Below are 57,671 nucleotides of genomic sequence, written 5' to 3'. Positions count from 1 at the left end.
TCGGTGGGATGCAGACGCGGTACCCCGGTGATCTTCAACGTCGGGGAGCCCGCACCTTCGATCTGCGCGCCCATCTGGTTGAGCATCGTGCACAGATCAGCGACATCGGGTTCACGCGCCGCGTTGTGGATGGTCGTGACGCCCTCGGCCAGGACCGCGGCCATCAAGATGTTCTCGGTGGCGCCGACCGACGGAAACTCCAACTGAATCTCGGCGCCGCGCAGCTTCTCGGCGTGCGCGACCACGCAACCATGCTCGATATTGCAGGTGGCGCCCAGTTGACGTAGGCCGGCCTGGTGCATGTCGAGCGGGCGAGACCCGATCGCGTCGCCGCCCGGTAGCGCGACCTTCGCCTGCAGACAGCGGCCCACCAAGGGGCCCAGCACACAGACCGAAGCCCGGAACTGGCGCACCGCGGCGAAGTCCGCGTCGTACTTGGGTTCGTCCGGCGAAGTGATGCGCACCGTGGTGCCGTCAAGCTCGACGTTGGCACCCAGGCCGCGCAGCACCTCAGCCATCAACGGCACGTCCAGAATGTCCGGGCAGTTGGTGATGGTGCTGGTGCCCTCCGCCAACAGGGCCGCCGCCATCAGCTTCAGGACGCTGTTCTTAGCGCCACCGACGGCGACCTCACCGGACAATCGGTTACCGCCGGTAACCACGAAACGCTCACCCACTCGCGTCAGTGTAGTGACGACGCGAGGACTATCCCGACCAATCCGGGCTCCTGCCGAACCGGGGATTGCAGTGGTTCCCTCCCCCGGTACGGTTTGACTATGGCGGTGCACATCACTCGCGTTTACACCCGTACCGGCGACGACGGGACGACAGGCCTCAGCGATTTCTCTCGCGTGCCCAAGACCGATCCGAGGCTGGTGGCCTATGCCGATGTCGAGGAGGCCAACGCGGCGATCGGTGTTGCGATCGCGCTTGGCGACCCCGCCGAGACGGTCAGCGCCACGCTGCTGCACATCCAGAACGACCTGTTCGACGCGGGCGCAGACTTGGCCACGCCGGTCGCCGAGAATCCGAAGTACCCGCCGCTGCGGATCACCGCCGACTACGTCGACCGGGTGGAGGCGTGGTGTGACGAATACAACGAACAGCTGCCCCCGCTCAACTCGTTCATCCTGCCGGGTGGCTCACCACTGTCGGCATTGCTGCATGTGGCTCGAACCGCGGTGCGCCGGGCCGAGCGCTCGGCCTGGGCTGCCCTCGACGCCTATCCGGACGGGGTGTCGGTGCTGCCGGCGAAGTATCTGAATCGGTTGTCGGACTTGATGTTTGTGTTGTGCCGCGTGGCCAATGCCGACGGTGACGTGCTCTGGAAGCCCGGCGGCGAACGCACCGACGGTCCCGAAAAGTAGTCCGCGCCAACGGCTCCAACGCCGTAGGGCTGCTCAGTAGCTCTGGCGCCGGGCACGGGGCGACGGGCGCGCCTCCAGCCAGGACAGGAAGGCGGTCCGCGCTCCGCGGTCCAGCGCTATCTCGAAACCGGCCCGGTGGTCCTGACTGACGTCGCAGAGTTCCAGCACCACGATCTCGTCAGTCATGATGTCGAATTCGTCGCCCCGGGGCGCACGGCGCCCCACCACATCCACACCACGTCGGCTCAGCCGACGATCCGGCCACAACCGCACGCTGGAAAGACGGTAGAAGGCGGCTTCACCGCCCCGATAGCGGACGACGCCGTGACGCCAGCCATGGCCGCCGACCGCCGGAAGGTCACGCATGATCGCCGCGGTGCCGCCCTGGCGCAGCTTCCACAGCCGATAGCTCAGCGCGACAACGGCGCTGAGGAGAACAACGACAAGCACGACCATGCCGATCATGGGCGTGCTCATCGTCTTCAGACCTACTAGTCGATCACACCCAGGGCGCGCAGCCTGGCCCGTCCCTGCGCGGCCATCTTCGGGTCGCTGGACTGGGCTTCGTGCCGCGCGGTCGCTTCGTCGATCTCTGCGGCGAAGTCGACCGCCTCGGCCAGGATGCTGACGCCCTCGTCGGTCACCGACAGGAAGCCGCCGTGCACGGCGAGCCGCAGCTCACCCTCCTCGACGCGGTCCACCCGCACCATGGCGTCATCGACGAGCTCGGCGACCACCGGGATGTGCCCCGGCAAGATGCCGATCTCACCAACGGTGGTCCGGGTGAAGATGAACGTGGCCTTGCCCGACCACACCTTGCGATCGACCGCGACGATGTCGACGTCAAGCTCTGCCATTACCCACCGCCTTTCGTCTTGGTAGGACGCTCTTCGCGCAAGCGCTCATCGCCAGCAGCACACCCGGTCACAGCTTGGCGCCCAGGCTCTCGGCCTTCTTGGCCAGGTCGTCGAGGCCACCGATCAGGAAGAACGCCTGCTCGGGCAGGTGGTCGAAGTCACCCTTGGTCAGGCGGTCGAAGGCCTCGATGGTCTCCTTCAGCGGCACCGTCGAGCCGGGCTGGCCGGTGAACTGCTCGGCGGCCATCATGTTCTGGCTCAGGAACCGCTCGATACGCCGTGCCCGGCCGACCAGCTGCTTGTCCTCTTCGGAGAGCTCGTCGATACCGAGGATGGCGATGATGTCCTGCAGGTCCTTGTAACGCTGCAGGACCCGGATGACCTCCTGGGCGACACGGTAGTGGTCTTCACCGACGATGGCCGGGTCCAGAATGGTCGAGCTGGAGGCCAGCGGGTCCACGGCCGGGAAGATGCCCTTGGAGAACACCGCACGAGACAGCTCGGTGGTGGCGTCCAGGTGCGCGAACGTGGTCGCCGGCGCCGGGTCGGTGTAGTCGTCGGCGGGCACGTACACGGCCTGCATCGAGGTGATGGACCGACCGCGGGTCGAGGTGATCCGCTCCTGCAGCTCACCCATCTCGTCGGCCAGCGTGGGCTGGTAACCCACGGCCGAAGGCATCCGGCCCAGCAGGGTCGAAACCTCGGAGCCGGCCTGGGTGAACCGGAAGATGTTGTCGATGAACAGCAGCACGTCCTGGCCCGCCTCGTCGCGGAACCACTCGGCCATGGTCAGGGCCGACAGCGCCACCCGCATACGAGTGCCCGGCGGCTCGTCCATCTGGCCGAACACCAAGGCGGTGTCCTTGAGCACGTTGGCATCCTCGAGCTCGACCCACAGGTCGTTGCCCTCACGGGTGCGCTCCCCCACGCCGGCGAACACCGAGGTGCCACCGAAGTTGCGGGCGATACGGTTGATCATCTCCTGGATCAGCACGGTCTTGCCCACGCCGGCACCACCGAACAGAGCGATCTTGCCGCCACGCACGTACGGGGTGAGCAGGTCGACGACCTTCAGGCCGGTCTCGAGCATCTCGGTGCGCGGTTCCAGCTCGTTGAAGGCCGGGGGCTTCCGGTGGATGCCCCAGTGCTCGAAGTCCTCGCCGTAACCCGGCTTGTCGAGGCAGTGACCCAGCGCGTTGAACACGTGGCCCTTGACCTCGTGCCCCACCGGCACCGAGATCGCGGCACCGGTGTCGGTGACCGCGGTGCCACGCACCAGGCCGTCGGTGGGCTGCATCGAAATGGTGCGGACCAGGTTGTCACCCAAGTGCTGGGCGACCTCGAGGGTCAGCGTCTTGGCCAGCTCCGAGAAGGAGATCTCCGCGTGCAGAGCGTTGAACAGCTCGGGCACCGCGCCCCGGGGGAACTCGACGTCGACGACGGGGCCGGTTACGCGCACCACGCGGCCGGCGGTTGTCTTGTCAGCGGTAACAGTCATTATCTTCTTCGCTTCCTTGGGGACTTACCGGGCGGCGTCGGCGAGGGCATTCGCACCGCCAACGATTTCGCTGATTTCCTGGGTGATCTGAGCCTGGCGCTCACGGTTGGCCTCAAGGGTCAACGCTTTGATCAAGTCGTCGGCGTTGTCGGTCGCCGACTTCATCGCGCGCTGGCGCGAAGCCAGCTCCGAGGCCGCCGAGTCGAGCAGCGCGGCATACACGCGGGTGGTCAGATACCGCGGCAGCAGCGAGTCGAACAGCGTCGTGGCATCCGGCTCGAAGGAGTACAGGGTCTTCGGCCCGGTCTCCTCGCCCACGTACTCCACCAGCATCGGAGCGATCCGACGCGCCTCGGCCGACTGCGACAGCATCGAACGGAAGTCGGTCGACACGATGTGCAGTTCGTCGACGCCCAGGACCCCGTCGGTGCCCGGGTGGTCGCCGTCGTCGTCGACGCCGGCCAGGAATGCCTCAACCAGGGTGGAGGCGATCGTGGCGGCGTTCTCGTATGTCGGCTGCTCGGAGAATCCGGTCCAGGAGTCGGTCACCGACCAGTTCCGGAACGAGTAGTAGGCCAGCGCCTTGCGGCCGACGACGTAGAGCACCGGGTCCTTGCCCTCCGAGCGCAGCAGAGCGAACAGTTCCTCTGCCCGACGAAAGACGTTGGCGTTGTAGCCGCCACACAGACCACGGTCGGACGACACCACCAGGACACCCGCCCGCTTGGGCTCGCTGCGCTCGACCAGCAACGGGTGGTCCAGGGCCGCCTCGGCGGCCAGGGTGGTGAGCAACCGGGTGATCTCGACGGCGTACGGCCGTGCCGTTTCCAGCCGGGCCTGCGCCCGGCCGATACGCGAGGTGGCGATCAGCTCCTGGGCCTTGGTGATCTTCTTGATCGACCCGGCTGAGCGGATTCGCCCGCGTAGTTCGCGAAGTGTGGCTGCCATATCGGCGTTACTTCTTCTTCGCCGGCGCGGCCTTGTGGACCTGCACCGCTTCCTTGCCGAGCTTGTCCTCGTCGAGCGCCTCGACGTGCGCGTCGGGCACCACCGAGCTGCCGTCCGTGGCGGCGAAGCCCTTCTTGAACTGGTTGATCACGGCGACCAGCTTCTCGTTGGCCTCATCGGAGAGCTTCTTGGACTCACGAATCCCGGTCAGGATGTCATTCTCCGAAGCCCGGATGTGGTCCAGCAACTCGGATTCGAAGCGGCCCACGTCCTCGACCGGCACCGAGTCCAGGTGACCTTCGGTACCCAGGAAGATCGAGACCACCTGCTCCTCGACCGGCAGCGGTGCGTACTGGGGCTGCTTGAGCAGCTCCACCAGGCGTGCACCACGCTCCAGCTGAGCCTTCGACGTGGCGTCCAGGTCGGAGGCGAAAGCGGCGAAGGCCTCCAGCTCGCGGTACTGCGACAGGTCCAGACGCAGCGAGCCGGCCACCTCCTTCATCGCCTTGATCTGGGCGGCGCCACCGACACGGGACACCGACACACCGACGTTGATGGCCGGGCGGACACCCTGGTTGAACAGGTCGCTCTCCAGGAAGCACTGGCCGTCGGTGATCGAGATGACGTTGGTCGGGATGTAGGCCGAGATGTCGTTGGCCTTGGTCTCGATGATCGGCAGACCGGTCAGCGAACCGCCACCCAGCTCGTCGGAGAGCTTCGCGCAACGCTCCAGCAGACGAGAGTGCAGGTAGAACACGTCACCCGGGTAGGCCTCGCGGCCCGGCGGGCGGCGCAGCAACAGCGAGATGGCGCGGTAGGCCTCGGCCTGCTTGGTCAGGTCGTCGAACACGATCAGCACGTGCTTGCCCGAGTACATCCAGTGCTGGGCGATCGCCGAGCCGGTGTAGGGGGCCAGCCACTTGAAGCCGGCGGAGTCGGACGCCGGCGCGGCGACGATCGTGGTGTAGTCCATGGCGCCGCCCTCTTCCAGCGCGCGACGCACGCTGGCGATGGTGGTGCCCTTCTGGCCGATCGCGACGTAGACGCAACGAACCTGCTGGTTCGGGTCCCCGGTCTCCCAGTTCTTGCGCTGGTTGAGGATGGTGTCCACACAGAGCGCGGTCTTGCCGGTCTTGCGGTCGCCGATGATGAGCTGACGCTGGCCGCGGCCGATCGGGGTCATGGCGTCGACAGCCTTGATACCAGTCTGCAGCGGCTCGCTGACGCTCTGACGCTGAACCACCGAGGGGGCCTGCATCTCAAGCGGACGGCGAGTCTCGGCCTCGATCTCGCCGCGCGCGTCGATGGGCTGTCCCAGCGGGTTGACGACGCGACCGAGGAAGCCGTCGCCGACCGGCACCGAGAGCACCTCACCGGTGCGCTTGACCTGCTGACCTTGCTCGATGTGCTCGAATTCACCCAGGATCACCGCACCGACGCTGTGCTCGTCGAGGTTCAGGGCCACGCCCAGCACGCCGCCGGGGAACTCCAGGAGCTCCTGGGTCATCACCGAAGGCAGGCCCTCGACGTGTGCGATGCCGTCCCCGGCGTCGATGACGGTGCCGACCTCCTCGCGCGCGGTCTCGGCGCTGAAGGAGCTCACGTACTCCTCGATCGCCCCCTGAATGTCGTCAGAGGAGATTGTCAACTCTGCCATGGCTTTTCGTCTTCCTGCCTTCGAAATGGGTGATGGGCTCTGGGACCGGGTAGGTCCGGGTCAGTCGGGCAATTGCGTCTTCGCGGCCGCGAGGCGCGACGACAGCGTGCCGTCGATCACCTCGTCGCCGACCGAGATCGCCAACCCGCCTAGGCGTGCGGGGTCGACGTCGACCTGCACACGCACCGGGTGGCTGTAGATCCGGCTCAGCACGGAATTCAGCCGGGCGCGCTGGGCGTCGCTGAGTTCGGCGGCCGCACCGACGTCCGCCACCAATTCGCCGCGACGTGCCACTGCGATCTGAGCAAGCTCGGTGATCGCCTGATGCGCGGACTGGCCACGCAGCAGCCGTACGGTCTGCTCGAGTAGCGCCACCGTGATCGGGTTGGCACCACTGCCACCGCCGATGACATTGCTCAGCAACCCGACCCGACCAGCGGCCGGGGTCGCGGTGTCGCCGAGCAGGATGTCCAGACGGGGCTGGGCATCCAACACGCGGGAGAACCGGAACAGCTGGTCCTCCACCTCGTCGACGGTGCCGGCACTCTCGGCCGACAGCAACAGTGCCTGCCGGGCGACGTGCTCGAGGGCGGTGACCAGATCCTCGCCGTTGGACCACCGGGCCGAAGCGGCGTCGGTCACCAGTGTCAGTGCGCCGGCACCGATCTTGTCGGCGAACAGCCGCTGCACCAGACGCACCTTCGGTGCGGCGTCGTCGGTCGGCACGGTCAGGTGCCGGGTGATCACGCTCTCGCGCTCCAGCAGTTCGGCGACCGCGGTCAGGTCACCGGCCAGCGCGGCCAAGCCCTGCTGGTCCAGGCCACCGGCCACTTCGCTGAACTTGTTCAGCACGCCGGCCAACGCCTGGCGGCTCGCAGAACGCATCCGGACCAGGATCGGTGATTCGACCTCGACGGACTTCGGCGCCATGGCGTCGAGCTCGTCGAGGAACCGGTCCACAGTGGCCGACTGCCGCTGCGGATCGGCGACGTGCGCGCGAACCAGTTCGCCCGCCCGCTGCACCGCTTCGGCACCCAAGCCGGACCGCAGCTCACGGATGAGTTGCGCCCGCATCAGACCGACCTGCTGTCCGCCGGTGGCCTTCACGCGCTCGGCGTCGACACCGGCCTGGCTACGCAGTTGCTCGGCGATCCGCTCGGCGTCCGAGCGGGCCTCCGCGGTCACCCGCTGCGCCTCGGCGGTGGCGTTTGCCAGTGCCGTGGAGTGCGCCTGACCGGCTTCGGTCAGACGAGCGGCGGCGGCTGCCGCCTCCTCCAGCTGCTTGCGCACCGACTCCTGCTGGTCGGCCATCAGCTTGCGTACCGGTGGCACGACGAACTTGACCAGCAGCCACACGATGATGGCAAAGCCGACCAGCTGCCCGATGAAAATCGACATCTCTGTTGCTACCGCCCCGTACTCGCCGCGGAAAGTGCCTCGGCGTCAACGCCGAGGATCCGGCCGGCCAGGGTGGCGGACAGTGTCTCCACCCGGGCCTGCAGCTGGTCACTCACCGCATCGCCTTCTTGCTTGAGCTTGTCGGTGGCGGCCTGCAATGTCGAGGCCACCTCCGCCTCGGCCGCCGAACGCTGCTCGTCGATCACCTTGCGACCCTCGGCACGGGCTTCGTCCCGTGCCGTGCTGGCCTCAAGGCGCGCCGCCGCCATCTGCTTCTCGTAGTCGGCGTCGGCCGCCGCGAACTGCTCGGCGGACTCCCGATTGTCGGCGAGAGTCTTGGTGACCATGTTCTCGCGCTCCCGCAGCACCTTCATGATCGGCGGCACCACGAAGGTACTGATCACGCCGAGCACGATCAGGAAGATCGCGAGCACGACAAAGAAGGTGCCGTCGGGAATGAGGAAGCTCTTCTTCGGGCCTTCCTCAGCCGCCTCGCTCAAAGCGAGGACAGCAACGCTCATGTCACCCATCTTTGTGCGTTACTGCTGTGCGGCGATCGGGGTGGCGAAGACGAACAACGCCATGAAGGCCAGGTTGATGAAGTAGGCCGCTTCGACCAGACCAACCGTGATGAAGAACGGGGTGAACAGGCGACCCTGAGCTTCGGGCTGACGAGCGATACCGGCGATCAGCGCGTTACCGGCGATACCGTCACCGATACCGGCGCCGATGGCACCGCCGCCCATGATGAGACCGCCGCCGATGAGGGCACCAAGTCCGATCAGATTGGGATCTGCCATTTCATTCCTCCTTGCTAGCTGGTAGTGCTCTACCAGGTCTGATGTGGTCGTGCAGGTGGTACTAGTGGTGGTCTTCTTCGAGCTCCATGGCCTGGCTGAAGTACAGGATGGTCAGCAGCGCGAAGATGAACGCCTGGATCAGTCCGACGAACAGGTCGAAGGTCTTCCAGATCGCGTTCGGCGCGACCATGAAGACCGGCCCGAGCAACGCGATCAGGCTAACCAGGATGCCGCCGGCGAAGATGTTGCCGAACAGACGCAGGGACAGCGAGACCGGCTTGGCGATCTCTTCGACCAGGTTGATCGGCGCCAGGATCGCGACGTGGCCCTTGAGCACCCGCAGCGGGTGGCCGATGAAGCCGCGGCGCCAGAAGCCGGCCAGGTGGTAACCGCAGAACACCAGCAGGGCCAGCGCCAGCACGAAGTTGATGTCGGCGGCGGCAGAGGAAATCAACTCATGGATGCCGTGCTCGTCGGAGTACTGCACCGGCAGCACCGACAGCCAGTTACAGACCAGGATGAAGATGAAGATCGTCACCGCCAGCGGCAGCACGAACGGGGCGATCTTCATCCCGATTGCGCCCTCGATCTGGTTGCGCATCTGAATGGTGATCGCCTCGAAGAACAGCTGCACCCCGCCCGGGACCCCGCTCGACGTGACCTTGGCGCGCAGGAACAGCGCCAGGGCGATCACGATCACCGCCGCGATCGCGGTGGAGGTGATGGTGTCGATGTTGACCTCACCGACCAGCGGCCACACCGCGGTCTCGTGGTGGCCGACCTCGATGGCTCCCTCAGCCAGGATCGACTCAGTCATTTTCCGTCCCTTCAGCGCCCGACTCTGACGCTTGCGCGCGGAGCTTTTTTACCACTGGCAGCATGGTGGTCAGCACCAGCACTACCTCGAACAAGGCCAATCCGAACAGTGCGCCGAGGCCCTCTGGACGGAACTGGTAAGCGATAGCCAGGCCGATCGCGCTGATGACCAGCAGACGAGACGCCGAGTTCAGCGCCATCTTCTTCTTCAGCGGATGGTCGGAGGCGGTGATCTTCAGTGCCGATCGGCGAATCAGCAGGGCGTTGCCCAGACCGAGCGCCAGGCCCAGCCCGAAGAACACTCCGAACAGCGGGCGGCCGAATTGAGCAGCCGCGGCGATTGCGGCAGCGGTCAGAGCGACACAGATCAGTGACAGCCGAATCGGCTGGAACACCACCGACGGCAACACCAACGGCGCATCCTGCGCTGGTGTCGTCACCGCCTCACCCCAATCTGAATCTGCCCTGCGTCACTGTCGTGAAGTCGCCCGCCGAGCGTATCGGATGCCCGAACGCACTGTGGAACCACCTACAACACCATCTTAGACGGTGCTACTACCGCGCGTCGTAGGGGTCGTCTTCGGGGCTGCCGCCCCGGCGTAGCAACGGGATGAGCGTAACGACAATCGCGATGAGCATCGCACCCAACATCACCGCCCCGGTGTAGCGCGGGTCGAAGAAGATGGTGCCGGCCGCCCCGAACGCGACGATCGCGGTCCACAAGTAGATCAGCAGCACCACCCGGCGATCGGAATGGCCGATCTGCAGCAACCGGTGGTGCAGGTGCATCTTGTCCGGGCTGAAGGGACTGAGCCCAGCCCTAGTACGACGGATGATCGCCAGCAGCACGTCCAGGGCCGGCACACACATCACGGCCGCCACCAGCAGGAACGGTGACAGCAGTGCGAAGACGTCGCGCGCGCCGTAGGCGGTTTGCGAGATCGGCCCGGCCGCGGTGGTGGACGCCGCGGCCAGCATCAGCCCGATCAGCATCGAGCCGGAGTCACCCATGAAGATCTTCGCGGGGCTGAAATTGTGCGGCAGGAATCCGAGACAAGCGCCGGCTAAGACCACCGAGATCAACGCCGGCGGGTAGAACAGCACGTCGCCGCCGTGGTCTTGCAGCACGCCGACGGAGAACATGCAGATCGCCAGCGCGGTGATCAGTCCCAGGCCGGCGGCCAGCCCGTCGAGGCCGTCGACGAAGTTCATGGCGTTGACGATCGAGACCGTCAACGCCAGCGTGAGCAGGATCGACGACACCTGATCGAGCACCACGGTGCCGACGCCGCCGATCGGGATGTAGAGCACGCTCCAGGCCACGCCCATGGTGACCAGCACGCTGGCCGCGGTGATCTGACCGGCGAATTTTGTCAGGGCGTCCAGGCCCCACTTGTCGTCGAGCAGACCGATTCCCATGATGACCCCGCCGGCCAGCACCACCGCCGGCATCCCGGTGGAGTAGACGAAACCGCGGGTCAGTGCCGGCAGCTGCGAGGCCAGGAAGATCCCCGCGACGATCCCGACGTACATCGCCAGCCCACCCATCCGCGGTGTCGGCTGCACATGGACGTCGCGTTCGCGCGGGTAGGCTACCGCACCGATTCGGGTGGCCAGCCAGCGGACCGGTCCGGTGGTGAAGTAGGTGATGATCGCGGCGGTCAGTCCGACCAGCGCCAGCTCCCGCAGCGGCACGCCGGCACCACGGTCGGCCAGCGCCAGCAGGCTGGTCACGGTGTTCCCGTCAGGGAGTCCGGATCCAGCCCCAGCACGGCGCCGATCTGTTCGGCCGAGACCGGTCCGCTCCGGACGATCCGCGGCGCGGGGCCGGTGAGATCCACGATCGTCGACGCCGCGCCCTGTTCGGCCGGGCCCGCGTCGAGGTAGACGTCGACGGACTCCCCCAGTTGGCTTTGCGCTTCGCCGGCCTCGACCGCGGGCGATCCACCGGAGACGTTGGCGCTGGACACCGCCATCGGGCCCACCGCCTTGAGGACCTCCAGGGCCACCGGGTGCAGCGGCATGCGCACCATCACGGTGCCGCGCGCCTCGCCGAGATCCCACTGCAGCGACGGCGCCTGGGTGACGATCAGGCTGAGCGCACCCGGCCAGAACGCCCGGATCAGTTCACGGGCGGTGTCGGGCACGATCAGGGCCAGCCCGTCGATGGAGTTCCACGACCCGACCAGCACCCCCACCGGCATGTCGCGGCCGCGTCGTTTGGCTGCCAGCAGCGCAGTCACCCCGGCAGCGTTGAACGCGTCGGCGCCGATGCCGTAGACCGTGTCGGTCGGCAGCACCACCAGTCGACCACCGCGCACGGCGTCGATCGCCGCCGTGATTCCGGCCGTACGCTGGTCCGCATCGGTGCAGTCGAAAACCTCTGTCATGGTTGGCCATTCCTGATCGCCGTCACGAACCGGAGCCGCCCAGTCAGGTCGGGCCGGGACACTACCTCGTCGAAAAATCCAGTACCGCTAACGGTTTGGACAGTGGCCGTCGGCGTGGTGTCGTCGTGCTCAACGGCGAACAACCCACCGCGGCGCAGCAGTCGCGCGGCGAGGTCGGCCAGCGGGGTGATCACCGACATTCCGTCGGGGCCGCCGAACAAAGCGTGCTCCGGATCATGCTCAGCCACTTCAGGATCCAGATCCGCACCCTCGGGAATATAGGGCGGATTGCTGACCATCAAGTCGACCCGACCGTCAAGCTCCGACAGCAGCCCCGGCATGGTCACGTCGGCATCGATCAGCTCCACTGACGTACCCACGCAGTTGCGCCGCGCATAATCCAACGCCGCCTCAGAGTCCTCCACCGCGAGGACCCGCGCCGCGGGAAAACTGCGGGACAAGGCGACCGCCAATGCACCGGAACCGGTGCAGGCGTCGACGATCACCGGCTGCGATCCGAACGGTTGGGCCGCAGCCTGTTTCAGAACCCAGTCGAGCATGGCCTCGGTCTCCGGCCGCGGGGTGAACACCCCGGGGCCGACCTGCAGCAGGACCGGGCCGAACGCCGCGGTGCCGATCAGGTGCTGCAGCGGGATACGGGAACTGCGCGCGGCGACCAATTCCCGGTAACGCCCGAAGAACTCGTCGTCGGGTCGATCCAGCAGCGCCAGCCGGCCACGATCGGTGCCGGCCGCATGGGCGGCGAGTTCTTCGGCGTCGAAGCGGGCGGAATCGATACCGGCATCAGCGAAAAGCGCTGCAGCGGAGTCGATCGCGTCCCGTATCCGGCTCACGCCGTCCCCTGTAACCGGGTTTCCTTATCGGCGGCTGCCAGCGCGTCGAACATCGGATCGAGATCCCCGTCGAGGACCTGGTCGAGGTTGTGCGCCTTGTAGCCGATGCGGTGGTCGGTAATCCGGTTCTCCGGGAAGTTGTAGGTGCGGATGCGCTCGCTGCGGTCCACGGTACGGATCTGGCTGGCCCGATCGGCCGAGGCGTCGGCCTGCGCCTGCTCCTCGGCCACCGCCTGCAGCCGGGCCGCCAAGACCTGCAACGCACGGGCCTTGTTCTGCAGCTGGGACCGCTCGTTCTGGCAGGTCACCACGATCCCGGTCGGCAGGTGGGTGATCCGCACCGCGGAGTCGGTGGTGTTGACGCCCTGGCCACCCTTGCCGGAGGACCGGTAAACGTCGATGCGCAGGTCCGACTCGTCGATGGCCACCTCGCCGACCTCTTCGGGCTCGGGGTAGACCAGCACGCCGGCCGCCGAGGTGTGGACCCGGCCCTGCGATTCGGTGACCGGCACCCGCTGCACGCGGTGCACGCCGCCCTCGAACTTCATCCGCGACCACACGCCGTCGGCGGACTCGCCCTTGCTCGCGATGGTCAGCGTGGCGTCCTTGTAGCCGCCGAGGTCAGAGGTGGTCTCGTCGAGGACCGTCACCTTCCAGCCCTGGCGCTCGGCGTAGCGGATGTACATCCGGGCCAGGTCAGCGGCGAACAGCGCCGATTCCTCGCCGCCCTCGCCGGATTTGACCTCGAGCACGATGTCGTCGGCGTCGTGCGGGTCGCGGGGCGCCAGCATGTCGGTGAGCGCGGTGTCCAGCTCGGCGACGCGCGCCTCCAGGTCTGGAATCTCGGCGGCGAACGACGCGTCGTCGGCGGCCAGTTCCCGAGCCGCCTCAAGGTCGCCGCGGGCCGACTCGAGCTTGCGGTGGGTGGCGATGATGGGCGCCAGCTGGGCGAAGCGCCGACCGGCCCGACAAGCCTCGGCCGGATCGTTGTGCAGTTCGGGATCGGACAGCTGCGTTTCCAGGGCGGCGTGCTCGGCCAGCAGGGCGTCGATCCCCTGAACACTTTGGGTCATCTCACCTCCATCCCCGAACGCAAGCCGACGCCCGGGTGACGTGCTGGCACGTTCCGGGCGTCGGTGAGGGAGCTACTTGTCGTCGGCTGCAGCTGCTGCGGCACCGGCGTTGCGCTTGCCGTAGCGCTTCTCGAAGCGCGCGACCCGGCCGCCGCTGTCGAGGATCTTCTGCTTACCGGTGTAGAACGGGTGGCACTGCGAGCAGACCTCGACCACGATGTGGCCGCTCTCCTTGGTGCTACGGGTGGTGAAGGTGTTGCCACAACCGCAGACCACGGTGGTCTCGCCGTAGGCGGGGTGAATGCCAGTCTTCATGGTGTCCTCTTCAATCGTGGGCCGCCGGGTCGCCCGCCTTCGAATGTGAGGCGGACGTGAACCGGAACCTGAGGTTTTCGATTATGCCAGCTACGCTGTCGCCCCCCAAAACGCCGGGAGGGTTATGCGTATTCCGCTGCCGTCACCCGTCGAGATTGCCGTCAGGGTTGTGATCGCGGGGCTATCACAGCCCTGACCGCAATTTCAGTGGTCGGTGGCAGCGCCGATCAGTCGTTGTCCATTCCCGGCGTGGTCTTGGACACCTGCACCAGGAACTCGTAGTTGTTCTTGGTCTTGCGCAGCTGACTCATCAACAGGTCGATGGCCTGATGCGAATCCAGGCCGGACAGCAGCCGGCGCAGCTTGTGCACGATCGCGAACTCGTCCGGCGAGAGCAGCAGCTCGTCCTTGCGAGTGCCCGACGGGTTGACGTCGACGGCCGGGAAGACCCGGCGCTCGGCGATCTTGCGGTCCAGCTTGAGCTCGGCGTTGCCGGTGCCCTTGAACTCCTCGAAGATCACCGTGTCACCGGTGGAGCCGGTCTCCACCATCGCGGTGGCGATGATGGTCAGCGAGCCGCCGTCCTCGATGTTGCGGGCCGCGCCCAGGAACCGCTTGGGCGGGTAGAGCGCGGTGGAGTCCACACCACCGGACAGGATGCGGCCCGACGCCGGGGAGGCGTTGTTGTAGGCACGACCCAGCCGGGTGATCGAGTCCAGCAGCACGACCACGTCCTTGCCCTGCTCGACCAGGCGCTTGGCCCGCTCGATGGCCAGCTCGGCGGCCTGGGTGTGGTCTGACGGCGGCCGGTCGAAGGTCGAGGCGATGACCTCACCCTTGACCGAGCGCTGCATGTCGGTGACTTCTTCGGGACGCTCGTCGACCAGCACCACCATCAGGTGGCACTCGGGGTTGTTGCGGGTGATCGCGTTGGCGATGTCCTGCATGATCGTGGTCTTACCGGCCTTGGGCGGCGACACGATCAGCGCGCGCTGCCCCTTGCCGATCGGCATGATCAGGTCGATGACGCGGGTGGTCAGCTTCTCCCCCGAGGTCTCCAACCGCAGCCGCTGGTTCGGGTACAGCGGGGTCAGCTTGGTGAAGTCCGGACGGTTCCGGGCCTCTTCGACCGGGCCGCCGTTGACCGAGTCCAACCGCACCAGCGGGTTGAACTTCTGACGCTGGTTGGGCTGGTCGCCGTCCCGGGCCACCCGCACCGCGCCGGTCACCGCATCGCCACGGCGCAGCCCGTTCTTGCGGACCATGTTCATCGAGACGTAGACGTCGTTAGGTCCGGCCAGGTAGCCGGAGGTGCGCACGAACGCGTAGTTGTCCAGCACGTCGAGGATGCCGGCGACCGGTTGGACGACGTCGTCTTCACGCAGCTCGGCATCGCCGCGTTCGCCACCGCCGCCTTCGCCGCCACGTTCGCCACGGCGACGCCGGTCCCGGAAGCGGCGACCGCGCCGGCCACCACGTCCTTCGTCGTCGTCGCCACCGCCGCGGTTGGACTGGTCGCCGCCCTGGTCGTCGTTCTTGGACTGTGCGGCGTCGTCGGATTTGGCGTCGGCCTTGGGCTCGTTCTTGGCGCCCTCGCGCTCACGCCGCCCACCGGGCTGCTCGGCCTTGTCGGCCCTGTCGTCGTTCCGGCCCTGCTTACGCGACTCGCCCTGGGGCTCTGCCTCGGCAGGCTTGTCCTGCTCAGCCGGCTTCTCGGAGTCTCCGCCATCGGCAGCGGGCGAGCCGGTCGCGCGGCTGGCGCCACGGCGTTCGCGGCGCCGCGGTGCCGCGGCAGCGTCCGCCTCGTTGGCCGGGGCGGGCTCGGCACCGTTGGCCGCGCCGTTGGCGGGCTGCTCGGCGCTGGGCTGTGTCTTCGGCGCTTCGGCGCCACTGCCGCCGTTGCCCCCGTTGTCGGAGACCTCGCGGATGGCAGCGATCAGTTCGCTCTTGCGCATCCCCGAGGAGCCCTTGACACCGACGCGGTTGGCCAGCGCCCGCAGTTCGGGCAGCACCATCGCCGACAACGAGCTGTCGGAGGGTGCGGATGCGGCGCCGTTGTCGGGCGCCGAAGCGGGAGCGGACTCGGTGGTGGCCGGCGCCGAGGCGGTCTCCGGGGCGGACGGCGCGGCGTCACTACCGCCGGCGGCTACGTCCTGGCTGGTCTCGGAAGTACTCGGGGGGGTCGACAGCGATTCCTGTTCGGTGCTGCCTTCAGCCGTGAAGAGGTCCGTTTCGGTCACGGATTTCCTTTCTTCCCTCGTCGGTTTTCTCACGCGAGGGGCTTGGTTGCATTCAGCGGACTCGCCGAGTGCGTGTCACCGTCGACTGTTTAACGGTGTAGCCCGTATCGACGGCGTCGTAACACAAACCGTCAGCTACGGGAAGAATTTGGTGGCATCCCGGTTGACATCGCAGTCTGATTCAGGTGCTGATGCCGCGAATGCGGGACGGGACCGAGGATAGCCCGCTTCTGTGCTGGACGCAACAGATACTGCGCGGCGCGCCTCAACCCGGTACCGCCACCCCGGAGTTCCACTTGACCGCGGCGCCGACCGGCATCTCGGTGACGTTGAACACCCGCGCCTCGGGGGAATCGAGCACCGCAGCGGGCAGTTGGGCCGCTGTGGTCAACGCGATCACCGCAGGTCCGGCGCCAGAAAGCACGGCCGCGATGCCGTGGCGACGCAGCAACTGCAGGAACGCCGCGGACTCCGGCTGCGCGGCGCCACGCTGCGGCTGGTGCAGCACGTCCTCGGTGGCCGCCAGCAGCAGATCGGGCCGCTCGGTCAGTGCCACCACCAGCAGCGCGGCTCGGCTGACATTGAACCGGGCATCGCGGTGGCTGACCTGCTCGGGCAGCAAAGCCCGCGTCTCGGCAGTCGACGAGCGCAGTTGCGGGATCGCCGGGAACAGATGGATGTCGGGGTGCAGCCGCAGCGGCGCCGCCGCGTAATCGACGTTGCCGTCGGCGGCGTTGGCAGTCCATGAAACCACCGCGCCACCCAGTACGGCGGCGGCGGCGTTGTCGGGGTGGCCCTCGAACTCCGAGGCCAGCTGGATCAGCTGGGATTCGGACAGGCCGGGCCGATCGATTTGCGCAACAAGGCCGTTGACCACGGCCAGCCCGCCGACCACCGCGGCCGCCGACGAGCCCAGGCCACGCTGATGCGGAATCGCATTGCGGCAACGCACCACCATGCCCGGAGCCTCGACACCAGCCTCGCGCATGCCGCGCAGGATGCCTTGCACCACAAGGTGATCCGAGGTGAGAGGAACCTGACCGGCGCCCTCCCCCTCGACCTGCACCACCAGACCGGACTCGACGGTCTCGACGATCACCTCGTCGTAGAGGCCCAGCGCCAGGCCCAGGCTGTCGAAGCCGGGGCCCAGGTTGGCGCTCGACGCCGCAACCGCGACGCTGGCGGTCAACCCGGTCGGCAACAACTGAACCACTAGGCCAGCCCCAGTGCGGCGACAACGGTGGCCGCGTCGACGGGAACCGCGGTCACCTCGGGCATGTCCTTCAGCGCGGTGTCGGGATCTTTGAGCCCGTTGCCGGTCACGGTGCACACGACGGTCGAACCGCGCGGAACCCAGCCGTCCTCCACCGACTTGAGCAGCCCGGCGATGCTGGCAGCCGAGGCCGGCTCGACGAACACGCCCTCGGTCTGCGCCACCAGGTGATAGGCGGCCAGGATCTCGTCATCGGTGGCGGCCAGGAACCGGCCACCCGAATCCACCTGCGCTTCGACGGCCTGAGTCCAGGAGGCCGGCGAGCCGATGCGGATCGCGGTGGCGATGGTCTCCGGGTTCTTGACCGGCTCGCCCAGCACCAGCGGCGCCGCACCGGCGGCCTGGGTGCCCAGCATCTTCGGCAGCTTTTCGGTCAGGCCGTCGGCGAAGTACTCGCGGTAGCCCTTCCAGTACGCGGTGATGTTGCCGGCGTTACCGACCGGCAGCGAGTGGATGTCGGGCGCGGTGCCCAGTGCGTCGACGATCTCGAAGGCCGCGGTCTTCTGACCTTCGATGCGCACCGGGTTCACCGAGTTCACCAGCGAGATGGTCGGGAAGTCGGTGGCCATCTTGCGGGCCAGTTCCAGGCAGTCGTCGAAGTTGCCGTCGATCTGAATGATCTTGGCGCCGTGCATGACTGCCTGCGCGAGCTTGCCCATCGCAATCTTGCCCTGCGGGATCAGCACCGCACAGGTGATACCGGCCCGGGCGGCGTAGGCGGCCGCCGATGCCGAGGTGTTGCCGGTCGAGGCGCACAGCACCGCCTTTTGACCGCGGGCGACCGCGTCGGTGACCGCCATCGTCATCCCGCGGTCCTTGAACGAGCCGGTCGGGTTGAGCCCCTCGACCTTCAGGTGCACCGTGCAGCCGGCCTGCTCGGAGATCCGCTTGGCGTGGATCAGCGGGGTGCCGCCCTCGTGCAGGGTGACGGCCGTCCAGTCGTCGCCGATGGGAAGCCGATCGCGGTAGGCGCCGATCAGGCCGGGCCAGGGGCGGTGGATCGGTGTCCGGGTGGAGCTCACTGGTCTGTTCCTTCCAGTCGTAGCACGCTGGCGATCCGCTGGACTGCGTCCAGGTCAGCCAGCGCCGCAACGGTTTTCGACAATGCTGCGTCGGCAGCTCGGTGGGTGACCACCACGATTCGCGCGCCGATCAGTTGGCCGTCGTCGTCGGCCACGCCCTCCTGGCGCACCTCGGCGATGCTGACGCCGTGGGCGGCGAACTCGGCTGCCACGGTGGACAGCACACCAGGCTTGTCGGCGACGTCCATGCTCACGTAGTAGCGGGTCTGCACGTCCCCGATCGGGGCGATGGCCAGCTGGGCGTACTTGGACTCGCGCGGTCCGCGCCCGCCCTGCACCCGGTTGCGAGCGGCCATCACCAGATCACCGGTGACCGCCGATGCGGTCGGCGCACCACCGGCGCCCTGGCCGTAGAACATCAGCCGGCCGGCCGCCTCGGCTTCGACCACCACCGCGTTGAAGGCTCCGTTGACGGTGGCCAGCGGGTGGGTCAGCGGCACCAGCGCCGGGTAGACCCGGGCCGAAACCCGCTGTTGCCCATCGCCGGTGGTGATGCGCTCGCAGATCGCCAGCAGTTTGATGGTGCAGCCCAACGCCCGGGCCGTGGTGAAGTCCGCCGGGCTGATGCTGGTGATGCCCTCGCGGTAGACGTCGTCGGCCGTCACCCGGGTGTGAAAGGCGATCGATGCCAGGATCGCGGCCTTGGCGGCGGCGTCGTACCCCTCCACGTCAGCGGTCGGGTCGGCCTCGGCGTAGCCCAGCGCACTGGCATCGGCCAGCGCGGCGGTGTAGTCGGCGCCGGTGGAGTCCATTTCGGACAGGATGTAGTTGGTGGTGCCGTTAACGATGCCCGCCACCCGCAACACGGTGTCGCCGGCCAGCGACTGGGTCAACGGCCGGATGACCGGGATCGCGCCGGCGACGGCAGCCTCGAAGTATAGGTCTACACGCGCGTTCTCGGCGGCCTCGGCCAGTTCGCCGGTGGACCTCGACAGCAGGGCCTTGTTGGCGGTCACGACGGATTTGCCGTGCGCGATCGCCGACAGGATCGCCTTGCGGGCCGGCTCGACCGGGCCCATCAGTTCCACGACGATGTCAACGTCGCTGCGCGACACCAGGCTGTCGATGTCGTCGGTGAGCAACTCCTCGGGCACGCCACGGTCGGCCGCCACCCGGCGCACCCCGACCCCGCGCAGCACCAGTGGCGCACCGATGCGGGCGGCCAGATCATCAGCGCTCGACTCGAGGATGCGAACGACTTCGCTGCCGACGTTGCCCAAGCCGAGAACTGCCACCCCTACCGGGGCCCCGGACATCTGCGAACCGGACATTTTCTACCCCACCTCCAGGCTGATCAGGTCTTCGACGGTCTCCCGGCGCAGCATAAGGCGGGCTTTCCCGTCACGTACCGCCACCACCGCCGGGCGGGTGAGCAGGTTGTACCGGCTCGACATCGAGTAACAGTAGGCGCCGGTGGCGGCCACGGCGATCAGGTCGCCGGGAACCATGCCTTCGGGCACCCAGGTGTCGCGGACGATGATGTCGCCGCTCTCGCAGTGCTTGCCGACGATGCGCCCCAGCTCCGGCAGAGCCCCTGCTTCTCCGAGGCCCGGCAGACCTCGCGAGACCAGCCGCACGTCGTAATGCGCGTCGTAGAGCGCCGGACGGATGTTGTCGCTCATGCCGCCGTCGACGCTGACGTAGCGGCGATGTCCGGTGGCGCTGACGGCGACGTCCTTGACGGTGCCGACCTCATAGAGCGTGACGGTGCCCGGCCCGGCGATGGCCCGCCCGGGTTCGACGACCAGCTGCGGGGTGGGCAGGCCCACCGCCGCGGACTGCTCCGCCACGATCGCGGCGAGCTTGGCTGCCAGCTCGGCCATCGGCGGCGGGTCGTCCTGCGGCTGATACGAGATGCCCAGTCCCCCACCCAGGTCGATGACCGAGAGCTGCGCGGTCTTGTCGACGCCGAATTCGGCGACCACATCGCGCAGCAGCCCGATGACGCGGTGGGCGGCCAACTCGAAGCCGGCGACGTCGAAGATCTGCGAGCCGATGTGGCTGTGCAGGCCGATCAGCCGCAGGTGCTCGGCGGCGAACACCCGCCGGATGGCGTCCATCGCCGCACCGCTGGCTAGCGACAGCCCGAACTTCTGGTCTTCGTGGGCGGTCGAGATGAACTCGTGGGTGTGGGCCTCCACACCCACGGTGACGCGCACCAGCACATCCTGGACGGTCCCGGCAGCCTTGGCGACCGCTTCGAGGCGGTCGATCTCGATCAGCGAGTCGACCACGATGTGGCCGACGCCGGCGTTCACTGCGGTCTGCAGCTCGGCAACCGATTTGTTGTTGCCGTGCAAGGTGATCCGCTGTGCGGGGAAGCCGGCGTGCAGCGCAACGGCCAGCTCTCCCCCGGTGGCGACGTCCAGACACAGGCCCTCTTGGTCGATCCAGCGCGCGATCTCGCTGCACAGGAAGGCCTTGGCGGCGTAGTGCACGTTGTCGCCCCCACCGAACGCCTCGGCGATCTCGCGGCAGCGGCCGCGGAAGTCGTCCTCGTCGATGACGAACAGCGGGGTGCCGAATTCGGCGGCCAGGTCGGTGACCTTCACCCCGGCGATCTGGGTCACGCCGTCGTCACCGCGAACGGTGTTGCGCGGCCAGACGTTCGGCGCCAGCTGCAGCAGCTGCTGCGGGGTCTGGGGCCGCGGCGGCAGTCCGTCGTGCTGGATCTCTTCGGCGTGGCGCGGGCCCGCGGGGTGAACGTTCACATCCGCTCCGGTGCGCTCACGCCGAGGATGCCCAGCCCGTTGGCGATCACCTGGCGGGTGGCCTGACACAGCGCCAGCCGCGCAGCGTGCAGGTCGCCAGGCTCCTCATCGCCCTGGGGCAGCACCCGGCAGCTGTCGTAGAACCGGTGGTAGTCCCCGGCAAGGTCTTCCAGGTAGCGGCAGACCCGGTGCGGTTCCCGCAGTGCGGCAGCGGTTTCCAGCACCCGGGGAAACTCGCCGAGGTTGCGGATCAGCGCGCCTTCCTTTTCGTGGCTCAGCAGCCCGAGGTTGGCGGTGTCGGCGGCCAGACCCAGTTCGGCGGCGTTGCGGGCCAGCGCGGAGAGCCGGGCGTGCGCGTATTGCACGTAGTAGACCGGGTTTTCGTTGCTCGCCGAGGACCACAGCGCCAGGTCGATGTCGATCGGGGTGTCCACCGAGGAGCGGGTCAGGCTGTACCGGGCGGCGTCCACGCCAATGGCCTCGACCAGGTCATCGAGGGTGATGACGGTGCCGGCACGCTTGCTCATCTTGACCGGCTGGCCGTCGCGTACCAGGTTGACCATCTGGCCGATCAGCACCTCGACAGTGGCAGGGTCGTCACCGAAGGCGGCCGCGGCGGCCTTGAGCCGGGCGATGTAGCCGTGGTGGTCGGCGCCGAGCATGTAGATGCACAGGTTGAAGCCGCGCTCACGCTTGTCCAGGTAGTAGGCCAAGTCGCCGGCGATGTAGGCGGGCTTGCCGTCGCTCTTGATGACGACGCGGTCCTTGTCGTCGCCGTAGGCGCTGGCGCGCAGCCAGGTCGCGCCGTCTTTTTCGTAGATGTTGTCGTTGGCCCGCAGCCGCTCGATGGCCTGCTCGACGCGGCCGGAGGTGTGCATCGAGTCTTCGTGGGTGAAGACGTCGAAGTCGGTGCCGAACTCGTGCAGCGATTTCTTGATGTGGGTGAACATCAGGTCGACGCCGATCTCGCGGAACGTCTCCTGGGCATCCGGGCTGTTCAGCGCGTCGGGGGCCTTGGCCTGGATCTGCGCGGCGATATCGGTGATGTAGGCGCCTGCGTAGCCGTCCTCGGGGGCGGGCTCGCCCTTGGCGGCGGCGATCAGCGAGTTGGCGAACCGGTCGATCTGGGCGCCGTGGTCGTTGAAGTAGTACTCGCGGGTGACTGCGGCACCCTGGGTGCTCAGCAGCCGGCCCAGCGCGTCGCCGACCGCGGCCCAGCGGGTGCCACCGATGTGGATGGGGCCGGTCGGGTTGGCCGAGACGAACTCCAGGTTGACGTTGAGGCCGTCGAACTCGCGGGAGTGCCCGTAGTTCTCTGCGGCGGCGATCACGTTGGCGACCACGGCACCCTGCGCCGAGGCCTCGATGCGCAGGTTCACAAAGCCCGGCCCGGCGATCTCGGCGGCGGCGATCCCGTCGGCCAGCGCCAGCGCCGCAGCCAGCCACTCGGCCAGCTCGCGCGGGTTGACGCCCACCTTCTTGCCCAGCTGCAGGGCCAGGTTGGTGGCGTAATCACCGTGTTCGGGGTTGCGCGGCCGCTCGACCGTCACCGTCGCGGGCAGCGCGGCGGTGTCCAGGTCGTGTTCGGCCAGCACCGCGGCGGCGGTGTTCTTGAGCAATTCGGCCAGATCGGCGGGGGTCACGAGGCCCCATCCTATGGTCTTACGTGGTCAGGCCCCGAATCCGTCCGGTTCTCGGGTCCGGGCTTTGATGCGCTAGTCTGTCAAAGCCCACATGGCGCCGCATCACGCGAGCGCCCCCGTAGCTCAGGGGATAGAGCGTCTGCCTCCGGAGCAGAAGGCCGCAGGTTCGAATCCTGCCGGGGGCACCCAGGTCAAAATGCCCATCGAGGGCTTGAGTCATTCGCCGGTGAATTTCACAAACCGTCGTTCACTAATACAGTTCTCCCATGACCTCCCCCGCCCTGCGCGTCACTCCGGCCAGCCTGCGGGAGCTGGCAGAGCGGTGCACGTCGCTGTCGGATCAGGTTGCACCAGCACTGCCGGCGGCAGCCGCTCCCGCATGGCAGGCCACCGGCACAGCAGCCAGCACCGTCAATACCGGCGCCAGCACCGCCGCGACCGCGATGCGCGGACGGATGACGGCCAGCTCGGGAAAGCTCACCACCGCGGCCCACGACTACGAGGCAATGGACCAAGCCGGCGCCGCCACCCTAGCCGCAGTCCCCCAGCACAGCCGCGGCCTTCCCCCGCTGGTCCCGCGTTCCGGCGTCGACGGCGGCTCCGGCGGGCTCGGGACGCCCAGGTAACGAGCGATGCCTTTCCCGACGCTGACCGAGATCGAAGACGCGAACTGGGACTACCTCACCACCAACGCCACCGCCTGGACGAATCTCGCTAATACCTGGGAAGCCGCGTTCACCGAAATCCGCGACGCCTCTCCGAGTCCCGGCGGCATCCCGTGGACCGGCACCGGCGCCCAGGCCTTCCAATACCGCGCCGCCGCCGACGTGGTGAAAGTCCACGGCCCCGCCGACATGCTGCGCAACGCCGCCGGGATCGCCACCCGCGGCGCGCAAGCGCAACAGGGCAACAAGTCACTGGTGCTGTCTGCCGTTAATACCGCTGAGCGCCAAGACTTCCGAGTCGGTGATGACTACTCCGTCACCGACACCTGGACCTACTACAGCTCCGCTGCGGAGCAAGCTCAGCGCGAGCAGGCCGCAGACGGTCATGCCAGTTTCATCAAGTCCCGTGCCGTCAACCTGGTCAACAATGAGCAGGAGATCGCCCGCCAACTCAGCACCGCGACGGCCGGACTACGCGAGTTCAGCTTCGGCGAAGAAGGCGCCGACGGTGGCGCGGGCGGACGCAACGCGGCACTGGCCAAAGGCCGCTTCCCACTCGCCCCATATGATGCACTCCCACCACCGCGCCCTCCCGGTCAAAACGACGATCCGTGGAAGCATGGCGGCGATCAACGGTGGTCTTCGCAAGCGTCGGCTCGACCCAAGGAGATAGCGGTTCTCGCTGCCGCTGAGGAAGAGATGATCAGAAATCATCAGCCGACAGCGAGAGGGATGCTGGAGCACTACCTGGGGAATACTGGAACTCCCAAGCAACTGCCTCCGGAGGTTCTCAACTCCTGGCTATCGGACGGCAACAACGGCTACGGTGACCGCTTCCTGTCCCCGCCACAACAGATTGCCGGCAACGTAAACAACATCACCCAACAAGCTCTCGAACAGGCTCAACGAACCGGAATGGCTGTGACCCTGAGTGGAAACACGGACTGGCAGACGGTAGCGGGAAGCGATGGCGACCATGTGCGAACGCTGGGGCACTACTCGTTGTCTACCGCGTACAACATAACCATGAACCCGGATGGCACGTATGCGCTGAGGTATCGCAATGATGTCTACGACTGGTACAACTTTGCAACACATCCATACGCCAGCAGCACGACACAACAGATTTCCTCCTGGGCACATGACCTGCAAGCGGCGGGACTGGCGCAGGACTTCCTCATAACGGGGTCAAGCAGCGTGCATACGGTTGAAGGCGCGGTGCGCTAGTGCCACGTATCCCGCTGATCACCATCACAGTCGCGCTTCTCCTTGCCCAAGTCGCGACTGGTTGCGGGTTCGCAAATGTCACCAAGGTGTCCACGCAAGAAATTCCCATCGACGACGCGGTAGGGAAGATCAACAGCGCCGCCAAATGGGCACACCTTCCGCAATCCCTCATCCCGCTGGAAGCCACCGCACATCAGACCAACGCGCCGATGGAGACGGACACCAGCATCACATTGGCTTTCAAGGCTCCGCTAGCCGACGTCGACAGCTACCTGACTGCCATGCACGCGCGCAAGGACTACACACTGGTTCGTCCCGCGAACGACTGTCCCGCGCCGGGGAGCGGACAGACTCTGGTACGAGAACCACCGCCGCCATCAACTGAGATGTGGTCTGATTCCGGCTTCTTCGCGCGCTGCGCAGCCGTAGAACAGTGGGAGATGTACAGCGATGAATGGACCACACCAGGAACGACGGTCGGAACCCTGTACCGCCAGGCGGGTGTTCATCCAGGGGGCACAGAAGTCATCAACGTACTTTTCACACTGAGCGGGCACAACCTCTAGCCGCTGCCTTCGCTGTTTCGGTATTTCACTTCGCCGTCATCGCTTCCCACAGATTCGGGGCCCGTACATCTCCGCCAGCTCGCGACGAATGGACCATCCGCTACCCCGTCGTTGTGGTCTAAACCGCTACATCTTTTGAACGGTTTTCGCCCACTCGATAAGCGCGACGTCGTCGAGGGTGCCGGTGATGTAGTCACCGTCGAGCGACTTCCCCAATTGGGATGGGACGGTCACTACGAATGCGCTCGCGGCGCGGGCGGCGGTAACCCCAGTCGATGAGTCCTCGAAAGCGACACCCGTGTGGGGCGAGGCACCGAGACGTTCGAATGCCGTCAAGTACAGCTCGGGATGGGGTTTGGCACGCGCGACCTCGTCGGCTGCGACAGATATCGCAAAGAAATCTCCTAACGCAGAGGATTTCAGGGCAGCGGTGAGCATGGCTCGCGGGCTGTTGGTCGCAACGGCGATCGGCACCCTGTCATGGAGATTCTCAAGGAGCTGCCTGGCACCCGGCATGGGCGCAACCCCTGCCGATAGCTCCGCTTCGACACGTGGCATGAGATCGGCCTGCAGCCGAGGACCCGCCCCAGGAATCCCGAAATGTACGGCCATATTGGCGCACGCCGACTCAAGAGTCCGGCCGATCAAGATGTCCTTCTCGGCGGGACCAAATCCGAACCCGTAATCGGCGAACAAGGCCTCCTCGGCCCGCGACCAACAACTCTCGGTATCGAGCAGCAGCCCGTCGCAGTCGAAGACGATCGCACTCACGTACCGAGGAAGTGCCATGGCCCAGACGCTAACGGCGATTGACGGTGCGGGCAGCCACTTCCGGCCGGGTCCCGCACCGCCGCCAAGGCTCTAGGGAGTGCCGCCGGCACCGCCCGGACTGCCGCCGACGCCACCAGTGTTTCCCGACGGAGCGCCACCCGGAGTGCCGGCACCGCCCGGGTGCCCGGCCCCTAGCGAATCGCCGCCGGCACCGGAAGCACCACCATGGCCACCGGGGTTGCCGTTGCCGCCGTTGCCGCCGACACCGCCGTCACCACCCGAGCCGCTGGCACTGTCGCCTCCGGCGCCACCGATTCCTCCGAGTCCACCAGTTTCGCCTCCCTGAGTCGCATTGCCGCCGTTGCCGCCACGGCCCCCGTCCCCGCCGTCGGCCGTGCCGGTACTGATGCCCCCTGCGCCGCCGGCGCCACCATCGCCGCCGCCCCCGAAGCTGTGGCCCGTGCCGCCGTGGCCACCATCCGCACCGTTGGCGGCGATCCCGCTCTGGCTACCGCCCCCGGCGCCGCCGGCACCACCGGCTCCCCCGAGGAACATGCCGTCGGCACCATCACCGGCCGCGCCGGCGGCGCCTCCGTTGCCGCTGACACTGTTGCCACCCGCACCACCCTTGCCGCCGGAGCCGCCGTCGGTGGTACCGCTGCTACCGTCAGCGCCCGCGCCGCCGGCACCACCGTTTCCGCTGACACTGTCGCCCCCTGAACCGCCGGCACCACCGTTGCCGTAGCCGTGGCCGTCGCTGGGGTCGCTGCCGCCAGCGCCAGCGGCACCGCCGTTACCGCCGGCACCACCGTTGGCGGCCCCACCGCTGCTGCCGCCGTCGCCGCCGGCTCCGCCACTGCCGCCGGCGCGGCTGCCGCCCCCGCCCTGACCGCCATCGGCGCCATCGGCGACGTGTCCGCTCTGGCTGCTGCCCCCGGAACCGCCGGAACCACCGTTGCCCCCGTAATAGCCGCCATCGCCGCCGCTACCGGCTAGCCCGGCGGCGCCGCCGTTGCCGCTGATGCTGTTGCCGCCCGAACCGCCGGAACCACCGTGCCCTCCTTCGCCGCCGGGACCCCCGCCAGCGCCGTCGGCGCCGGTCCCGCCGGCCCCGCCGTTGCCGCTGACGCTGCTGCCTCCGGCACCACCGGAACCACCGGACCCGCCGGTGCCCCCAAAGGCGTCAACCGCGCGCCCCATGCCGCCATTGCCCCCGGCGCCACCGTTGGCGGTGCCGCCGCTGTTCCCGCCGGCGCCACCCTCGCCGCCCGAGCCCCCGCTCCAGCCTGCGATCCCGCCGTCGCCGCCGTCGGCACCGGCGGCGGCGCTCCCGCTCTGGCTGCTCCCCCCGGCGCCCCCGGCACCCCCGTGCCCGCCGAAGCCACTGATGAGGCCGCCGCCGCCGCCGTCGCCGGCCGCACCCGCAGCGCCACCGTTGCCGCTGACACTGTTGCCGCCGGCACCACCGTCACCACCGGCGCCGCCAGCACCCCCGTCGGAACCGCCCGCGGCACCGTGCGCGCCGGCACCACCGGCACCGCCGCTGCCGCTGACGCTGCTTCCGCCGGCACCACCGGCACCGCCCGAACCGCCTTGACCGTTGGCCAGGTCGGTAGCCGCGCGTCCTTGCCCGCCATTCCCGCCGGCACCACCATTGGCGGCCCCACCGCTGTTCCCGCCGGCGCCGCCGGCGCCACCGGCACCGCCGTAGGAGCTGCCGGTGCCTCCGCGACCGCCATCGGCGCCCTTGGCCGCGATTCCGGTCTGGCTACTGCCCCCGGCACCGCCCGTCCCGCCCTTGCCGCCTGCATCGCCACCGTCGGCGCCGTTGCCGGCTATCCCCGCAGCGCCGCCGTTGCCGCTGACGCTGTTTCCGCCAGCCCCGCCGGCACCGCCCGCACTGCCTGTGCCAACGCCGGCCGTGCCGTCCGAGCCTGCGCCGCCGGCGCCACCGTTCCCGCTGACGCTGTCCCCACCGGCGCCGCCATCGCCACCGACGCCCACCAGTCCACTGTTCTGGGTGGCCTCGCCGCCAGCTCCGCCGTTACCACCGGCGCCACCGTTGGCAGCGCCGCTGCTGTCGCCGCCGGCACCACCATTGCCGCCGGCCCCTGCGGCGTAGATCGCATCGCCGCCCCCGCCGCCATCGGCTCCACTACCGGCAGTGCCGCTCTCGCTAGCGCCACCCGCACCGCCGGAACCGCCGGCCCCGCCGTAGAGGCCTAAGCCATCCAGATACCGACTGTCGCCGCCGTTGCCGCCCAGCCCGCCGGCACCACCGATACCGCTGATGGTGTGGCCGCCGACCCCGCCGTCGCCGCCGGCACCGGCCGCTATGCCGCGACCGCCGTCGCCGCCCGCACCCCCGGCACCGGCGTTGCCCGCGGCACTGTCACCGCCGGCGCCACCCAGGCCACCCGCACCGGCGAAGGGCGCAACGGGCAGCGCAATCCCACTGAGTTCGGTGTCTCCGCCGAGTCCGCCCGTGCCGCCCGTGCCGCCGCCAGGAGCGCCGGCCCCGCCATTGCCACCCGCACCGCCGACACCGCCGTCGATGTCCGTGGCGACGCCACCGACGCCCCCGTTGCCGCCGTTTCCTCCGGTGCCTGCGCCGCCCGCACCACCATTGCCACCGGCCCCGCCATTGCCGCCGCCGTCGAAGCCGTCACCACCGAGGCCGCCGTCGCCGCCATGGGAGACCGCACCGGCCACGCCCCCGCCGCCGCCTGCCGCGCCTGCATTGCCGGCATCCCCACCATCGCCGCCGACGCCGCCGTGGATGAAGTCGGCCGTGCCGTCAGCCCCGCCGCCACCTGCTCCGCCGGCGCCGGCAGCTCCACCATCGCCTGCCTGGCCGGTCGCACCGACCACGCCGGCCACCGCGCCCTGCCCGGCCGCACCGCCCGCACCACCGGTGCCACCCGTGCCGCCATCGCCGCCGTTGCCGCCGTTTCCGCCGGCGCCGTCGCTCGTACCGGCGACGCCGATGGCCCCGGTCGCGCCGTCACCGCCTTCGCCCCCGACTCCACCGACGCCGCCGTTTCCGCCGCTGCCACCCGTGCCGGACAGCAGTCCGCCCCTGCCGCCGGCCCCACCGGTTCCACCGATACCGCCGTTGCCGCCGAGGGTGCCGCTGCTGCCGGCCAGGACTCCGTCGACCCCGCTGGTCCCGGCCAGCCCGGAACCGCCATCGCCGCCGTCACCACCGGATCCCCACAGCCAGTTACCTGCGCCGCCAACGCCGCCGGCACCACCCAAGCCGCCGGCTCCGCCGTCACCGCCGTCGCCGAACATCCAGCCGCCGGCACCACCCGACCCGCCGTCGCCGCCGTCGTAGCCCTCGCCGCCAGCCCCGCCGTTGCCCCACATCCCGGCCATCCCGCCGGCATAGCCGGCCAGATGATCAACTGTCCCGGCAGCACCGATACCGCCGTCACCGGTCAGGAATCCGCCGTCGCCCAGGTCGCCGATGCCCGGCAGCCAGCCGAAGAGCGAGTCGTTGGTGCCGGTGAAAAAGTCCACCCCGTCGCCGATCATCACCCGGCCGAACAGATTCACCGAGGCGTCGTTGAGCCAGTCCAGCAGCGGATCATTCGAAGTGTCCAGCGCCGGTGAACTCTCCGGCAAGGCTGCGGCCCACCACCCCCACGGGTCCGCGGCCGCCGCATCGCCAGGACCAACGCCGCCGAACAAGTCCAGCAGCGGCGCGATCAGGTCGTCGAAATCTGCCCTCGCAGGCGGGGCCGACGCCGGCGCCAGCCCCATCGCCATGGCTGCACCGACTGCCGAGGCCGCCCCCACAGCCCGTCGGGAAGCCCTACGCCTGCTTGCCCTGTCCCCACCTCTGCCGATCATCTCGGCCCTCCCCACAATCACGGAACCCCACCGTCGGGCACCTTGACGAAACCGCTGATTCTGATAAAAAGCTATGCGTCCGTTGGCGCCCTGCGCATCAGGGAAAACCCTTGCAATTCCCGACTACCGACGTGGGTTCCCTGGGCGTCAGCTGGCAAAGCGATGCCGCGCTCCTTCGCTCAGAGCGCAATTCACCACAGGCGGCGGATCTCAGCCCTTGGGTCGATCAAGTGACTATTCGCCTTGGCTTCCAGATTCCCGACTTCGCTTACGGCACCGACGTTTCGACCTTGTTGTCACCGCATACGGCGACGCCAGTTGGCGCTATCCCATAGCGCGCGGCCAGTTCGTACCGTTCGCCGTCGCCTCGGTCACCACCGCGGGCGGCTATGTATCTGACCGCCTATTGCATCGCCCAACGCCAGCCGTTGCGGCGTGAGCGGTGAAGCACCCCGTTGGGGTGCCCCATTTCATCGTTGCTAATGATCAACTCAGCGCCCGGCGCCCGGGCAGTAGGACTCGATTGCCGCTCGGGCGACCTTTACAGCTTCTGCCCGCTTGATTGACGGGGTTGACCTACCGCCATTGCTCTACGCGATGTTGTCCACGACCTGGTCGGGAGTCCACCCCAATTGCGTCAAACGCCAGCAGGTTTCGCGGCCCTGGCTTATCAGGCCGGAAGGATTGCTCACCGTGTAGCCCAGGCCCGCCATTCGGTCCAGGTAGGCCACATCGGCCGGATCGGTGATGCCTGGGTATCTCGACGAGGGCGGTTGGGCCGCCGGCGGTGCGGCAACGACAGCCGAGGGCTGTCGCTGGACGGTGACGGGCGGGGGATGCATAACGGTGATCGGGGGCGGCTGCGTGACGGTCACAGTCACGGGCGGCGGCTGCATGACCGTCACCGTGGCCGGCGGGGCCGCACCGACAGTGGTCGGCGGGGACGCCGCAACCGTCGTGGTTGCCGGGCGGGAGGGTACGGAAACGAGTCCCGACGGCCTCATGTTGAACCAGACCATCGTGACGGCGGTTACCGCGACGATGGACGACAGGAGGGCAGCAATCGGTAGGTAGCGCAGCCGCGGAGGCGCCTGCGTTGTTTCGATCGGTTCGTCGCCCGGTTCATCCTCAGACCAGGCTTCGGCGATGACCTCGTTGCCGACGGTTAGGGCGGCTTCGGCAGGATCATCGGTGGTCACTTCGTGGGCCGCATTTCCTTTTCCCGCACCTAATGCGTTCATTCCGGCATGGAATCTACCTCCACGATATCGCAGACGACTTATCGAACGAATGCAGCGATCCAGAAGACCTTTTTCACGTCACCGGGCGGTAGGCGGCTCTGGCCACCGCCGACCCGACGAGTGAGCGCCGCGGAAAGTTCATCACCTGAACTGCTTTCGCGGAGAGCACAAACCGCCGCAATATTCCGTTAGCACCCCTAAGCTCAGCCACGTGACGATTCGCCTTGGCTTCCAGATCCCCGACTTCTCCTACGGCACCGACGTTTCGACCTTGTTCCCCACCGTCATCGCACGGGCCCGCGAGGCCGAGGCGGCTGGGTTCGACGCGGTGTTCGTGATGGACCACTTCTACCAACTACCGATGCTGGGCTCCCCCGATCAGCCCATGCTCGAGGCGTACACCACCCTCGGCGCGCTGGCACAGGCGACTGAAAACGTCCAGTTGGGCACGCTGGTCACCGGCAACACCTACCGCAACCCGGCCCTGCTGGCCAAGATCATCACCACCCTGGATGTGATCAGCGCCGGGCGAGCGATCCTGGGCATCGGCACCGGCTGGTTCGAGCTCGAACACGACCAGTTGGGTTTCGAGTTCGGCACCTTCACCGACCGGTTCAATCGGCTCGATGAGGCGCTGGAGATCATCTTGCCGATGCTCAAAGGTGAGCGGCCGACCTTCGAGGGCAAGTGGTACCGGGCCAGCGAGGCGATGGCCGAACCCCGCTTCCGCGATCACATTCCGCTGCTGATCGGCGGCAGTGGCGAGAAGAAGACGATCCCGCTGGCGGCGCGCCACTTCGATCATCTCAACCTGATCATCGGATTCGATGAGGCGAAGGCGAAGATGGACGTGGTTCGGCGCAGCTGCGAGGACGTGGGCCGCGACCCGGCCACGCTGGAAACCACCCAGTTGATCACCGTGCTGCCTGGCGACTTTCCCGCCGATCAGCTCCCCGATGCGATCAAGCAGCGGACGGTGACCGGCAGCCCCGAAGCGATCGCCGAGCAGATCAAGACCAAGGTGCTCGATGCCGGCGTCGGCGGGGTGACCATGAACATCCCCGGCTACACCCCCGGCGTGATCACCGAGGTCGGTGCGGCGATACGCGCGGTGCTCGACGACTGACCCGCAGCCTTACCCCAACACCGTGTGCATCAGCATCACGTCGTAGGCGTTCCACAGCGACAGCGTGAAGTACACATCCTTGCCCGTCGACCACGGGTGCACATACGGCGCGTAGATGCCGCCGGGAATCTGGCCGGTGGGGATCAGCGTCTGCTCGGCGCTCCACGGTCCCTGCGGCGTGGGCGCGGTGCGGGCCACGACGTCATTGCCGCCGTTGCCGTACAGCGCCAGGTACTGCCGCAGGTAGGTGTTGTACTGCACCGACATCTCGCCCACCGGGCCGGGGATCACCGGGGTGGCCGCGGCCGGGTTGGCGGGCACCCAGGATCCGCTGTCGCCGTTCCAGTACTGGTACTTGGTGAGGTCGGGAATGGCGCGCTCGGGCACCCGCGACAGGTACGCCGCGCCGCCGCGGCCGGACGGGGTTCCGTAGGAGTACAGGTAGCCGTCATTGCCGCGCAGGTAGGCGCCCATCTGGAATTTCTCGTTGCCGGGGACGAAGTGCGCCCGCGGGACGTTCTCCGGCGACGTCGAACGCACCGTCCCCGGGTAGACGCCCCACGTTTCGCCGTTGTCGTTGGAGACCGCGATCGCCGAGTAGTTGGTGGACCACTCGCCGTCGCGCCCCCATTGCTTGATGGACATGAAGTTCATGTACTGGTTGCCGGCGATCCCGATGGCGGCGGTGGGGATCATGCCTTCCTGCTGCGGAGCCAGCTGCACAGCGGGCAGGATCTGCTTGGAGAAGTTCGCTTGCCGCAGTGGCGAACCCGAGTACTTGTTGCCCACTGCTCCGGGGCCAATGGTGATCCCGTCGGCGAGGTTGTTGTCATTGCTGCGGAACAGCACGTTCTGCCGCCACTGCTTGCCCTGGACGCGGCAGTAGCCGAAGGTGTCGCCGAACGCGTAGAGGATCTGACGGTTTCCGGGATCGCCGTTGTCCCAAGGGATGCCGAGGTCGGTACCGGAGATGCCGAAGCGTTGCAGGGTTTGGTTGGGACTGTTGGGCCCGGTCATCCACTCCACCAGCGACGTCTGGGCACCGGCGATCGCGCCGCCGGCGTCGGCGGTCGACAGACCCGGATCTGCGCCGGCGTTCGGCGCGGGCTGGACTGGTTGGGCGACGTTCGGCACGGCTTCACCGCCGGGAACTGGGGCCGGCGGTACCACCGCGGCCTGCTGCCGAATCGTGCCGTTCGGGTTGATCAGTGCGGCGATCAGCGGGCCCAGTTTGGGCAGTGGCGCAGAGTCGTTGGTGCCGCGGGGCCGACGCCCGGTCGGCAGCTGACCGGCCCCGGTGGTCGGTGAGCCCGGCGGCGGGTCGATGTTGGCTTCGGGGGCGTTGCAGGTGGCCGCGTTCGCCGGCGGCGCGAACTCGGTGGCGGCAACCATCCCCAGGACGACCACCGGCACCATCGCCGCCGAGACGATTCGACGCGTCGCCGACATGTCACACCTTTCCCAGGACCCGGTCCCGGGCCTCGCACCACTGTGACGATAGTGATTTCTGGGACTTCTGTGGCTGCCGGAGGACGATAGAGACGCATCCGTGACGGTGTCGCAACCAGCGGATTGCCCGCTCAGCCGGCCCGGCTGACCTCGGCAATCACATCGGCCACGCTCCGCAGTTGGCCCAGGTCAGAGCTGGTCGGGATCAGATGAACCTCGTCGGTGCCCACCGCCGCGAACCGGCGCAGCACGTCGGCCAGCTCGTCCTCGCTGCCGGCCCAACCGGTGGTCGGCGCCATCGCCTCGACATACTCGGCGGGAATCCAGTTCATGTAGCGCAGCAGGTGTCGGCGCACCTGATCGCGGGCTTCGTCACGATCCCCCAGGGCGAACCAGAACGACGTCGCCAGATACGGCTTGGCCCGGCCCGCCTGCCGCCAGGCGTCACGCGCGACGTCGAACAGCTCGTTCTGCTTGGCGACGTCAAGATCCAAGGTGATGCCGGCCAGGCCTTCGGCCCAAGTGGCCGCACTGCGTAAGGTCTTGGGGCCGGTCGTGCCGACCACCAGCGGCGGCCCGCCGGGCTGGGTCGGCGCCGGACCGACCGGCAGCACCGACTCGGTGATCTTCTCCCCCGCCCAGACGCGTCGCATGATCGCGACAGCCTCGGCCATCTCGCGCATCGTCTGTGTCGCCGGATCGGCACCGACCGCGCGGTAGTCCTCCTCGCGGCCACCCACGCCGAGCCCGACGGTGAGCCGGCCCTGGCTCAGCATGTCGGCGGTGGCCAGCGACTTGGCCAGCATGACGGGGTCGTGCAGTTGCGGGACGATCACCGTGGTCACCAGGCGCACCCGCTCGGTCCACGCCGACAGCGCCCCCAGCAGGGTCAGGCTGTCGGGGTTGGTGAACGCGATCCGCTCACCCCAGGCCAGCGACGAGAACGGCCCGTCGTCAACGGTGCGCGCCCAGTCCCGCAGCAGCGTTGCGTCCAGGTTCGGTTCCATCACCGGCATGGTCATTCCCACCTGCATGACCGCGATTGTGGCACGAGCGGCGTTCGCGGCCGACACTTGAGGAATGGGCATTTCGTTCAACCACACGATCGTGGCCGCACACGACAAGCAGGCGTCGGCAGCGTTCCTGGCCGAGCTGTTCGGACTGCCGGCGCCGCAGCCGTTCGGCCACTTCCAGGTCGTCGCACTCGATCACCAGGCCAGCCTCGATTACGCCGACGTGCCCCCTGACGAGCCGATCCGGCCGCAGCACTACGCGTTTCTGGTCGCCGAGTCCGACTTCGACGAGATCTACGCCAAGATCGCCGAGCGTGGCCTGGAGCACTGGGCCGATCCGCGGGGCGAACATCCGGGCGAGATCAACCACAACGACGGTGGGCGCGGCGTGTACTTCCGCGATCCGGGCGGTCACTACATGGAGATCCTCACCCGGCCGTACGGGGGCTAGCCGCCTAACCCGGCGAATGGCCGCGCTGGCGCTCCTGGGTGCGGTAGTCGGTGGCGAGTTCGGCGACATGCGCGGGCAGATCGCCCGACGCCACGTCGGCCAGGCTGGTCTGCTCGAGCACCGAGCGCATGCTGGCCCGCAAGGCCCGCCACACATCGGTCAACGCGGCCGTCGGTCCGGCATACGGCAGATCGCCCATGCCGATGTCACGAACACTGGCCAGCGGGCCGTCGATGCAGCGCAACACGTCAGCGACGCTGATCGCGGTGGCCGCCCGGGCCAGCTCATAGCCACCGTCGCGGCCACGCTGGCTGCGCACCAGCCGGTCGGTCCGCAGATCGGACAGGATGTCGACGAGGAACTGCGCCGGAATGCCCTGCGCGGACGCTATCTCGTCGGTCTTGACCAGGGCGCCGGGCTCGGCGGTGGCCAGTTGGACCATCGCTCGCACCGCGTACTCCGCCTTGGCCGACATGCGCATTGCGAGCATTCTTCCATCTGGCGGCTCAACCGATCGCTGCGAGCACCTCTTGCGCGTATTCGGGGCGGCACACCACCAGGTCGGGCAGCAACGGGTCCGCCCGGTTGTAGACCAGCGGTGAACCGTCGATGCGCGAGGTGTGCAGGCCTGCGGCCCGGGCCACCGCCACCGGGGCCGCCGAGTCCCACTCGTACTGCCCGCCGGCGTGCACGTAGACATCGGTGGTGCCCGCCACGACGGAGGCCACCTTCACCCCCGCCGAGCCCATCGGCACCAGCACGCCGTCCAGTCGCTCGCGAACCGCTTCGGCGATCGCGGGCGGACGGCTGCGTGACACCGCGATGCGGGGCGCCCCCTGGTATGCGGGCGGGGCGGGAACCGTCGGGGTGGCCAGCGTACTGTCCCGCGCGGGCAGCGCCACCGCCCCGGCGGACAACTCGCCGGCTTGCCACAGCGCCACGTGCACGGCCCAGTCGTCGCGGCCGAGTTCGCTGAACTCCCGGGTGCCGTCCAGCGGGTCGACGATCCACACCCGCTCGGCGGCCAGGCGGACCGGGTTGTCGGCGCCCTCCTCGGACAGCACCGCGTCGTCGGGCCGCTCGCTTGCCAGTGCGGCCATCAGGAAGTCGTGCGAACGCTGGTCGCCGGCCGCCTTCCGTTCCGCCTCTGTCGCGTCGGCCAGTTCCTCGCGGACACGCAGCAGCAGCCGGCCCGCCTCGGCGGCCAGGTGCGCGGCCAGCTGGTGATCGTTCACTTGCGGTCGTCGATCGCCGCGATGACCTGGCGGGCTTGCTCGTCGACGCTGTTCTGCGAGCTCAACCGCACGTCGGGGTTCCGCGGCCGCTGATACGGGCTGTCGATACCGGTGAAGTGCGTGATCAGCCCCGCGCGCGCCTTCGCGTAGAGCCCCTTGGGGTCACGCTGCTCGCACTCCTCCAACGAGGTGTCGCAGAACACCTCCACGAAGTCGAACCCGGCGTCGGTGTGCACCTGGCGGGCCAGCTGGCGATGCTCGATCAGCGGGCTGATCGCCGGCACCAACACGATCTGGCCGGAGTCGGCCAGCAAGGTGGCCACGTGCGCCAGACGCCGCAGGTTCTCGGCACGGTCGGCCATCGAGAAGCCCAGGTCGGCGTTGAGGCCGTGCCGCAGGTTGTCGCCGTCGAGAACGTAAGCCGGCGTGCCCCTTTCGAGCAACAGCTGCTCGACACGCATCGCCACCGAAGACTTGCCCGCGCCGGACAGGCCGGTCAGCCACACGGTGCGGCCCTTGGACAACCGGTCGGTCGCGGTGACCAGCGACTCGTGGCGCACCGTGTTGGGGCTCGCCACCCGCGGCGAGACGTCGCGCAGCACCATGCCGGCGGCCACGGTTCCGTTGGTGGCGTGGTCGATCAGGATGAACGAGCCGGTGGCATCGTTGCGGGTGAACTCGTCGAGCATCAACGGCACCTGGGCGCGCAGCGAGACGCGGCCGAGCTCGTTGAGCTTCAACGTGTTCGCGTCCTTGTCGCGGTGCAAGGTGTTGACGTCCAGGCGGTAGTCCAGCGCCATCACCTTCACCCGGGTGGTCCGGGTGGTGTGCTTGATGATGTAGTCGTTGCCCGGCTGCAGCGTCGCACCGTCGGCCATCCAACACACGGTGGCATCGAAGTCCTGAACCACGCGCGGTTGGTTGTTGGTGCGGGCGATCATGTCGCCGCGGGAGATGTCGATGTCATCGGCGAGGCTCACCGAGACCGCCATCGGCGGAAACGCTTCGGCCACTGCCCCGTTGGGGCCCTCGATCGAGGCGATCCGGCTCGGTTTGCCCGAGGGCAGCACCACGACGTCGTCGCCGGGACGCAGCACACCGCTGGCCACCGTGCCGGCATAGCTGCGGTGATCGGCGTGCTCGTGGGTCTGCGGGCGGATGACGTACTGCACCGGGAACCGCACGTCGACCAGGTTGCGGTCACCGGCGATGTAGACCTCTTCGAGGTGGCTCAGCAGCGCCGGACCATCGTAGAAGGGGGTCTTGTCGGACTTGGTCACCACGTTGTCGCCGAGCAGCGCCGAGATCGGGATGGTCGTCACGTCGTGCACGTCCAGGCGGGTGGCGAACGAATGGAAGTCGTCGCGGATCGCCTCGAATTTCTCGGCGTCCCAGTCGATCAGGTCCATCTTGTTGACGGCCAGCACGATGTGACGGATCCCCAGCAGCGATGCCAGGAAGGTGTGCCGGCGGGACTGTTCCTGCAGGCCGTGCCGCGCGTCGACCAGCACGATCGCCAGCTGGGCGGTCGAGGCTCCGGTCACCATGTTGCGGGTGTACTGGATGTGCCCCGGAGTGTCAGCGATGATGAATTTCCGCTTGGGCGTTGCGAAATAGCGGTAAGCGACATCGATGGTGATGCCCTGCTCGCGCTCGGCGCGCAGACCGTCGGTCACCAGGGCCAGGTCGGTGTAGTCGTGACCGCGCTCCCGGGAGGTGCGCTCGACCGAGGCCAGCTGGTCCTCCATGACGGCCTTGGAATCGAACAGCAGCCGCCCGATCAGCGTGGACTTGCCGTCGTCGACCGATCCGGCCGTGGCGATACGAAGCAGCGTGGTTGCCGCACCCATCAGAAATACCCCTGCCTCTTGCGGTCTTCCATGCCTGCTTCGGAGATCCGGTCGTCGGCGCGAGTCGCCCCGCGCTCGGTCAGCCGCGACACCGCGGTCTCGTCGATCACCTCTTGCACGGTGACCGCCGTGGATTCCACACAACCCGTGCACGTGACGTCGCCGACGGTGCGGAACCGGACCGAGGTCTCGAAAACCTCTTCACCATCGACGGGGCGCAGGAACTCGTGGTCGGCCAGCAGCATGCCGTCGCGCCGGAAAACCTTGCGCTGGTGCGCGAAATAGATTGACGGCAAGGCGATTTCCTCGGCGCCGATGTAGGACCAGATGTCGAACTCAGTCCAGTTCGACAGCGGGAACGCCCGGATGTGCTCGCCCTTGCGGTGCCGGCCGTTGTAGAGGTTCCACAGCTCGGGCCGTTGGGCCTTGGGGTCCCACTGACCGAACTCGTCACGGAAGCTGAACACCCGCTCCTTAGCGCGGGCCTTCTCCTCGTCGCGGCGGGCACCGCCGAATGCGGCGTCGAACTTGTTCTCACGGATCGCCCGCAGCAGGGTGACGGTCTGCAGCGGGTTACGGGACGGACCGTCGTCGACCACCCGCCCGGCGTCGATGTCGTCTTGCACCGACGCAACCACCAGCCGCACCCCGGTCTGGGCGACGAGCTCGTCGCGCGCGGCGATGACCTCTTCGAAGTTGTGGCCGGTGTCGACATGCATCACCGGGAACGGCAGCCGGCCCGGCGCGAACGCCTTGACGGCCAGATGCAGCATGACGATGGAGTCCTTGCCGCCGGAGAACAGCAGCACCGGACGTTCGAACTCCGCCGCCACCTCCCGGATGATGTGGATGGCCTCGGCCTCCAGGGTGCGCAGATGCGTGAGCTGATAGTGCCCGGCCGTGGAGGCCTCGGGGGGCGCGGTGACGTTACTGGTCATGACTTCCTTGCCAGAGATACCCGATAATCTTGGTGAGACTTACCATATTTCTTGGTTATAGCCGGTTATGCAACCAGCCGCACTGTCTCGCTGTCAATGTGATCTACGCGGCCCGGCCGCCCTCGTGCGCCTCCCCCCTTGCGCGAGCGTGCGTGTCTGTACGCCGACACACCGCTCAGGCACGGACATGTGCGCACCCTCGTCGGGATCCTCGCCCTCCCCCGGGAGAGGGAGCAGCTACAGGCTGACTTCGTTGAGCCTGCCGGTGGCGACGTCAAAGACGAATCCGCGCAGCGACGTGGTCTGGGTGATGAACGGGCTGGCCTTGACCCGCCGCAATGACTGGCGGACGTCCTCGACCGGATCCGGGAATGCCTCGGCCGACCATGTCGGGCGGATGCCGGTCTCTTCCAGGATGGAGCGCTTGAAGTCGTCGTCGGTGAAGGTGAGCATTCCGCAGTCGGTGTGGTGGATCAGGATGATCTCGCGGGTGCCCAACAGCCGTTGGCTGATCGCCAGGGAGCGGATCGCATCGTCGGAGATCACGCCCCCGGCGTTGCGGATGGCGTGCGCCTCGCCCTCGTTGAGCCCCAGCACCCGGTAGACGTCGAGGCGGGCGTCCATGCAGGCGACGACCGCGACGTGCTTGCTCGGCGGCATGGGCAGTGGACCCTTGAAGGTCTTCGCGTATTCGGCGTTGTTCGCCAAGTAGTCATCGGTGACGGTCACAGGTCTTCTCCTCTGTCGCGGTGCAGCGCAGCCTAGTGAACGAACCCGGGGAGATCACGGGTAAAAATCACGCAAAAAATCGTCTCCGGACGGCCGCCTACCCCGCCGCGAGCGTGCGTAGATGTACAGATCTCCCCGGTGTGTCGCGGACAGACACGCACGCTCGCGGTGGTGGGAACGGGGTGGGGGTCCGCGGCACCCTCTACCCTTTTGGCCATGACGCGGTTTCTGGCCGGCCGGGCGCTGAACTACCTGGTGCTGCTGGGTCTCGCATCGTTTCTGACGTTCTGCCTGACCTCGTTGGCCTTCGCGCCGCTGGACAGCCTGATGCAGCGCAACCCGCGTCCGCCGCAGGCGGTGATCGACGCCAAGGCCACCGAACTGGGCCTGGACAAGCCGATTCCGCTGCGTTACGCGCACTGGGCCACCCACGCCGTGCGCGGCGACTTCGGGGTCACCGTCACCGGTCAGCCGGTCTCGGGGGAACTGGGACGGCGCATCGGGGTCAGCCTGCGACTGCTGGTCGTCGGTTCACTGGCCGGCACCGTGATCGGCGTGGTGGCCGGCGCCTGGGGCGCGGTGCGCCAGTACCGAATATCCGACCGGGTCATCACCATGGCGGCGCTGCTGGTGCTCTCGGTACCGACCTTTGTCCTGGCCAACCTGGTGATCCTCAGCGCGTTGCGGGTGAACTGGGCCCTGGGCGCGCAACTGTTCGACTACACCGGGGAGACCTCCCCCGGGCTGGTCACCGGCTTCTGGCCCGGCCTGGCCGATCGGCTGCAGCACCTGGTGTTGCCGTCGCTGACCCTGGCGCTGGGCGCGGCCGCCAGCTTCAGCCGCTACCAGCGCAACGCGATGCTCGACGTGCTCGGCCAGGACTTCATCCGCACCGCACGGGCCAAGGGCCTGACCCGCCGTCGCGCCCTGTTCAAACACGGGCTGCGGACCGCGCTGATCCCGATGGCGACACTGTTCGCCTACGGGGTGGCCGGCCTGGTCACCGGCGCGGTGTTCGTCGAGAAGATCTTCGGCTGGCACGGCATGGGCGAATGGGTGGTGCAGGGCGTGGCGACCCAGGACACCAATATCGTCGCGGCCATCACGGTGTTCTCCGGTGCGGTGGTGCTGCTGGCCGGACTGCTCTCCGACGTCATCTACGCGATGCTCGACCCGCGGGTGCGGGTCTCATGACAAGCGCCGAGGTCGAATTCGCTTCGCGGCGCACCCTGGTGCTGCGCCGATTCCTGCGCAGCCGCAGCGCCGTCGCCGCGCTGGCCCTGCTGGCGGTGATGTTCGTCGGCTGCTACACGCTGCCGGGCCTGCTGCCCTACTCCTACACCGACCTCGACTACGACGCGCTGCTGGTTCCACCGGGCGCCCGACACTGGTTGGGCACCAACGCTTTGGGCCAGGACCTGCTGGCACAGATCCTGCGCGGCATGCAGAAATCGATGCTGATCGGCGTGTGCGTGGCACTGATCTCCACGGTGATCGCCGCGACCGTCGGAGCGATCTCAGGCTATTTCGGCGGATGGCGCGACCGGGTGCTGATGTGGCTGGTCGACCTGCTCCTCGTGGTGCCGGCCTTCATCCTGATCGCGATCATCACTCCGCGCACCAAGAACAGCGGCAACATCGCGCTGCTGGTGCTGTTGCTGGCCGGGTTCAGCTGGATGATCAGCGCCCGCATGGTGCGCGGGCTGACCATGAGCCTGCGGGAACGCGAATTCATCCGGGCCGCCCGCTATATGGGCGTCTCCAGCCGACGCATCATCATCGACCATGTGGTGCCCAACGTGGCGTCCATCTTGATCATCGACACCGCACTCAATGTCGCGGTGGCGATCCTGGCCGAAACCGGTTTGAGCTACCTGGGTTTCGGCATCCAACCGCCCGACGTCTCGCTGGGCACCCTGATCGCCGACGGCACCGCCTCGGCCATCACCTTCCCGTGGGTCTTCCTGTTCCCGGCCGGGGTGTTGATCACCATCCTGGTCTGCGCCAACCTCGCCGGCGACGGCCTGCGTGACGCACTGGACCCCGACGCCGCGACGCTGCGGGACCGCCGATGAGCACCCTGCTGGAAGTCTCCGACCTGGCCGTGACCTTCGGCACCGGTCCCGACGCGGTGCGTGCGGTACGCGGCATCAGCTACCACGTCGACGCCGGCGAAGTGGTGGCGATGGTCGGCGAATCGGGTTCAGGGAAATCCGCGGCGGCGATGGCCGTGATGGGGCTGCTGCCCGAGCATGCGCAGGTGTCCGGATCGGTGCGGCTGGCCGGCACGCAGCTGATCGGGCTGGGCGACACCGCCATGTCGAAATTCCGCGGCGCCTCGATCGGGATGGTGTTCCAGGACCCGATGTCGGCCCTGACACCGGTGTACACCGTGGGCGATCAGATCGCCGAGGCCATCGAGGTGCACCAGCCCCGGGTAGGCCGCGCCGCGGCGCGCCGGCGTGCGGTCGAGCTGCTGGAACTGGTCGGGATCGCCAGGCCCGAGCAGCGGGCGCGGGCGTTTCCGCACGAGCTGTCCGGCGGGGAGCGGCAACGGGTGGTGATCGCCATCGCCATCGCCTGCGATCCGGACCTGCTGATCTGCGACGAGCCCACCACCGCGCTCGACGTCACCGTGCAGGCGCAGATCCTCGAGGTCCTCAAGACCGCGCGGGACGTGACCGGCGCCGGGGTGCTGATCATCACCCACGACCTCGGGGTGGTCGCCGAATTCGCCGACCGGGCACTGGTGATGTACGCCGGCCGGGTGGTCGAGTCCGCACCGGTCGAGGTTCTGTACTCGGACCGCCGGATGCCCTACACGGTGGGACTGTTGGGTTCGGTGCCCCGCCTGGACGCCCCGCAGGGCACCCGATTAGTGCCGATCCCGGGCGCACCACCGTCATTGACAGCCGGGGTCGATGCCGGTTGTCCCTTCGCCCCGCGCTGCCCGTTGGCCGCCGACGACTGCCTGGCCGCTGAGCCGGACCTGCTGAGCGTCGGGGAGAACCATTGGGCGGCATGCATTCACACCGATCAGGTGATCGGGCGCAGCGCCGCCGACATCTACGGCGTGCGCACCGAAGTGGCGGCCGCGATCAGCGGGGAGTCCCCCACCGTGCTGCGGGTCCGCGACCTGGTCAAGACCTATCCGCTGACCAAGGGCGTGCTGCGCCGGCGCGCCGGTGAGGTGCGCGCCGTCGACGGCGTGAGCTTCGAGTTGCAGCAGGGCCGCACGCTGGGCATCGTCGGCGAATCCGGCTCGGGCAAATCCACCACCTTGCACCAGATCCTGGAGCTGACCGCGCCGCAGTCCGGGTCGATCGAAGTCCTCGGCACCGACGTCGCGGCATTGAAGCGGGACGGCCGTCGCGCGCTGCGGCGTGATCTACAAGTGGTGTTCCAGGATCCGGTCGCTTCCCTCGATCCCCGACTGCCGGTCTTCGAATTACTGGCAGAGCCCCTGCGCGCCAACGGCTCCGACAAGGCCGCCATCCATGCCCGGGTCGCCGAACTCCTGGAGCTGGTCGGGCTGCGCCGCGGCGACGCGCTGCGCTACCCCTCGGAGTTCTCCGGCGGGCAGAAGCAACGAATCGGCATCGCCCGGGCCCTGGCGTTGCAGCCGAAGATCCTCGCGCTGGACGAGCCGGTGTCCGCACTCGACGTGTCGATTCAGGCCGGGATCATCAACCTGCTGCTCGATCTGCAGCAGCAACTCGGACTGTCCTACCTGTTTGTGTCGCATGACCTTTCGGTGGTCAAACACCTGGCGCACCGGGTCGCGGTGATGTTCGCCGGGGCGATCGTCGAACAGGGCGAGGCCGATCAGGTCTTCGGCAATCCGCAACACGACTACACCCGGCGCCTACTGGCCGCAGTGCCGCGCTCATGAATAGGACATTGACTCTGCACTCACGGCGACGTTGTGCGAGAAGAGGCCGCCATGGACGCAGAGTCAACGGGGTGGTGGCCACCGTGTTTGCTGCCGGCTTGGCGCTGAGCGGATGCGCGGCAGTCGATATCACCGCGCCCGAAGGCACCGCGACGGTCGGGACCGCCAGCGACATCAACCCGCAGGCCCCGGCGAAACTGCGCGACGGCGGCAACCTGCGGCTGTCCATGACGCAGTTCCCGCCGAACTTCAACCCGCTGCACATCGACGGAAACCTCGCCGAGAACGCCGCCATGCTCAAGGCCACCATGCCGCGGGCGTTCACCATCGGACCGGACGGCTCGGCGACGGTGGACACCGACTACTTCACCAGTGTGGAGCTGACCGGCACCAACCCCCAGGTGGTCACCTACACGATCAACCCGAAAGCGGTGTGGAGCGACGGGACACCGCTCACCTGGAAAGACATCGCCAGCCAGATCCATGCCACCAGCGGGGCCGACAGCGGGTACGCGATCGCCACCACCAACGGCGCTGAGCGGGTCGCCTCGGTGACCCGTGGAGTCGACGACCGGCAGGCCGTGATGCGCTTCGCCAAGCCCTACGCGGAGTGGCGGGGCATGTTCGCGGGCAACTCGATGCTGTTGCCGGCCAGCATGACCGGCGACCCGCAGACCTTCAACAAGGCTCAGCTCAGCAAGCCGGGTCCCTCGGCCGGGCCGTTCGTGCTGTCGACGCTGGATCGCACCAGCCAGCGGATCACCTTGACCCGCAACCCCGCCTGGTGGGGCCGGACACCGAAGCTGGACACCATCACCTACCTGGTGCTCGACGAGGCCGCCCGGATGCCGGCGCTGCAGAACCACACCATCGACGCCACCGGGGTGGCCACCCTGGATCAGTTGACGATCGCGCGGCGCACCGAGGGCATCGCGATCAGGCGGGCACCGACCCCGGCCTGGAACCACTTCACCTTCAACGGGGCGCCAGGCGCCATCTTGTCCGACAAGGCGCTGCGGCTGGCGGTCATGCGCGGGATCGACCGGTCCACCATCGCCAAGGTCACCCAGCGCGGCCTGACCGCTGACCCGGTACCGCTGAACAACCACATCTACGTCGCCGGTCAGGAGGGCTACCAGGACAACAGCGCGGTGGTGGCCTACGACCCCGAGCGTGCCGCGCGCGAACTCGACGAGCTCGGCTGGAGGTTGCACGGGAAGTTCCGAGAGAAGGATGGGCGCCCGCTGGTGATCCGCCACCTGTTCTACGACGCGTCGAGCACCCGCCAGTTCGCCCAAGTGGCCCAGCACAACCTGGCCCAGATCGGGGTCAAGCTGCAGCTGGACGCCAAGGCCGGCGGCGGCTTCTTCACCGATTACGTCAACGTCGGCGACTTCGACATCGCCCAATTCAGCTGGGTCGGTGACGCATTCCCGTTGGCCGGGCTGAACCAGATCTCCGCCTCCTACGGGGAGGCCAACTTCGGCAAGATCGGCAGCCCGGCCATCGACGCCAAGATCGAGGAGACGCTGGAGGCGCTCGATCCGGTGGTGGCCCGAGCCCGGGCCAACGAGGTCGACAGCCTGCTGTGGGCCGAGGGATTCAGCCTGCCGCTGATCCAGACCACCGGCAATGTGGCGGTGCGCAGTTCGCTGGCCAACTTCGGGGCGCCGGGCCTGGCGGATCTGGACTACACCGTGATCGGATTCCTGAAGGACTGATGACCGGGCATCAAGTGGTGATCGTCGGGGCCGGCCCGACCGGGTTGATGCTGGCGGGCGAGCTGGCCTTGGCCGGGGTCGACGTCGTGATTGTCGAACGACGCGACGGCCATGACCTGATCGGCTCGCGGGCGGGCGGCATCACCCCGCGCACCATCGAGATCCTCGACCAGCGCGGAATCGTCGACCGGTTCCTGGCGCAGGGGCGTATCGGCCAGATCTGTCACTTCGCGTGGATCATGTTGGACATCAGCGATTTGCCGACCCGGCACAACTACACCGTCGGCCTGCCGCAGTACCGCGTCGAGCGCACCCTCGCCGACTGGGTCAACGAGTTGGGTGTGCGGATCTACCACGGCCGTGACGTGATCGGTTTCGCGCAGGATGACTGTGGCGTCGACGTCGAACTCTCCGACGGCGCCACCCTGCGCGCCGCGTATCTGGTCGGGTGTGACGGCGGGCGCAGCGAGATCCGCAAGATGGCCGGGATCGATTTTCCCGGTTGGGACCCGACGGCCATCTGCCTGATCACCGAGGCCGATCTGACCGAGGAGCCGCCCTGGGGGCTGCACCGCGACGAGATCGGCATCCACTCGTTCTTCCGCCTCGAAGCCGACGGGCCGGTGCGGGTGATGGTGACCGCGCCGGAGCTGGAGTCCGGCGAGGAGCCGACCCAGGACGATGTCAGCCAAGCCCTGATCTCGCGGCGCGGTACCGATTACGGGTTGCATAATGTCCGCTGGGTCCGCCGGTTCACCGATGTGACCCGGCAGGCCGAACGCTACCGTGACCGGCGGGTGTTGCTGGCCGGCGATGCCGCACACGTGCATTCCCCGGCGGGCGGGCAGGGTCTCAACACCGGTGTGCAAGATGCGGTGAACCTGGGCTGGAAGCTGGCCCAGGTGCTCGCCGGAACCTCACCCGAGGACCTGTTGGACAGTTACCACGCCGAGCGTCATCCGGTCGGCGCCCGCGTACTGCACAACACCCTGGCCCAGGGCACGCTGCTGGAGCCCGGCCCCCGTGTGGACGCCCTGCGGGACATCATGGCCGAACTGCTGAGCCTGGACGAGCCGCGCCGGCGGATCGCGTCGATGATGTGCGGCTTGGATATTCACTACGACCTGGGCGACGGGCATCCCCTGCTGGGTCGAAGGATGCCTGACCTGGAGGTGTCCACGCCGGCCGGAACAATGGCGGTTTTCTCGCTGCTGCACGACGGTCGCGGCGCCCTGCTGAACTTCGGTGCCCCTTGGGATTTCGACATCACCCCGTGGGCTGACCGGGTAGCGGCGCTCGATGCCGACTACGACGGCCCGTGGGAGCTGCCGGTCCTGGGCACCGTAGCGGCGCCCGATGCTGTGCTGATCCGTCCGGACGGTCACGTCGCGTGGGTCGGCGATGGGTCCGCCGCCGGATTGAGCGACGCCTTGACCACCTGGTTCGGTGCCCGCTGACGCAGCACTGAATTGTGCAATGCCGTAGGTGAACCGATGATCGGTGAGGTTCTCGCCGCCAAGAGAGCGAGGTCACCATCTGGTGATAGCACGATATCATTCTGACGTGGCTCAGATACTGATCCGTCAGCTTGATGACGACGTCAAACAAAAGCTGGTCCAGCGCGCCCGCCGACACGGCCGCAGTACCGAAGAGGAGGTGCGCGAGATCCTGCGCAACGCGGTCCGAGACGCGGACGAGCCGCCAGCTCGACTCGGCTCACGAATCTCGGCTCGATTCGCCAAAGTCGGTCTCGACGGGGAGATCGATGAGCTGCGCGGACATCCTGTGCGCCCGGCGGAGTTCGGCGACCAGTGATCCTGCTCGACACCAACGTGATCTCCGCGCTGATGCAGCAGCGGCCAGACGACGTGGTGGTGCGGTGGCTCGACGGCCTGCCGGCCGAGTCGATCTGGACGACATCCGTCACAGTCTTCGAGGTGTGGACCGGACTGGAACTACTCGAGCCAAGCCAGCGTCGTCGGCGCCTCGAGCTGGCGTTCACGCAACTGCTCGCCGAGGACCTCGACGGTCGCGTGCAGACATTCGATCAGCCGGCCGCGGTGGCCGCTGCCGGCCTCGCGGCGCGGGGCAGTCGCGAGGGCCGCCCCGTCGAGGTGCGTGATGTCCAGATCGCTGGAATCGCCGTCGCCAGAAAGGCGGCGCTTGCCACCCGCAACATCCGGCATTTCCGAGACCTCGGCGTCGAGTTGATCAACCCGTGGGCCAGCCAGTAATACTCCGGATTAGCTAAGCGGTCAGGTCTATGCGGTGGGCGTCGGTGACGCTGCGGTAGCGATCCGGACTGCAGGTCAACACGATCACCTGGCCGTGCGAACCGACCGCGTCGAACACCGCGCCCATCTTCTCCAACCGGTCGGGGTCGGTGAAGCCGAGTGCGTCGTCGATCACCACCGGGACGCTGTCCTCCTTGGCCACCAGTGCCGCCCCGGCCAGCCGGGTCAGGATGCCCAACTGTTCCTTGGCGCCACCGGACAGCGACTCATAGGGCACGGTGCGCCCACCAAGGGTGCGCGCGCAGATCTTCAGGTCGGTGTCGACGTCGACTTCGAAATCGGCACCGAACACATGCGCGCCCAGTCGCTGGATCTCGGCGCGGAACGGCTCGACGTAGCGCCGCCGGGTGTCGTCGCGGTGGCGGATCATGGTGGACCGCAGCAGCGCCGCCGCGCGTGCCCGGCGGCCGATCCGATCGTGTTCGGCCGCAGCGTGTTCCCGCGTGGTCTGTGCCGCGTCGAGCTGGCCCCGCCGCCCCTGGGTGCCGAACACGTCAAGCTCGACCTCCACCTCGTGCAGCGCGCGGGCGGTCTCGGCGTGCAGGGCCCGCAGCGCCTGCGCAGCGGTGTCCGCTGCGGTCAGTTCGGCGTCGATCGCCTCGGGTGCGGCGGCTCCCAGCTGTTCGGACAACTCCGCCATGCGCTTCTCGGCGGTGCGCAAAGCCTGCGCGTTGGACTCGGCGGCGGCCGCCAGCTCGTCATCGCTGACCGTCGCCCGCTGTGCGGCAAGACGCTGGCTGACCGCCTCCAGCTCACCGCGCTGCGCCGCCACCTTGTCGCGCAGCAGCGCCAGCCGCGTGGCAGCTTCCGTGCGGCGGGCCGTCGTATCCTGGGCGGCGCGGCGCAGGGCTTCGCAGTCGATGCCAGCCTGCGTCCGCAGCGCCTCGGCCGCGTCACGGTCGGCGCGGGCCTGCTCGGGAGTGATCCCGGCGGGGATCTCGCCCTGCTCGGCGCGCAGCCGAGTCAGCCGGGTACGCAACGCCCCGATCTCCTCGTCACCGCGCAACGCTGCCAGGGTGGCGGCCAACTGGTCGCGGCTGCCTTGGAGTTCGCGGCGCCGTTGGTCGGCGTGGCGCGCCTGCGCCAGATCGGTCACGCCGGCCGCCGCCAGTGCATCGGCAAGTTCGGCTTGTGCCGCAGCATGTTTGACATTGGCCTCACGAGCACTGTCGCCGGGGCGGACACGCACCCGCAGCAGGCCGGGCACGTCGACCTCAAGGCCGTCGGTGACGGTCGCCGACCAGCTCTGGCCGGCGGGCAGCGCCGTGGGTTCGCCGGCGATCACCAGGTCGATGTCGGCGATCGCGGCGAGCTCCAGTGTCGCCGAGATCGCGGCGAGCGACGCCTCGCTCCGGTCGCAGGCCGCCGACGCTTCTTCGATCCGGCGCAGGATCGGCTCGGTCACGACTATCCGCGTCAACTCGCCCGCTACCTCGGCGAGCTGGCGGTCGGTGGCGTCGAGCCGGGCGAGCCGGTCAGCGAGCCGATCCGCCTCGTCGCGAGCGGCGAGTTGGTCGACAATGCGACGGGCGGATGCGGCGCGTTCGGTGGCGGCGTCCACGGCTTGCGCGGCGTCGGCCGCAGCGGTGTCGGCCGCGGCGGCGTCGGTATCGACGGTGCCCTGTGCCGCGGCGGCGCCGTCGATCTCGTTGTCCAGCAGGCTGATCGCGGCGGTCCGGGATTCGAGTTCGTCGCGCTGCCGGATCCGCTCGGCGTGGGCGCTGTCCGTGGCGGCGCCAGTGGCTTTGGCCGCGGTGGCCACCAACTGCGCGTCGCGAAGCCGGCCGCGCAACTCCGCGATCGCGGCGCCGGCGGCCTGCGCTGCGCTGTACCGGGAGTCCGCCGCGGCTTGCTCGTCGGTCAACTTCGCCAACTGCTCGGACAGCTCGGCGTGCCGGTGCACCCGGTCGTCCACTTCGGCGAGCAACTCCGCACAGCGCGCCACCTCGGCGTCGGCGGCGGCCAGCGCGGCGATGGCAGCGGCCCACTCCCCGGTGGGTCGCCCGGTCCCCGTGAAGTAGCGCGCGAACTCGGCATCGATGCGCTCGATGAGCACGGGCTCGGTTCCGCTGAGGGTGGCGGTGTCACCTGCGGCGACGTCCAGCGCCCGCGACAGCGCATCGCATCCGGACAAGTCCACCGCCGCCGTCGAGGAAGCCTGCAACACCCGCTGGGCCTGCCAGAGGCCGGTGTCCATGGTCTCGTCCAGCATGGCGCGGACCCGCTCGTGCGCCTCGTCGCCGGTGAGCTGCTCGCGGCGCGGTTCGACGATGGTCAGTTGCGTCCGGGGCGCCTTGTGGAAGCGCTTGTGATAGACGAAACGGTAAGGCCCGGTGCTGATTTCCGCGGTGACCTCGGCGCCCACATCGGCGTAGGTGGGTTTGACCTGTTTGACGTCTTTCTTGGCGGAGCGGTCCTTGGACTCCAGCAACAGATCAAGCGCCTCGATCATCGAGGACTTGCCGATCTCGTTGGCGCCGGACACCACCACCACGCCGTGGTCGGGGAAGTCGATCTCTCGGTGCGCCACGCCGCGGTAGTTGGTCAGCTCCAACCGGTGCAGTCTCATGCCACTCCCCGATCGACCAGGCGCAGCAGCAGCGCCAGCGCGGCGTGGGCGTCGTCGGCAGCACCGGTGTCGACACCGCGGGCGGCGGCGACCAGTTCCTCGACCGCGTCGGCGGCGAAACCGCCGATTCCGAGGTCGGCGAACTCGCCGTCGGCGGGGACCACCACCAGGTGGGTATGACGTTTCCAGGTGCCCACCCAGGCGAACAGCCGCGAATACCGGTCCAGACAGACGTCGAGGGCGGCCCGGTCGGTGACGCTGAGTGAACCCGTCAGCGCCAGCTGAACTACGGTGCGTTCCTTGTCCGGCAGCTGGTCGAGGTTGATATCCAGGTCCGTGACGTCCCGGCCGGTGTCGAGCTGGCGGTGCAGCGTCAGGAAACGCCATCGGCCGACGTGGCGCGAGTCCACGCTCACGGCGCCGTCGGCCTCATCGATGTCGACCACCAGCACGTGGCCGGGGTCGGATTCGATGTCGTCGAAGTTGGTGACTTCTGGCGAACCGGAATACCAGATGCGGCCCGTCTCCCCGACCTGGGTGCGAGAGTGCTTGTCCCCCAAGGCGACATAGTGGATCGCGCCGCGAGACAGGGCGTCCTGCAGGGCAGTCATCCGGATCAGTGCCGGGTTGTTCGGATCAGGGTCCAGCACGTCGACACCGCCGTGAGCAACCAGGACCCGGATAGTGCCATCGGCGGCCAGGCCGTCCAGTGCGGCCGCCGCCAGGTCGGTCGTGGGGCGCTTGGATCGCCACGGCGCGGCGACGATCTCGAGGCCGGGACGGACCTGATGCACGCCGGCGGTGTCGAGCACCACCACGTTGTCCGGGCACTCGGCGGTGAACAACGCGCTGGTGTAGACGGATGCGGCATCGAGTGGATCGTGGTTTCCGGGGAGCAGATAGACCGGCACCCCGATGGTGCGCATGGCCTCCAGGGACTGACTGATGACCTCAGGGGCGAGTTGGTTGTCCTCGAACACATCCCCGGCGACGACCACGAACTCCGCGCCCGTCTCCGTCGCCAGCGCTCCCAGCCCGGCCACCGCGTCGCGCCGGGCCGCCGAGTAACGCGGCTGGGCGTCGCCGGCCAGGAAGTACCGGGTCATGCCGAGCTGCCAATCGGCGGTGTGCACGAATCGCATGTCGGTCCTGACCCTTTCCGCCGGGCCGGCGGCCGGGCATCGCGAGTGTATGGCCGGTCACCGACAAGCCCGCGGACCTCGATCGGCAGGTCCGCAAACCCGAACCGCGCGTCGTACTCGTGTGCCACATCCGGCACTTCAGCACCACCGAGATCACGGTGAGATCGTTGCGAGTCGGATAGCGCGGGCGATATCGGCCACCCCTACCCTGGAGCGGGTGAGCACTCACCGCACCCTGATCCTGCTGCGGCACGCCAAGTCGGACTATCCGCCCGGGGCGACCGACCACGAGCGCCCGTTGGCGACGCGCGGGATCCGGGAAGCGGGGCTGGCCGGGGACTGGCTGCGTGCCCACGAGCCGGCCGTTGATGCGGTGCTGTGTTCGACCGCCGCCCGCACCCGAGCGACGTATGAGCGGACGGCGCTGGCCGCACCGGTGCGCTATGTCGACGATCTCTACGACGCGGCCCCCGGAACCGTGATCGCGACGATCAACACCGTTCCCGATGACGTCGACACGCTGCTGGTGATCGGTCACGAGCCGGCGATGTCGAGCGTCGCACTGGGACTGGCCGGCCCCGGCACCGAGGCCGCCGTAGCCCAACGGATCTCGGAGAAGTACCCGACGTCGGGAATCGCCGTTCTTCACGTCGCCGGCAGCTGGGCGGACGTGGAGCTGGGATCGGCCGCGCTGGTGGATTTTCACGTGCCGCGGTAAGTCACCGATTCGCGAAATCGGCTGACTGGAAACCGATGTCGGGCTAACATCGCCTGATGGCGAGCGTGCGATGAGCCGTCCTCGATGTAGTGGCTGCGAACTCGATGCTGACGAATACAACTCGTGGCAAAGTTATTTGGACACCACGCTGCGAATGACCGCGATGCTTGACCAGCGGTTGAATGATGCACACCGACTCTCACTGATCGAGGTGGACGTGCTTGCAGTCGTGGGCGAATCCCCCACCGGGCGAATTCAAATGGGCGAGCTCCCCAAGTCGCTGCCATCACTTCCGAGCCGGTTCACCAGACATATTCGTCGGCTCGAAGAGCATGGCCTGTTGCAGCGGAACGTCGATCCCTGGGATCGCCGCCGGGTGATGCTGACCATCACCGCCAAGGGGCGAGAAGCTGTGAAACAGGCCATGACCACGTACGCAGATTCGGTCCGGGCCCACTTCATCGGCCCGTTGAGTCGGCCGCAGGTATCGGAGATCGCCGATGCCTGTGAGCAGATCACAAGCCCCCTGAAGCGTTCCTAGAGAACGTCATTCCAGAGCGCTTCCCGGATTATCTTGCGCCGTATGACCGACCGCGATCGCCGAGTCCGTGATGGACCCGGCGACCGCGATTGACCCCTCGGCTCAGGTGCCCGGCTGACCGTTGGCCCCGGTAGCCCCCGTGCCGCCCGGCGTGCCGCCCGGGCTGCCGGCGCCGCCACCGGCGCCGCCCGCGCCGCCCGTGCCCGGGTTTCCGGGCGTCCCAGCCTTACCGGTCCCAGTGGGGACACCGCTGTTCCCGGCGTTCCCGCCGGTACCACCGGCGCCGCCGTCTCCGCCATTGCCGCCGGTCCCATCGGCGCCACTGGTGCTGGCCCCGCCAGCACCACCGGCGCCGCCGACTCCGCCAACGCCACCCGCGGCACCGTTACCGCCGTCGAGGCCGTTGCCGCCGTCGTCGACGCGGCCGTTCCCGCCGGCTCCACCGGTACCGCCCATACCGCCGGTACCGCCCTTACCGCCGGCGCCACCGTCACCGGCCTGGGCCGTGCCACCGGCCCCGCCGGCACCACCGATGCCACCGGTGTATCCGACGGCACCGTCGCCCCCGGCCTCCTTCGGGAAACTGCTGCCGATGTTGCCGCTGCCACCCATACCGCCGGCACCACCGTTGCCGCCGTTACCGGCGTCCACACTGCCGGACGCGTTGCCGCCGGCAGCGCCGGCACCACCGTTGCCGGGAGCGTTGAACTGGCTCATACCGCCGGAACCGCCGTTGCCGCCGTTGCCGGCGTGGCTCGTCAGGCCGGACGTGTTGGTGGGCATTGCCACGCCACCGCTGGTGCCGCCGGCCCCGCCGTTGCCACCGTTGCCGCCAGTGCCGGTGACGTTGGCCCCCAATCCGGTCATGGCGCCGCCGCCCCCACCGCCGTTGCCGCCGTTGCCGCCGATCGCACTGCCATTGCCGCCGGCGCCGCCGTTACCGCCGAGGCTGCCGTTGAGGCCTGTGACGGCGCTGCCGCCGGTGCCTCCGTTACCGCCGTTGCCGCCCTGGCCGACCGCCCCGCCCGTGGTGGGTCCATTGCCGCCGGCGCCGCCGTCGCCGCCGAGTCCACCGCTTCGGCCGTAGCCGCCGGTGCTGCCGCCGCTGCCACCGGCGCCGCCGTTGCCGCCCTTGCCGAAGACCGTGCCCGCGGCGAACTGCTCGCCCTCGGTGTCCTTCCAGCCGCTGGCGTTGCCGCCGGTTCCACCGTCGCCGCCGTCACCGGCGCCGGCCGACGAACCTCCGGCCCCGCCATTGCCGCCGGCGTACGAACCGGATCCACCGTTGCCGCCGTTTCCGCTGACGCCACCGAAGTTGCTCGCGCCGCCGGCGCCGCCGCTGCCGCCCGTGGTCTTGAGGGATTGGTCGGCGGTGCCGTTACCGCCATTGCCGCCGCTGCCGCCGTTGCCGCTGGCGCCGGCGCCGGTGGACGTGCCGCCGCCCCCGCCGGCCCCACCGTTGCCGCCATTGCCGGCTGCGCCGTTGCCGCCGCTACCACCGTTGCCACCGTTGCCGGCATTGGCGACCGCGTCGCTGCTGATGCCGCCGCCCCGGCCACCGGCGCCGCCGTCGCCGCCGTTAATTCCGACGCCGCCGTCACCGCCGTTACCGGCGGCGCCGCCGTCCACACCCAGACGGTTGTTGCCGCCGGACGACGGGGCTCCATCTCCGCCCGCACCGCCCTTGCCGCCGTCGCCGAGATAGGTGCCGGTGCCGTCCTTGTAACCGTCGCCGCCGTCACCGCCGTTCCCGGAGATGCTGGACGCGCCCGCGTTGCCGGCATGTCCGTAGAGCGCCGAACCGTAGACGCCGGCCGAGGCTCGTGCCCCGGCCTCGCCACCGAGGCCGCCGGTGCCGGCGTAGCCGCCGTTGCCGCCATTGAGGTTTTCAGCGGTGCCCGCAGCGCCGTCGCCGCCGTTGCCCGCGGTCCCGCCGCGGCCGCCGTCGCCGCCGCTGCCGAACATGTAGCCGCTACGCCCGCCGGCACCGCCCCAGCCGGCGCTGCCGCCGCCTTGGCCGGCACCGGGACTGGTTGCCGCGCTCCATGATCCGTTAGCGCCGTCGACCCCGTTGCCGCCGGCCCCACCGACGCCACCGTTACCGAAGAACCAAGCCGCCGAGAAGCCGCCGTCACCACCGTTGCCGCCCGCGCCGCCCGTACCGAAGGGAGTGGCGCCGATACCGGCTCCACCCGCGCCGCCGGCACCGCCGTTGCCCATGAAGATGCCACCGGCCCCGCCGTCGCCGCCGTCACTGCCGCCGAAACCATCGCCACCGGCGCCGCCGTTGCCGATCATGCCGATGGCGTTACCGCCGTTGCCGCCGTCGACTCCCGCCGCGTCGCTGTCCCAGCCCGCACCACCGTCGCCGAACCACAGGCCACCCGCGCCACCGTCGGGGTTCTCCGCGGTGCCGGCCGCGCCGTCGCCGATCAGGTAGACCCCGGCGATGTCGTTGATCCAGCCGTTGACCACCGACCCGAAGTCACTGTTGATCCACAACTCCAGACCGGTGTGCAGCGGCGTGTAGAACCACTGGTCGATGATGCTGGCCATGTCGAAGGCGCCACCGGCCGCAACACCGGAGTCCAGCGACGCCGACACACCGTCGGAGCCGGTGAGCCAGTCCAGGCCGTTGGCCCACCAATCGGCGCCGCCATCGGCCGGTGATGGATCGAAGAACAAGTCGAACAGACCGTCCAGCCCGAAGTCGTCGGCCTGGGCGGCCGGCGCACTGACCATCGGCGCCATCCCGAATGCCAGGAACGCACCCACCGCGCTGCCGGCACCGATCACCCGCTTACCGCGACGGCCACTTCGGCTGCTGCTGTGCTGAGTCATGTGCGAACACCTCTCCTGTGTGAAAGCAGTGCTATCGAGTAGTTGGGGTCTGGGATCGAGTCACGGAGCCGAATCAGCTGAACAGTCCGAAGAAGTCGCCCAGCCAGTCGGTGGACAGGCTCGACCCCGGGTCGGTGTCGCTGATGTCGGGGGGTGGGACGTCCGGAATGTTGGGGAGGTCGATCCCGGCACCGGGTGGAGTGACCACGACGGGTCCCTTGCCGTCCCAACCGGATCCGAGCAGCGCACCGATGGTCTGGTCCCAGGCCAGCCAGGACCCGATCGGACCGATCGCCTGGCTGGCGATGCTCAGACTGCCGAGCAGGGGCACGCCGCCCAGGTCGAGGCCGATGCTGTTGAAGATCGAACCGCCCACTGCGGGAACCGAATCGGCGACCTGCCCGCCGGTACCCAGCACCTCATAGGGGCCGACGGCCACCGAGCCCGGGGTGAACAACCCGCCGAACGCGATGTCGAGATGTTCCATGCTCAGCCCCGGCGGGAAGAATCCGGCGTGGTTGATCAGCGGCAGCAAGGAATCCAGACTCAGTGTCGCGCCGTTGAAGAACGCGCCGGACATGTTGGCCAGGGTGTCGGTGAAACTGTCGTTCGCCTCGATGCTGTTGAGCAGCGCCACCCACGGGCTGATGCCCGGGCCGATCATGCCCATGATCATCCCGCTCAGCGGCGACGACAGGAAGTTGACGATCGGTGTCACCATCGCGGGATCGATACCGGCCGGCAGGAACTGCGGCAGCAGCTGCACCAGCCCGATGTGGCCGAGCAGGTCGGTGGCGCCGTCCCCCGCGCTGAGCATGTGGTTCTGGACGGTCGCAATGGTTTCGTCGGATGCACCCCCCAGCGAGTAGCCGGTCAGCACCTTCTCCAGGTTGTCCTGCATCTGCGCCATGACACTGTTGAGCTTCGTGGGGTCGTCGAACACCTGCTGCCAGAAGTCGCCCTGGTTGGCTAAGAACTGTTGGAAGCTGACATTCGGCGCCAGGTAGTAGTTCTGCAGAAGCCGGGACACATTGTCCGAGGTTGCATTCCACACGTCCTGCCAGGTCCCGAGCAGGCTGCCTACGATGCCGCCGTCGGCGGTCAGCGCCACATCCCGGACGACGGAGACTTCTGCCACCGGGGTGGCCGCCGGGGTGACCGCGACCAAGCCGCTCCCGACCATCACGATGCCGGCGGTGACGTAGGGGCGAAGAGTTTGCTGCACGACCGTCTCCTTATGTTGTGCTCCGCATATCGCGTAAGCCCGACACATCTCGACGGTCGCCCTGCCCGGCAACTGCCGACATGAACAAGGCGAAAGCTACTCCGGATAAACTTGTGATGTCTAGGGAAAAATAAAGATTTCCTGATCCGATCGCGGATTTCTGGTGATGGCGATCACATTTCGAGCCAATATTGCCTAGTCAAGCACCATTTTCATTCCTATGCGGCTAATAATTTTCGCTCACGCAAAACAGGCGAAGCTACCCGCAGGTAACCTATATTCCCTGGTCGCTACAGATCGCTCGCCGTTTCCCTCGCAAGCTGGCGCTCCGAACGAGAACTGTTCTACCTGGGGCTATGCAATTGCAACGCCACACGATCCAAGTACGAGCTGAGAATCCAAAGGGCGATCCACATACCTGCGCCTGAAGAGGGCCCACAAGGAGTTCGCGGCCATTCACGATGCCCCAGCACCACCACGCGCCGGCAGCCAACTCCGGCCCGATTAGCTGGGACGGCAGGGCAGCCCCGGTGCTCCGGAGTCCCGACCGCTCGCAGCGCCGAGAGCGAGATGGTGCCGTACGCCACACCCGTCTCATCGGTAACGGGAAAGTCCGTGTTGCCTCACGTCAAGATGCGCGCGAGGGCGGGTTCGTTGCCTCACGTGATTGTGCGCGCTTGGGGACTCGGG

At 68.2% G+C, this 57,671-nt stretch carries 51 protein-coding genes and 1 tRNA gene (1 of these 52 running past the window's edge); 16 read left to right on the top strand and 36 right to left on the bottom strand.

From position 1 onward, the window contains the following. On the bottom strand, positions 1–677 hold the 5' portion of the coding sequence (gene murA, locus ACJH71_RS21495; RefSeq protein ID WP_067975122.1) for a UDP-N-acetylglucosamine 1-carboxyvinyltransferase. 577 nt of this gene lie to the left of the window's left edge; 677 of the gene's 1,254 nt are visible here — the first part of the coding sequence; it begins with the start codon at positions 675–677; its stop codon lies beyond the left edge, outside the window. A gap of 99 nt (positions 678–776) precedes the next feature. Between murA and ACJH71_RS21490 the strand changes: the two genes are divergently transcribed. Beyond that, positions 777–1,367, top strand: coding sequence for a cob(I)yrinic acid a,c-diamide adenosyltransferase (locus tag ACJH71_RS21490; RefSeq protein WP_406760003.1), 591 nt, complete (start codon positions 777–779; stop codon positions 1,365–1,367). Positions 1,368–1,400: 33 nt separating this feature from the next. On the opposite strand, the gene ACJH71_RS21485 is transcribed toward ACJH71_RS21490, so the two are convergent. The 21 genes from ACJH71_RS21485 to argS form a co-directional block, all read right to left on the bottom strand. After that, a complete protein-coding gene (locus ACJH71_RS21485; RefSeq protein WP_406760002.1) occupies positions 1,401–1,844 on the bottom strand; it encodes a DUF2550 domain-containing protein in 444 nt (147 codons plus the stop codon). Positions 1,845–1,858: 14 nt separating this feature from the next. Beyond that, positions 1,859–2,224: a F0F1 ATP synthase subunit epsilon gene (locus ACJH71_RS21480; RefSeq protein ID WP_406760001.1), complete on the bottom strand. Its 366-nt coding sequence runs from the start codon at positions 2,222–2,224 to the stop codon at positions 1,859–1,861. A gap of 67 nt (positions 2,225–2,291) precedes the next feature. Further along, positions 2,292–3,722: a F0F1 ATP synthase subunit beta gene (gene atpD, locus ACJH71_RS21475; RefSeq protein WP_406760000.1), complete on the bottom strand. Its 1,431-nt coding sequence runs from the start codon at positions 3,720–3,722 to the stop codon at positions 2,292–2,294. 24 nt (positions 3,723–3,746) lie between these two features. Further along, positions 3,747–4,670, bottom strand: a complete 924-nt coding sequence (locus ACJH71_RS21470; protein ID WP_406759999.1) for a F0F1 ATP synthase subunit gamma — start codon at positions 4,668–4,670, stop codon at positions 3,747–3,749. 7 nt (positions 4,671–4,677) lie between these two features. Then, positions 4,678–6,327, bottom strand: a complete 1,650-nt coding sequence (gene atpA, locus ACJH71_RS21465; RefSeq protein WP_406759998.1) for a F0F1 ATP synthase subunit alpha — start codon at positions 6,325–6,327, stop codon at positions 4,678–4,680. A 60-nt stretch (positions 6,328–6,387) separates the two neighbouring features. After that, the gene (locus tag ACJH71_RS21460) at positions 6,388–7,725 is read right to left on the bottom strand and encodes a F0F1 ATP synthase subunit B/delta (protein WP_406759997.1); all 1,338 of its coding nucleotides are present in this window, start codon (positions 7,723–7,725) and stop codon (positions 6,388–6,390) included. 8 nt (positions 7,726–7,733) lie between these two features. Next, positions 7,734–8,255, bottom strand: a complete 522-nt coding sequence (locus ACJH71_RS21455; protein WP_406759996.1) for a F0F1 ATP synthase subunit B — start codon at positions 8,253–8,255, stop codon at positions 7,734–7,736. Between the two features lie 9 nt (positions 8,256–8,264). Then, on the bottom strand, positions 8,265–8,525 hold the full coding sequence (locus tag ACJH71_RS21450; RefSeq protein WP_019735417.1) for a F0F1 ATP synthase subunit C: 261 nt from the start codon (positions 8,523–8,525) through the stop codon (positions 8,265–8,267). 61 nt (positions 8,526–8,586) lie between these two features. Beyond that, complete coding sequence (gene atpB, locus ACJH71_RS21445; RefSeq protein ID WP_406759995.1) at positions 8,587–9,342, bottom strand: F0F1 ATP synthase subunit A; 756 nt, start codon at positions 9,340–9,342, stop codon at positions 8,587–8,589. Then, positions 9,335–9,781, bottom strand: coding sequence for a hypothetical protein (locus ACJH71_RS21440; RefSeq protein ID WP_046285343.1), 447 nt, complete (start codon positions 9,779–9,781; stop codon positions 9,335–9,337). The genes atpB and ACJH71_RS21440 overlap by 8 nt, the downstream gene beginning before the upstream one ends. Positions 9,782–9,896: 115 nt before the next feature. Further along, entirely contained in the window at positions 9,897–11,075 is a 1,179-nt protein-coding gene (locus ACJH71_RS21435) for a glycosyltransferase family 4 protein (RefSeq protein ID WP_406759994.1), read from the bottom strand. Next, a complete protein-coding gene (locus ACJH71_RS21430) occupies positions 11,072–11,731 on the bottom strand; it encodes an L-threonylcarbamoyladenylate synthase (protein WP_406759993.1) in 660 nt (219 codons plus the stop codon). Before ACJH71_RS21430 ends, ACJH71_RS21435 begins: the two co-directional genes overlap by 4 nt. Next, positions 11,728–12,585, bottom strand: coding sequence for a peptide chain release factor N(5)-glutamine methyltransferase (gene prmC / locus ACJH71_RS21425; RefSeq protein WP_406759992.1), 858 nt, complete (start codon positions 12,583–12,585; stop codon positions 11,728–11,730). The genes ACJH71_RS21430 and prmC overlap by 4 nt, the downstream gene beginning before the upstream one ends. Then, the gene (prfA, locus tag ACJH71_RS21420) at positions 12,582–13,658 is read right to left on the bottom strand and encodes a peptide chain release factor 1 (protein ID WP_406759991.1); all 1,077 of its coding nucleotides are present in this window, start codon (positions 13,656–13,658) and stop codon (positions 12,582–12,584) included. The genes prmC and prfA overlap by 4 nt, the downstream gene beginning before the upstream one ends. A gap of 72 nt (positions 13,659–13,730) precedes the next feature. Continuing rightward, entirely contained in the window at positions 13,731–13,973 is a 243-nt protein-coding gene (gene rpmE, locus ACJH71_RS21415) for a 50S ribosomal protein L31 (protein WP_024442333.1), read from the bottom strand. Positions 13,974–14,200: 227 nt separating this feature from the next. Then, positions 14,201–15,997: a transcription termination factor Rho gene (gene rho, locus ACJH71_RS21410; protein ID WP_406760008.1), complete on the bottom strand. Its 1,797-nt coding sequence runs from the start codon at positions 15,995–15,997 to the stop codon at positions 14,201–14,203. Positions 15,998–16,478: 481 nt separating this feature from the next. Beyond that, entirely contained in the window at positions 16,479–17,426 is a 948-nt protein-coding gene (gene thrB / locus ACJH71_RS21405) for a homoserine kinase (RefSeq protein WP_406759990.1), read from the bottom strand. Then, positions 17,426–18,508, bottom strand: coding sequence for a threonine synthase (thrC, locus tag ACJH71_RS21400; RefSeq protein ID WP_406759989.1), 1,083 nt, complete (start codon positions 18,506–18,508; stop codon positions 17,426–17,428). Before thrC ends, thrB begins: the two co-directional genes overlap by 1 nt. Further along, positions 18,505–19,824 (bottom strand): homoserine dehydrogenase, encoded by a 1,320-nt coding sequence (locus ACJH71_RS21395; RefSeq protein ID WP_406760007.1) that lies wholly within the window; start codon positions 19,822–19,824, stop codon positions 18,505–18,507. The genes thrC and ACJH71_RS21395 overlap by 4 nt, the downstream gene beginning before the upstream one ends. Positions 19,825–19,842: 18 nt before the next feature. Next, a complete protein-coding gene (lysA, locus tag ACJH71_RS21390; protein WP_406760006.1) occupies positions 19,843–21,225 on the bottom strand; it encodes a diaminopimelate decarboxylase in 1,383 nt (460 codons plus the stop codon). Between the two features lie 50 nt (positions 21,226–21,275). Then, positions 21,276–22,922: an arginine--tRNA ligase gene (gene argS / locus ACJH71_RS21385; RefSeq protein ID WP_406759988.1), complete on the bottom strand. Its 1,647-nt coding sequence runs from the start codon at positions 22,920–22,922 to the stop codon at positions 21,276–21,278. A 112-nt stretch (positions 22,923–23,034) separates the two neighbouring features. Between argS and ACJH71_RS21380 the strand changes: the two genes are divergently transcribed. The 4 genes from ACJH71_RS21380 to ACJH71_RS21365 all read left to right on the top strand — a co-directional run bounded on the left by ACJH71_RS21380 (position 23,035) and on the right by ACJH71_RS21365 (position 25,380). Beyond that, a tRNA-Arg gene (locus ACJH71_RS21380) sits at positions 23,035–23,107 on the top strand. A gap of 81 nt (positions 23,108–23,188) precedes the next feature. Continuing rightward, positions 23,189–23,548, top strand: coding sequence for a type VII secretion target (locus ACJH71_RS21375; protein ID WP_406759987.1), 360 nt, complete (start codon positions 23,189–23,191; stop codon positions 23,546–23,548). Between the two features lie 6 nt (positions 23,549–23,554). Further along, positions 23,555–24,814 (top strand): hypothetical protein, encoded by a 1,260-nt coding sequence (locus tag ACJH71_RS21370; RefSeq protein ID WP_406759986.1) that lies wholly within the window; start codon positions 23,555–23,557, stop codon positions 24,812–24,814. Then, complete coding sequence (locus tag ACJH71_RS21365) at positions 24,814–25,380, top strand: hypothetical protein (protein WP_406759985.1); 567 nt, start codon at positions 24,814–24,816, stop codon at positions 25,378–25,380. Before ACJH71_RS21370 ends, ACJH71_RS21365 begins: the two co-directional genes overlap by 1 nt. Before the next feature lie 126 nt (positions 25,381–25,506). Here the strand turns inward: ACJH71_RS21365 and ACJH71_RS21360 are convergent, their stop codons facing one another. From ACJH71_RS21360 to ACJH71_RS21350, 3 genes are all read right to left on the bottom strand, one after another. Further along, a complete protein-coding gene (locus ACJH71_RS21360) occupies positions 25,507–26,169 on the bottom strand; it encodes an HAD family hydrolase (protein WP_406759984.1) in 663 nt (220 codons plus the stop codon). Positions 26,170–26,241: 72 nt separating this feature from the next. Further along, positions 26,242–29,922, bottom strand: a complete 3,681-nt coding sequence (locus tag ACJH71_RS21355; protein WP_406759983.1) for a PE family protein — start codon at positions 29,920–29,922, stop codon at positions 26,242–26,244. A gap of 674 nt (positions 29,923–30,596) precedes the next feature. Beyond that, positions 30,597–31,205 (bottom strand): hypothetical protein, encoded by a 609-nt coding sequence (locus ACJH71_RS21350; RefSeq protein WP_406759982.1) that lies wholly within the window; start codon positions 31,203–31,205, stop codon positions 30,597–30,599. Between the two features lie 253 nt (positions 31,206–31,458). Between ACJH71_RS21350 and ACJH71_RS21345 the strand changes: the two genes are divergently transcribed. Next, entirely contained in the window at positions 31,459–32,373 is a 915-nt protein-coding gene (locus ACJH71_RS21345) for an LLM class F420-dependent oxidoreductase (RefSeq protein ID WP_406759981.1), read from the top strand. A 9-nt stretch (positions 32,374–32,382) separates the two neighbouring features. Here ACJH71_RS21345 and ACJH71_RS21340 read toward each other — a convergent pair whose 3' ends face one another. Both ACJH71_RS21340 and ACJH71_RS21335 read right to left on the bottom strand, forming a co-directional pair. Then, entirely contained in the window at positions 32,383–33,822 is a 1,440-nt protein-coding gene (locus ACJH71_RS21340; RefSeq protein ID WP_406759980.1) for a DUF4185 domain-containing protein, read from the bottom strand. Between the two features lie 131 nt (positions 33,823–33,953). Then, complete coding sequence (locus ACJH71_RS21335) at positions 33,954–34,844, bottom strand: LLM class flavin-dependent oxidoreductase (protein ID WP_406760005.1); 891 nt, start codon at positions 34,842–34,844, stop codon at positions 33,954–33,956. Between the two features lie 58 nt (positions 34,845–34,902). On the opposite strand from ACJH71_RS21335, the gene ACJH71_RS21330 reads away from it, so the two are divergent. After that, positions 34,903–35,286 carry a VOC family protein gene (locus ACJH71_RS21330; protein WP_406759979.1) on the top strand — a complete coding sequence of 128 codons (384 nt, stop codon included), beginning with the start codon at positions 34,903–34,905 and terminating at the stop codon, positions 35,284–35,286. Between the two features lie 4 nt (positions 35,287–35,290). Here the strand turns inward: ACJH71_RS21330 and ACJH71_RS21325 are convergent, their stop codons facing one another. The 5 genes from ACJH71_RS21325 to ACJH71_RS21305 form a co-directional block, all read right to left on the bottom strand. Then, positions 35,291–35,767, bottom strand: coding sequence for an Rrf2 family transcriptional regulator (locus ACJH71_RS21325; protein WP_406760004.1), 477 nt, complete (start codon positions 35,765–35,767; stop codon positions 35,291–35,293). Positions 35,768–35,792: 25 nt separating this feature from the next. Next, positions 35,793–36,521 (bottom strand): 3'(2'),5'-bisphosphate nucleotidase CysQ, encoded by a 729-nt coding sequence (locus tag ACJH71_RS21320; protein WP_406759978.1) that lies wholly within the window; start codon positions 36,519–36,521, stop codon positions 35,793–35,795. Further along, on the bottom strand, positions 36,518–38,371 hold the full coding sequence (cysC, locus tag ACJH71_RS21315) for an adenylyl-sulfate kinase (RefSeq protein ID WP_406759977.1): 1,854 nt from the start codon (positions 38,369–38,371) through the stop codon (positions 36,518–36,520). Before cysC ends, ACJH71_RS21320 begins: the two co-directional genes overlap by 4 nt. After that, positions 38,371–39,309, bottom strand: a complete 939-nt coding sequence (gene cysD / locus ACJH71_RS21310; protein WP_406759976.1) for a sulfate adenylyltransferase subunit CysD — start codon at positions 39,307–39,309, stop codon at positions 38,371–38,373. The genes cysC and cysD overlap by 1 nt, the downstream gene beginning before the upstream one ends. A 237-nt stretch (positions 39,310–39,546) precedes the next feature. Then, positions 39,547–40,038 (bottom strand): beta-class carbonic anhydrase, encoded by a 492-nt coding sequence (locus tag ACJH71_RS21305; protein WP_406759975.1) that lies wholly within the window; start codon positions 40,036–40,038, stop codon positions 39,547–39,549. Between the two features lie 216 nt (positions 40,039–40,254). Between ACJH71_RS21305 and ACJH71_RS21300 the strand changes: the two genes are divergently transcribed. The 7 genes from ACJH71_RS21300 to ACJH71_RS21270 all read left to right on the top strand — a co-directional run bounded on the left by ACJH71_RS21300 (position 40,255) and on the right by ACJH71_RS21270 (position 47,885). Continuing rightward, on the top strand, positions 40,255–41,232 hold the full coding sequence (locus ACJH71_RS21300; RefSeq protein WP_406759974.1) for an ABC transporter permease: 978 nt from the start codon (positions 40,255–40,257) through the stop codon (positions 41,230–41,232). Beyond that, on the top strand, positions 41,229–42,113 hold the full coding sequence (locus ACJH71_RS21295; RefSeq protein WP_406759973.1) for an ABC transporter permease: 885 nt from the start codon (positions 41,229–41,231) through the stop codon (positions 42,111–42,113). Before ACJH71_RS21300 ends, ACJH71_RS21295 begins: the two co-directional genes overlap by 4 nt. Further along, positions 42,110–43,930, top strand: a complete 1,821-nt coding sequence (locus ACJH71_RS21290) for a dipeptide ABC transporter ATP-binding protein (RefSeq protein ID WP_406759972.1) — start codon at positions 42,110–42,112, stop codon at positions 43,928–43,930. Before ACJH71_RS21295 ends, ACJH71_RS21290 begins: the two co-directional genes overlap by 4 nt. After that, positions 43,927–45,651 carry an ABC transporter family substrate-binding protein gene (locus tag ACJH71_RS21285; protein WP_406759971.1) on the top strand — a complete coding sequence of 575 codons (1,725 nt, stop codon included), beginning with the start codon at positions 43,927–43,929 and terminating at the stop codon, positions 45,649–45,651. The genes ACJH71_RS21290 and ACJH71_RS21285 overlap by 4 nt, the downstream gene beginning before the upstream one ends. Continuing rightward, the gene (locus tag ACJH71_RS21280; RefSeq protein WP_406759970.1) at positions 45,651–47,108 is read left to right on the top strand and encodes an FAD-dependent monooxygenase; all 1,458 of its coding nucleotides are present in this window, start codon (positions 45,651–45,653) and stop codon (positions 47,106–47,108) included. The genes ACJH71_RS21285 and ACJH71_RS21280 overlap by 1 nt, the downstream gene beginning before the upstream one ends. Before the next feature lie 106 nt (positions 47,109–47,214). Beyond that, positions 47,215–47,466 carry a FitA-like ribbon-helix-helix domain-containing protein gene (locus tag ACJH71_RS21275; RefSeq protein ID WP_406759969.1) on the top strand — a complete coding sequence of 84 codons (252 nt, stop codon included), beginning with the start codon at positions 47,215–47,217 and terminating at the stop codon, positions 47,464–47,466. Next, positions 47,463–47,885 carry a type II toxin-antitoxin system VapC family toxin gene (locus tag ACJH71_RS21270; protein WP_046302242.1) on the top strand — a complete coding sequence of 141 codons (423 nt, stop codon included), beginning with the start codon at positions 47,463–47,465 and terminating at the stop codon, positions 47,883–47,885. Before ACJH71_RS21275 ends, ACJH71_RS21270 begins: the two co-directional genes overlap by 4 nt. Positions 47,886–47,898: 13 nt before the next feature. Here ACJH71_RS21270 and ACJH71_RS21265 read toward each other — a convergent pair whose 3' ends face one another. Together ACJH71_RS21265 and ACJH71_RS21260 are read right to left on the bottom strand one after the other, a co-directional pair. Then, the gene (locus tag ACJH71_RS21265; protein WP_406759968.1) at positions 47,899–50,514 is read right to left on the bottom strand and encodes an AAA family ATPase; all 2,616 of its coding nucleotides are present in this window, start codon (positions 50,512–50,514) and stop codon (positions 47,899–47,901) included. Beyond that, the gene (locus ACJH71_RS21260) at positions 50,511–51,656 is read right to left on the bottom strand and encodes an exonuclease SbcCD subunit D (protein ID WP_406759967.1); all 1,146 of its coding nucleotides are present in this window, start codon (positions 51,654–51,656) and stop codon (positions 50,511–50,513) included. Before ACJH71_RS21260 ends, ACJH71_RS21265 begins: the two co-directional genes overlap by 4 nt. A 217-nt stretch (positions 51,657–51,873) precedes the next feature. Between ACJH71_RS21260 and ACJH71_RS21255 the strand changes: the two genes are divergently transcribed. Next, the gene (locus ACJH71_RS21255) at positions 51,874–52,374 is read left to right on the top strand and encodes a SixA phosphatase family protein (protein ID WP_406759966.1); all 501 of its coding nucleotides are present in this window, start codon (positions 51,874–51,876) and stop codon (positions 52,372–52,374) included. Positions 52,375–52,444: 70 nt separating this feature from the next. After that, positions 52,445–52,915 (top strand): MarR family winged helix-turn-helix transcriptional regulator, encoded by a 471-nt coding sequence (locus ACJH71_RS21250; RefSeq protein WP_406759965.1) that lies wholly within the window; start codon positions 52,445–52,447, stop codon positions 52,913–52,915. 102 nt (positions 52,916–53,017) lie between these two features. Here the strand turns inward: ACJH71_RS21250 and ACJH71_RS21245 are convergent, their stop codons facing one another. After that, the gene (locus ACJH71_RS21245) at positions 53,018–55,756 is read right to left on the bottom strand and encodes a PGRS repeat-containing protein (RefSeq protein WP_406759964.1); all 2,739 of its coding nucleotides are present in this window, start codon (positions 55,754–55,756) and stop codon (positions 53,018–53,020) included. A 73-nt stretch (positions 55,757–55,829) separates the two neighbouring features. Further along, positions 55,830–56,981 carry an outer membrane porin GjpA gene (gene gjpA / locus ACJH71_RS21240; protein WP_406759963.1) on the bottom strand — a complete coding sequence of 384 codons (1,152 nt, stop codon included), beginning with the start codon at positions 56,979–56,981 and terminating at the stop codon, positions 55,830–55,832. Positions 56,982–57,671 lie beyond the last annotated feature (690 nt).

It is taken from the genome of Mycobacterium sp. SMC-15 (assembly GCF_045310925.1).
Taxonomy (GTDB): Bacteria; Actinomycetota; Actinomycetes; order Mycobacteriales; family Mycobacteriaceae; genus Mycobacterium.
Note: the sequence above shows the minus strand (reverse complement) of the source record. Positions and strands in the feature narration are given on the sequence as shown.

Bases quoted from the DNA above. Each gene is read 5' to 3' on its own strand.
- ACJH71_RS21490 (WP_406760003.1), top strand. From the start codon at position 777: ATGGCGGTGCACATCACTCGCGTTTACACCCGTACCGGCGACGACGGG.
- ACJH71_RS21485 (WP_406760002.1), bottom strand. From the start codon at position 1,844: ATGAGCACGCCCATGATCGGCATGGTCGTGCTTGTCGTTGTTCTCCTC.
- ACJH71_RS21480 (WP_406760001.1), bottom strand. From the start codon at position 2,224: ATGGCAGAGCTTGACGTCGACATCGTCGCGGTCGATCGCAAGGTGTGG.
- atpD (WP_406760000.1), bottom strand. From the start codon at position 3,722: ATGACTGTTACCGCTGACAAGACAACCGCCGGCCGCGTGGTGCGCGTA.
- ACJH71_RS21470 (WP_406759999.1), bottom strand. From the start codon at position 4,670: ATGGCAGCCACACTTCGCGAACTACGCGGGCGAATCCGCTCAGCCGGG.
- atpA (WP_406759998.1), bottom strand. From the start codon at position 6,327: ATGGCAGAGTTGACAATCTCCTCTGACGACATTCAGGGGGCGATCGAG.
- ACJH71_RS21460 (WP_406759997.1), bottom strand. From the start codon at position 7,725: ATGTCGATTTTCATCGGGCAGCTGGTCGGCTTTGCCATCATCGTGTGG.
- ACJH71_RS21455 (WP_406759996.1), bottom strand. From the start codon at position 8,255: ATGGGTGACATGAGCGTTGCTGTCCTCGCTTTGAGCGAGGCGGCTGAG.
- ACJH71_RS21450 (WP_019735417.1), bottom strand. From the start codon at position 8,525: ATGGCAGATCCCAATCTGATCGGACTTGGTGCCCTCATCGGCGGCGGT.
- atpB (WP_406759995.1), bottom strand. From the start codon at position 9,342: ATGACTGAGTCGATCCTGGCTGAGGGAGCCATCGAGGTCGGCCACCAC.
- ACJH71_RS21430 (WP_406759993.1), bottom strand. From the start codon at position 11,731: ATGACAGAGGTTTTCGACTGCACCGATGCGGACCAGCGTACGGCCGGA.
- prfA (WP_406759991.1), bottom strand. From the start codon at position 13,658: ATGACCCAAAGTGTTCAGGGGATCGACGCCCTGCTGGCCGAGCACGCC.
- rpmE (WP_024442333.1), bottom strand. From the start codon at position 13,973: ATGAAGACTGGCATTCACCCCGCCTACGGCGAGACCACCGTGGTCTGC.
- ACJH71_RS21395 (WP_406760007.1), bottom strand. From the start codon at position 19,824: ATGTCCGGGGCCCCGGTAGGGGTGGCAGTTCTCGGCTTGGGCAACGTC.
- ACJH71_RS21375 (WP_406759987.1), top strand. From the start codon at position 23,189: ATGACCTCCCCCGCCCTGCGCGTCACTCCGGCCAGCCTGCGGGAGCTG.
- ACJH71_RS21370 (WP_406759986.1), top strand. From the start codon at position 23,555: ATGCCTTTCCCGACGCTGACCGAGATCGAAGACGCGAACTGGGACTAC.
- ACJH71_RS21360 (WP_406759984.1), bottom strand. From the start codon at position 26,169: ATGGCACTTCCTCGGTACGTGAGTGCGATCGTCTTCGACTGCGACGGG.
- ACJH71_RS21355 (WP_406759983.1), bottom strand. From the start codon at position 29,922: ATGGCGATGGGGCTGGCGCCGGCGTCGGCCCCGCCTGCGAGGGCAGAT.
- ACJH71_RS21340 (WP_406759980.1), bottom strand. From the start codon at position 33,822: ATGTCGGCGACGCGTCGAATCGTCTCGGCGGCGATGGTGCCGGTGGTC.
- ACJH71_RS21335 (WP_406760005.1), bottom strand. From the start codon at position 34,844: ATGACCATGCCGGTGATGGAACCGAACCTGGACGCAACGCTGCTGCGG.
- ACJH71_RS21330 (WP_406759979.1), top strand. From the start codon at position 34,903: ATGGGCATTTCGTTCAACCACACGATCGTGGCCGCACACGACAAGCAG.
- ACJH71_RS21325 (WP_406760004.1), bottom strand. From the start codon at position 35,767: ATGCGCATGTCGGCCAAGGCGGAGTACGCGGTGCGAGCGATGGTCCAA.
- cysC (WP_406759977.1), bottom strand. From the start codon at position 38,371: ATGGGTGCGGCAACCACGCTGCTTCGTATCGCCACGGCCGGATCGGTC.
- cysD (WP_406759976.1), bottom strand. From the start codon at position 39,309: ATGACCAGTAACGTCACCGCGCCCCCCGAGGCCTCCACGGCCGGGCAC.
- ACJH71_RS21300 (WP_406759974.1), top strand. From the start codon at position 40,255: ATGACGCGGTTTCTGGCCGGCCGGGCGCTGAACTACCTGGTGCTGCTG.
- ACJH71_RS21295 (WP_406759973.1), top strand. From the start codon at position 41,229: ATGACAAGCGCCGAGGTCGAATTCGCTTCGCGGCGCACCCTGGTGCTG.
- ACJH71_RS21290 (WP_406759972.1), top strand. From the start codon at position 42,110: ATGAGCACCCTGCTGGAAGTCTCCGACCTGGCCGTGACCTTCGGCACC.
- ACJH71_RS21285 (WP_406759971.1), top strand. From the start codon at position 43,927: ATGAATAGGACATTGACTCTGCACTCACGGCGACGTTGTGCGAGAAGA.
- ACJH71_RS21280 (WP_406759970.1), top strand. From the start codon at position 45,651: ATGACCGGGCATCAAGTGGTGATCGTCGGGGCCGGCCCGACCGGGTTG.
- ACJH71_RS21265 (WP_406759968.1), bottom strand. From the start codon at position 50,514: ATGAGACTGCACCGGTTGGAGCTGACCAACTACCGCGGCGTGGCGCAC.
- ACJH71_RS21260 (WP_406759967.1), bottom strand. From the start codon at position 51,656: ATGCGATTCGTGCACACCGCCGATTGGCAGCTCGGCATGACCCGGTAC.
- ACJH71_RS21250 (WP_406759965.1), top strand. From the start codon at position 52,445: ATGAGCCGTCCTCGATGTAGTGGCTGCGAACTCGATGCTGACGAATAC.
- ACJH71_RS21245 (WP_406759964.1), bottom strand. From the start codon at position 55,756: ATGACTCAGCACAGCAGCAGCCGAAGTGGCCGTCGCGGTAAGCGGGTG.